Annotated in this window: 51 protein-coding genes (1 of these 51 cut by a window edge); 19 read left to right on the top strand and 32 right to left on the bottom strand. The window is 71.0% G+C overall.

The window, feature by feature from the left end; genetic code table 11:
- The 8 genes from ACIQFZ_RS18020 to ACIQFZ_RS17985 all read right to left on the bottom strand — a co-directional run.
- Positions 1 to 265, bottom strand: partial view of a DUF4229 domain-containing protein gene (locus ACIQFZ_RS18020; protein WP_402691641.1) — the 5' portion only. It extends 59 nt beyond the left edge of the window; only the first 265 of its 324 coding nucleotides appear in the window; the start codon lies at positions 263 to 265; its stop codon lies off the left edge, out of view.
- A gap of 102 nt (positions 266 to 367) precedes the next feature.
- Positions 368 to 892: a GNAT family N-acetyltransferase gene (locus ACIQFZ_RS18015; protein ID WP_402691640.1), complete on the bottom strand. Its 525-nt coding sequence runs from the start codon at positions 890 to 892 to the stop codon at positions 368 to 370.
- A 16-nt stretch (positions 893 to 908) separates the two neighbouring features.
- Positions 909 to 1,559, bottom strand: coding sequence for a UdgX family uracil-DNA binding protein (locus tag ACIQFZ_RS18010; protein ID WP_365416546.1), 651 nt, complete (start codon positions 1,557 to 1,559; stop codon positions 909 to 911).
- A gap of 56 nt (positions 1,560 to 1,615) precedes the next feature.
- On the bottom strand, positions 1,616 to 2,779 hold the full coding sequence (gene mqnE / locus ACIQFZ_RS18005) for an aminofutalosine synthase MqnE (RefSeq protein WP_402691639.1): 1,164 nt from the start codon (positions 2,777 to 2,779) through the stop codon (positions 1,616 to 1,618).
- Positions 2,780 to 2,869: 90 nt separating this feature from the next.
- Positions 2,870 to 3,325, bottom strand: a complete 456-nt coding sequence (locus ACIQFZ_RS18000; protein WP_141366372.1) for an Lrp/AsnC family transcriptional regulator — start codon at positions 3,323 to 3,325, stop codon at positions 2,870 to 2,872.
- A 97-nt stretch (positions 3,326 to 3,422) separates the two neighbouring features.
- Positions 3,423 to 4,094 (bottom strand): flavoprotein, encoded by a 672-nt coding sequence (locus ACIQFZ_RS17995; protein ID WP_361418280.1) that lies wholly within the window; start codon positions 4,092 to 4,094, stop codon positions 3,423 to 3,425.
- 44 nt (positions 4,095 to 4,138) lie between these two features.
- Positions 4,139 to 5,041: a menaquinone biosynthesis prenyltransferase MqnP gene (gene mqnP, locus ACIQFZ_RS17990; protein ID WP_376651861.1), complete on the bottom strand. Its 903-nt coding sequence runs from the start codon at positions 5,039 to 5,041 to the stop codon at positions 4,139 to 4,141.
- The gene (locus tag ACIQFZ_RS17985; protein WP_402691638.1) at positions 5,038 to 6,495 is read right to left on the bottom strand and encodes a menaquinone biosynthesis decarboxylase; all 1,458 of its coding nucleotides are present in this window, start codon (positions 6,493 to 6,495) and stop codon (positions 5,038 to 5,040) included. Before ACIQFZ_RS17985 ends, mqnP begins: the two co-directional genes overlap by 4 nt.
- Before the next feature lie 87 nt (positions 6,496 to 6,582).
- Between ACIQFZ_RS17985 and ACIQFZ_RS17980 the strand changes: the two genes are divergently transcribed.
- Positions 6,583 to 6,975: a PLD nuclease N-terminal domain-containing protein gene (locus ACIQFZ_RS17980; RefSeq protein ID WP_402691637.1), complete on the top strand. Its 393-nt coding sequence runs from the start codon at positions 6,583 to 6,585 to the stop codon at positions 6,973 to 6,975.
- A gap of 169 nt (positions 6,976 to 7,144) precedes the next feature.
- Here ACIQFZ_RS17980 and ACIQFZ_RS17975 read toward each other — a convergent pair whose 3' ends face one another.
- A complete protein-coding gene (locus tag ACIQFZ_RS17975; protein ID WP_365416535.1) occupies positions 7,145 to 7,912 on the bottom strand; it encodes a CDP-alcohol phosphatidyltransferase family protein in 768 nt (255 codons plus the stop codon).
- A gap of 140 nt (positions 7,913 to 8,052) precedes the next feature.
- Between ACIQFZ_RS17975 and ACIQFZ_RS17970 the strand changes: the two genes are divergently transcribed.
- The gene (locus tag ACIQFZ_RS17970; protein ID WP_365416533.1) at positions 8,053 to 8,502 is read left to right on the top strand and encodes a nucleoside deaminase; all 450 of its coding nucleotides are present in this window, start codon (positions 8,053 to 8,055) and stop codon (positions 8,500 to 8,502) included.
- On the opposite strand, the gene ACIQFZ_RS17965 is transcribed toward ACIQFZ_RS17970, so the two are convergent.
- The 8 genes from ACIQFZ_RS17965 to hemL form a co-directional block, all read right to left on the bottom strand.
- On the bottom strand, positions 8,456 to 8,890 hold the full coding sequence (locus ACIQFZ_RS17965) for an SRPBCC domain-containing protein (protein ID WP_402691636.1): 435 nt from the start codon (positions 8,888 to 8,890) through the stop codon (positions 8,456 to 8,458). The genes ACIQFZ_RS17970 and ACIQFZ_RS17965 overlap by 47 nt on opposite strands.
- 25 nt (positions 8,891 to 8,915) lie before the next feature.
- Complete coding sequence (gene ccsB, locus ACIQFZ_RS17960; protein ID WP_383057277.1) at positions 8,916 to 10,019, bottom strand: c-type cytochrome biogenesis protein CcsB; 1,104 nt, start codon at positions 10,017 to 10,019, stop codon at positions 8,916 to 8,918.
- Entirely contained in the window at positions 10,016 to 11,809 is a 1,794-nt protein-coding gene (locus ACIQFZ_RS17955) for a cytochrome c biogenesis protein ResB (protein WP_402691635.1), read from the bottom strand. Before ACIQFZ_RS17955 ends, ccsB begins: the two co-directional genes overlap by 4 nt.
- Before the next feature lie 3 nt (positions 11,810 to 11,812).
- Positions 11,813 to 12,574 (bottom strand): cytochrome c biogenesis protein CcdA, encoded by a 762-nt coding sequence (locus ACIQFZ_RS17950; protein WP_365416528.1) that lies wholly within the window; start codon positions 12,572 to 12,574, stop codon positions 11,813 to 11,815.
- Between the two features lie 6 nt (positions 12,575 to 12,580).
- Positions 12,581 to 13,246 carry a TlpA disulfide reductase family protein gene (locus ACIQFZ_RS17945; RefSeq protein ID WP_365416526.1) on the bottom strand — a complete coding sequence of 222 codons (666 nt, stop codon included), beginning with the start codon at positions 13,244 to 13,246 and terminating at the stop codon, positions 12,581 to 12,583.
- Positions 13,247 to 13,312: 66 nt separating this feature from the next.
- Positions 13,313 to 14,611, bottom strand: a complete 1,299-nt coding sequence (locus ACIQFZ_RS17940) for a hypothetical protein (protein ID WP_402691634.1) — start codon at positions 14,609 to 14,611, stop codon at positions 13,313 to 13,315.
- Positions 14,612 to 14,780: 169 nt separating this feature from the next.
- Positions 14,781 to 15,482 carry a histidine phosphatase family protein gene (locus tag ACIQFZ_RS17935; protein ID WP_376402128.1) on the bottom strand — a complete coding sequence of 234 codons (702 nt, stop codon included), beginning with the start codon at positions 15,480 to 15,482 and terminating at the stop codon, positions 14,781 to 14,783.
- Entirely contained in the window at positions 15,479 to 16,795 is a 1,317-nt protein-coding gene (gene hemL / locus ACIQFZ_RS17930) for a glutamate-1-semialdehyde 2,1-aminomutase (RefSeq protein ID WP_365416521.1), read from the bottom strand. The genes ACIQFZ_RS17935 and hemL overlap by 4 nt, the downstream gene beginning before the upstream one ends.
- 341 nt (positions 16,796 to 17,136) lie before the next feature.
- On the opposite strand from hemL, the gene ACIQFZ_RS17925 reads away from it, so the two are divergent.
- Together ACIQFZ_RS17925 and ACIQFZ_RS17920 are read left to right on the top strand one after the other, a co-directional pair.
- On the top strand, positions 17,137 to 17,775 hold the full coding sequence (locus ACIQFZ_RS17925) for a hypothetical protein (protein WP_376651856.1): 639 nt from the start codon (positions 17,137 to 17,139) through the stop codon (positions 17,773 to 17,775).
- A 287-nt stretch (positions 17,776 to 18,062) separates the two neighbouring features.
- Positions 18,063 to 19,880: a glycoside hydrolase family 15 protein gene (locus tag ACIQFZ_RS17920; RefSeq protein ID WP_402691633.1), complete on the top strand. Its 1,818-nt coding sequence runs from the start codon at positions 18,063 to 18,065 to the stop codon at positions 19,878 to 19,880.
- Between the two features lie 86 nt (positions 19,881 to 19,966).
- On the opposite strand, the gene ACIQFZ_RS17915 is transcribed toward ACIQFZ_RS17920, so the two are convergent.
- The 7 genes from ACIQFZ_RS17915 to ACIQFZ_RS17885 form a co-directional block, all read right to left on the bottom strand.
- Positions 19,967 to 20,806 (bottom strand): SDR family oxidoreductase, encoded by an 840-nt coding sequence (locus tag ACIQFZ_RS17915; protein WP_365416517.1) that lies wholly within the window; start codon positions 20,804 to 20,806, stop codon positions 19,967 to 19,969.
- A gap of 118 nt (positions 20,807 to 20,924) precedes the next feature.
- Entirely contained in the window at positions 20,925 to 22,109 is a 1,185-nt protein-coding gene (locus ACIQFZ_RS17910) for a cytochrome P450 (RefSeq protein WP_365416516.1), read from the bottom strand.
- Positions 22,110 to 22,150: 41 nt separating this feature from the next.
- Entirely contained in the window at positions 22,151 to 23,509 is a 1,359-nt protein-coding gene (locus ACIQFZ_RS17905; RefSeq protein ID WP_402691632.1) for an NAD(P)/FAD-dependent oxidoreductase, read from the bottom strand.
- On the bottom strand, positions 23,496 to 23,708 hold the full coding sequence (locus tag ACIQFZ_RS17900; protein ID WP_365416513.1) for a ferredoxin: 213 nt from the start codon (positions 23,706 to 23,708) through the stop codon (positions 23,496 to 23,498). Before ACIQFZ_RS17900 ends, ACIQFZ_RS17905 begins: the two co-directional genes overlap by 14 nt.
- Positions 23,709 to 23,907: 199 nt before the next feature.
- Positions 23,908 to 24,585: a GAP family protein gene (locus ACIQFZ_RS17895; RefSeq protein ID WP_365416512.1), complete on the bottom strand. Its 678-nt coding sequence runs from the start codon at positions 24,583 to 24,585 to the stop codon at positions 23,908 to 23,910.
- Between the two features lie 376 nt (positions 24,586 to 24,961).
- Positions 24,962 to 26,701 (bottom strand): DEAD/DEAH box helicase, encoded by a 1,740-nt coding sequence (locus tag ACIQFZ_RS17890; RefSeq protein ID WP_402691631.1) that lies wholly within the window; start codon positions 26,699 to 26,701, stop codon positions 24,962 to 24,964.
- A gap of 91 nt (positions 26,702 to 26,792) precedes the next feature.
- A complete protein-coding gene (locus ACIQFZ_RS17885) occupies positions 26,793 to 26,996 on the bottom strand; it encodes a cold-shock protein (protein WP_023544341.1) in 204 nt (67 codons plus the stop codon).
- A 413-nt stretch (positions 26,997 to 27,409) separates the two neighbouring features.
- Here ACIQFZ_RS17885 and ACIQFZ_RS17880 point away from each other — a divergent pair, with 413 nt between their 5' ends.
- The 4 genes from ACIQFZ_RS17880 (at position 27,410) to fxsT (ending at position 36,218) form a co-directional block, all read left to right on the top strand.
- Positions 27,410 to 28,399, top strand: coding sequence for a trypsin-like peptidase domain-containing protein (locus ACIQFZ_RS17880; protein ID WP_402691709.1), 990 nt, complete (start codon positions 27,410 to 27,412; stop codon positions 28,397 to 28,399).
- Positions 28,396 to 30,036 carry a hypothetical protein gene (locus ACIQFZ_RS17875; protein WP_402691630.1) on the top strand — a complete coding sequence of 547 codons (1,641 nt, stop codon included), beginning with the start codon at positions 28,396 to 28,398 and terminating at the stop codon, positions 30,034 to 30,036. The genes ACIQFZ_RS17880 and ACIQFZ_RS17875 overlap by 4 nt, the downstream gene beginning before the upstream one ends.
- Before the next feature lie 120 nt (positions 30,037 to 30,156).
- Entirely contained in the window at positions 30,157 to 31,305 is a 1,149-nt protein-coding gene (locus ACIQFZ_RS17870; RefSeq protein WP_402691629.1) for an AAA family ATPase, read from the top strand.
- Positions 31,302 to 36,218, top strand: coding sequence for an FxSxx-COOH system tetratricopeptide repeat protein (gene fxsT, locus ACIQFZ_RS17865; protein ID WP_402691628.1), 4,917 nt, complete (start codon positions 31,302 to 31,304; stop codon positions 36,216 to 36,218). Before ACIQFZ_RS17870 ends, fxsT begins: the two co-directional genes overlap by 4 nt.
- Here fxsT and ACIQFZ_RS17860 read toward each other — a convergent pair.
- Positions 36,215 to 38,125 (bottom strand): aKG-HExxH-type peptide beta-hydroxylase, encoded by a 1,911-nt coding sequence (locus ACIQFZ_RS17860; RefSeq protein WP_402691627.1) that lies wholly within the window; start codon positions 38,123 to 38,125, stop codon positions 36,215 to 36,217. The two genes, fxsT and ACIQFZ_RS17860, sit on opposite strands and share 4 nt — an antisense overlap.
- Positions 38,122 to 38,337 (bottom strand): hypothetical protein, encoded by a 216-nt coding sequence (locus ACIQFZ_RS17855; RefSeq protein WP_365416500.1) that lies wholly within the window; start codon positions 38,335 to 38,337, stop codon positions 38,122 to 38,124. Before ACIQFZ_RS17855 ends, ACIQFZ_RS17860 begins: the two co-directional genes overlap by 4 nt.
- 144 nt (positions 38,338 to 38,481) lie before the next feature.
- On the opposite strand from ACIQFZ_RS17855, the gene ACIQFZ_RS17850 reads away from it, so the two are divergent.
- From ACIQFZ_RS17850 to ACIQFZ_RS17840, 3 genes are all read left to right on the top strand, one after another.
- A complete protein-coding gene (locus ACIQFZ_RS17850; RefSeq protein WP_365416499.1) occupies positions 38,482 to 38,814 on the top strand; it encodes a CU044_2847 family protein in 333 nt (110 codons plus the stop codon).
- A gap of 74 nt (positions 38,815 to 38,888) precedes the next feature.
- Positions 38,889 to 39,215: a hypothetical protein gene (locus ACIQFZ_RS17845; protein ID WP_383057261.1), complete on the top strand. Its 327-nt coding sequence runs from the start codon at positions 38,889 to 38,891 to the stop codon at positions 39,213 to 39,215.
- A gap of 218 nt (positions 39,216 to 39,433) precedes the next feature.
- Positions 39,434 to 41,245 carry a phosphatidylglycerol lysyltransferase domain-containing protein gene (locus tag ACIQFZ_RS17840; protein WP_365416495.1) on the top strand — a complete coding sequence of 604 codons (1,812 nt, stop codon included), beginning with the start codon at positions 39,434 to 39,436 and terminating at the stop codon, positions 41,243 to 41,245.
- Positions 41,246 to 41,305: 60 nt separating this feature from the next.
- On the opposite strand, the gene ACIQFZ_RS17835 is transcribed toward ACIQFZ_RS17840, so the two are convergent.
- The 4 genes from ACIQFZ_RS17835 to ACIQFZ_RS17820 all read right to left on the bottom strand — a co-directional run bounded on the left by ACIQFZ_RS17835 (position 41,306) and on the right by ACIQFZ_RS17820 (position 45,414).
- A complete protein-coding gene (locus tag ACIQFZ_RS17835; protein WP_402691626.1) occupies positions 41,306 to 42,790 on the bottom strand; it encodes an ATP-binding protein in 1,485 nt (494 codons plus the stop codon).
- Positions 42,791 to 43,519, bottom strand: coding sequence for a response regulator transcription factor (locus ACIQFZ_RS17830; RefSeq protein WP_365416493.1), 729 nt, complete (start codon positions 43,517 to 43,519; stop codon positions 42,791 to 42,793).
- 171 nt (positions 43,520 to 43,690) lie between these two features.
- The gene (locus ACIQFZ_RS17825) at positions 43,691 to 44,314 is read right to left on the bottom strand and encodes a CE1759 family FMN reductase (RefSeq protein ID WP_365416491.1); all 624 of its coding nucleotides are present in this window, start codon (positions 44,312 to 44,314) and stop codon (positions 43,691 to 43,693) included.
- Positions 44,311 to 45,414 carry an LLM class flavin-dependent oxidoreductase gene (locus tag ACIQFZ_RS17820; protein ID WP_365416489.1) on the bottom strand — a complete coding sequence of 368 codons (1,104 nt, stop codon included), beginning with the start codon at positions 45,412 to 45,414 and terminating at the stop codon, positions 44,311 to 44,313. The genes ACIQFZ_RS17825 and ACIQFZ_RS17820 overlap by 4 nt, the downstream gene beginning before the upstream one ends.
- A 182-nt stretch (positions 45,415 to 45,596) precedes the next feature.
- Here ACIQFZ_RS17820 and ACIQFZ_RS17815 point away from each other — a divergent pair, with 182 nt between their 5' ends.
- The 3 genes from ACIQFZ_RS17815 to ACIQFZ_RS17805 are packed head-to-tail and all read left to right on the top strand — an operon-like array spanning position 45,597 to position 46,927.
- Complete coding sequence (locus ACIQFZ_RS17815; protein ID WP_361420948.1) at positions 45,597 to 45,935, top strand: YnfA family protein; 339 nt, start codon at positions 45,597 to 45,599, stop codon at positions 45,933 to 45,935.
- A 57-nt stretch (positions 45,936 to 45,992) separates the two neighbouring features.
- Positions 45,993 to 46,772, top strand: coding sequence for an SDR family NAD(P)-dependent oxidoreductase (locus ACIQFZ_RS17810; RefSeq protein ID WP_402691625.1), 780 nt, complete (start codon positions 45,993 to 45,995; stop codon positions 46,770 to 46,772).
- Complete coding sequence (locus ACIQFZ_RS17805) at positions 46,769 to 46,927, top strand: hypothetical protein (RefSeq protein ID WP_365416485.1); 159 nt, start codon at positions 46,769 to 46,771, stop codon at positions 46,925 to 46,927. Before ACIQFZ_RS17810 ends, ACIQFZ_RS17805 begins: the two co-directional genes overlap by 4 nt.
- Positions 46,928 to 46,963: 36 nt before the next feature.
- Here ACIQFZ_RS17805 and ACIQFZ_RS17800 read toward each other — a convergent pair whose 3' ends face one another.
- Positions 46,964 to 48,157, bottom strand: coding sequence for an RtcB family protein (locus ACIQFZ_RS17800; protein WP_365416483.1), 1,194 nt, complete (start codon positions 48,155 to 48,157; stop codon positions 46,964 to 46,966).
- A gap of 185 nt (positions 48,158 to 48,342) precedes the next feature.
- Between ACIQFZ_RS17800 and ACIQFZ_RS17795 the strand changes: the two genes are divergently transcribed.
- From ACIQFZ_RS17795 to ACIQFZ_RS17785, 3 genes are all read left to right on the top strand, one after another.
- Complete coding sequence (locus tag ACIQFZ_RS17795) at positions 48,343 to 49,239, top strand: DUF3558 domain-containing protein (protein WP_365416481.1); 897 nt, start codon at positions 48,343 to 48,345, stop codon at positions 49,237 to 49,239.
- A 118-nt stretch (positions 49,240 to 49,357) separates the two neighbouring features.
- On the top strand, positions 49,358 to 50,233 hold the full coding sequence (locus ACIQFZ_RS17790; RefSeq protein WP_376651843.1) for a DUF3558 family protein: 876 nt from the start codon (positions 49,358 to 49,360) through the stop codon (positions 50,231 to 50,233).
- A gap of 131 nt (positions 50,234 to 50,364) precedes the next feature.
- Positions 50,365 to 51,699, top strand: a complete 1,335-nt coding sequence (locus ACIQFZ_RS17785) for a DUF2637 domain-containing protein (protein WP_402691708.1) — start codon at positions 50,365 to 50,367, stop codon at positions 51,697 to 51,699.
- 87 nt (positions 51,700 to 51,786) lie between these two features.
- On the opposite strand, the gene lysS is transcribed toward ACIQFZ_RS17785, so the two are convergent.
- A complete protein-coding gene (gene lysS, locus ACIQFZ_RS17780; RefSeq protein ID WP_376651842.1) occupies positions 51,787 to 53,526 on the bottom strand; it encodes a lysine--tRNA ligase in 1,740 nt (579 codons plus the stop codon).
- Positions 53,527 to 53,757: 231 nt separating this feature from the next.
- Between lysS and argS the strand changes: the two genes are divergently transcribed.
- Together argS and ACIQFZ_RS17770 are read left to right on the top strand one after the other, a co-directional pair.
- On the top strand, positions 53,758 to 55,521 hold the full coding sequence (argS, locus tag ACIQFZ_RS17775; RefSeq protein ID WP_365416475.1) for an arginine--tRNA ligase: 1,764 nt from the start codon (positions 53,758 to 53,760) through the stop codon (positions 55,519 to 55,521).
- Positions 55,522 to 55,786: 265 nt separating this feature from the next.
- A partial coding sequence (locus tag ACIQFZ_RS17770) for a hypothetical protein (RefSeq protein ID WP_402691624.1) occupies positions 55,787 to 56,005 on the top strand: 219 nt, incomplete at its 3' end.

Below are 56,005 nucleotides of genomic sequence, written 5' to 3'. Positions count from 1 at the left end.
CGGCGAGGTCCTCCTGGCCCGCGTTGGCCTCGAAGCCCGCCTTCATGCGGTCCACCCGCGCGGCCACCTGCACCGACGCCCGGTCCCGCTCCTTGCGCAGGACGACGAAGCTGATCGGGGCCGAGATCAACAGGGCGAGCGTGGCGATCCACAGCCCGTTGGAGCTGCCGAGGCCGCGCGGGGCGATACCGGAGTAGACGAGGCCCCAGACGACCACGAGGCAGCCCACGAAGATCCCGAGGCGCATCAGTGTGTAGCGGAGCATCTCAATCCACTCTTCCGTTCCGAAGGTTCCCAAAGGGGCACCGTCCAGTGAAGCACGCCGGGCGCCGGACCACGCAGGGGGGTGCCAAGGACCGGTAAAGCCTCAGGCCAGTGGCAGGAGCATGATCACGTCGTCCCGGTCGTCGCCCGGCTCCACCCGGATGGCGCCGGGCACCCGCCCGACCTCCTTGTAGCCGCAGGAGGCGTAGAACCGCTCCAGGCCGAGCCCGCCCCGGCAGGTGAGCCGGATCGCGTCGATGCCCGGGAAGCCGCGGGCCGCGTCCGCGGCGGCCTCCAGCAGGTCCCGTCCGTAGCCCCGGCCCTGGTGGCGCGGGTGCACCATCATCGTGTAGAGCCAGAGCCAGTGCGTCATCAGCGGGTGGGTGTTGAAGGTCAGGAAGACGGTGGCGGCGACCCGCCCCTCCTCGTCGTGGCCGACCAGGAGCCGGGAGCGGCCCTCCGCCAGCGCCACGAAATGCCGCACCACCTCCGGGCGTATCTCCTCCCGCCTCGCGGGCGGCACGAAGCCGACCGCTCCGCCGGCGTTCGTGACATCGGCCCACAGGTCGAGGATGCCGTCGCGCAGAGCGGCGTCGATGGCGGGATCAAGAGTGAAAGTAAGGGGCATTGAGCGATAGTATCTATTACATCAGGATGCGCGCAGCCACTTTCAGGTCGGAGACCAGCCCCCGGTACGCGGCCTCCCGGTCGTCCGCGCGCAGCACCGACGAGGGGTGCACGGTCGGCACCAGCCGCTCCCGGCGCCCGTGGATCTCCTCCTCCAGCACCGTCCCGCGCACCTCGGTCACCCGGAACGACGAGCCCAGCAGCGCCTTGCCGGCCGTCGCGCCCAGGACCACGATCAGCTCGGGCTCCACGAGCCCGAGCTCGGCCGCCAGCCAGGGCGCGCACGCCGCCGTCTCGCGCAGGCTCGGCGCCTTGTGGATACGGCGCTTGCCGGGCCCGGACCGGGTGAACTTGAAGTGCTTGACCGCATTGGTGACATACGTCTCGCCCGGGTCGATGCCCGCCTCGGCCAGCGCCCGGTCCAGCAGCTTCCCGGCGGGCCCGACGAACGGCCGGCCCCGCCGGTCCTCCTGGTCCCCGGGCTGCTCGCCGACGAGCATGACCCGGGCGCCGGTGCCCCCGGCGCCGAACACGGTCTGCGTGGCGTCCCGGTGCAGCGGGCAGCCCCGGCAGCCCGCGGCCGCCTCGCGCAGGGCGGCCAGGTCGGCGTGCTCAGGGACGAAGGGCGCGGCGGTGTAGGCGTCCTCGGGCGCCTTCGCGGTGGCCATGCCGGGCGGGTACCCGCCCGGCCGGCGACGTCACGGAGTGCGCGGAACGCGCGGGCTCACACCCGCATCGGCTGCGGCGACTCGCGGCGCGCCGGGTTCGGGCCCTCGTACTCCCGGATGATCTCGTAGCGCGTGTTGCGCTCCACCGGGCGGAAGCCGGCGTCGCGGATCAGTTCCAGCAGGTCCTCGCGGGTCAGCTTGTTCGGGGTACCGAAGTTGTCCGCGTCGTGCGTGATCTTGTACTCGACCACCGAGCCGTCCATGTCGTCCGCGCCGTGCTGGAGGGCGAGCTGCGCGGTCTGCACGCCGTGCATCACCCAGAACACCTTGACGTGCGGGACGTTGTCGAAGAGCAGCCGCGAGACGGCGAAGGTCTTCAGCGCCTCCGCGCCCGTCGCCATGGAGGTGCGGGCCTGGAGGCGGTTGCGGACCTTGCCGTCCTGCATGTCGACGAAGTCGTGCTGGTAGCGCAGCGGGATGAAGACCTGGAACCCGCCGGTCTCGTCCTGGAGTTCACGCAGCCGCAGCACGTGGTCCACGCGGTGGCGGGGCTCCTCGATGTGCCCGTAGAGCATGGTGCTCGGGGTCTTCAGGCCCTTCTCGTGCGCCAGCCGGTGGATGCGCGACCAGTCCTCCCAGTGGGTGCGGTGGTCGACGATGTGCTGCCGCACCTCCCAGTCGAAGATCTCCGCGCCGCCACCGGTCAGGGACTCCAGACCGGCGTCGATCAGCTCGTCGAGGATCTCGGAGGCGGACAGTCCGGAGATCGTCTCGAAGTGGTGGATCTCGGTGGCCGTGAACGCCTTCAGCGACACGTCCGGCAGGGCGGCCTTCAACTCGCGCAGGGAACGCGGGTAGTAGCGCCACGGCAGGTTCGGGTGCAGGCCGTTGACGATGTGCAGCTCGGTGAGGTTCTCCGACTCCATCGCCTTGGCCAGCTTCACGGCCTCCTCGATGCGCATCGTGTACGCGTCCTTCTCCCCCGGCTTGCGCTGGAAGGAGCAGTACGCGCAGGACGCGGTGCACACGTTCGTCATGTTGAGGTGCCGGTTGACGTTGAAGTGCACCACGTCGCCGTTCTTGCGAGTGCGCACCTCGTGGGCGAGGCCGCCGAGCCACGCCAGGTCGTCCGACTCGTACAGCGCGATGCCGTCCTCACGGGTCAGGCGGACGCCCGCCCTGACCTTCTCCTCCAGCTCGCGCTTGAGCCCGACGTCCATGCCTCTACCTCTTTCCTGAAGACTGCGACCACCGTACTCCCCCACCCTCCGGGCGGGGGTGCCCCCAAACGGCGCTCCGCGCCTGAAGGATCAGACCTCCTCGGGCAGCTCACCCACCCGGTTCTCCCACTTCGTGGACAGCACGATGGTGGTACGGGTCCGGGAGACGCCCTTCGTCCCGGACAGCCGCCGGATGATGCTCTCCAGTCCGTCGACGTCCGAGGCGCGCACCTTGAGCATGAAGGAGTCGTCGCCGGCGATGAACCAGCAGTCCTCGATCTCGGAGAGGTCCTTCAGCCGCTGCGCCACGTCCTCGTGGTCGGCGGCGTCGGAGAGCGAAATGCCGATCAGGGCGGTGACGCCGAGACCGAGCGAGGCGGCGTCCACGGTGGCGCGGTAGCCGGTGATGACACCGGCCGCCTCCAGCCGGTTGATGCGGTCGGTGACGCTCGGTCCCGACAGGCCGACGAGGCGCCCCAGCTCCGCGTAAGAGGCCCGGCCGTTCTCCCTCAGGGCCTGGATGAGCTGTCTGTCCACCGCGTCCATGCGATCGAAGCCTTCCACTGAAGAGATCCGACGAGAGATCTGAAGAAAGTTCCTGAAGTGTCGAGTGGTACTGGTACTGCTTGAGCGCCGACTGACGCTACGCGGGCCGGGAGCCGCCCAGTTCGCCCTCCCAGCGACGGTAGAGGCGGTGGGGCACGCCCACCGCGTCCAGGGCCCGGCCGGCGACGAAGTCCACGAGGTGCTGGATGTGCGTCGCCCCGGCGTAGAAGGCGGGCGAGGCGGGCAGGACGGTGGCGCCCGCGTCGTCCAGTGCCACCAGGTGCCGCAGCGTCTGGCCGTTCAGCGGGGTCTCCCGTACGGCCACGACCAGCGGCCTGCCCTCCTTGAGCGTCACGCTCGCCGCCCGTTGCAGCAGATCCTTCGACAGCCCGAGGGCGACGCCCGCCACACAGGCCGTCGAGGCGGGCACGATCAGCATGCCCTGCGCCGGGTACGACCCCGAGGACGGACCGGCCGCCAGGTCACCGGCGCTCCAGTGCCGCACCCCGGTGATGTCCACGTCGAACGTGCCGGGCTTGCCGTCGGCGCCGAGAGACAGCCATTCCCGCAGGTCGTCCCGCCAGTGGGCGTCCCGGAAGGAGATGCCGGTCTCATCGAGCAGGGTGAGCCGCGAGGCCCGGCTGACCACCAGGTCGACGCTCTGTCCGGCGTCGAGCAGCGCACGCAGCACGGCGGCCGCATACGGCGTGCCGGACGCTCCGGACACCCCCACGATCCAAGGCGCGCGCCGCGTTTCTCCTGGCTTCATGTGTCGAGCCTATCCGTCGGTGCTCATGATCCAAACAGCGAGGATCAGACCGTGAGACCGCGCACCAGCAGATCGAGCAGCGCGCACACGAAAAGGGCGATACCGATGAACCCGTTGACGCTGAAGAACGCCCGGTTGAGGCGGGACAGGTCGTGCGGGCGGACGATCGTGTGCTCGTAGACGAAGGCGCCGGCGACGACGGCCAGGCCCAGCCAGAAGAAGGCGCCGGCGCCGGTGGCGACCGCGTACCAGACGAACAGCGCGGTGGTGACGAAGTGGCAGGCCCGCGCTCCCCAGATGGCGGCGGGGATGCCGAAACGGGCCGGCACCGACTTCACACCGATCTCGCGGTCGGTCTCCACGTCCTGGCAGGCGTAGATGAGGTCGAAGCCGCCGATCCAGATGCCGACGGCCAGGCCCAGGATCACCGCCTCCCAGGACCAGCTGCCGGAGATCGCCAGCCAGCCGCCGATCGGGCCCATCGCCTGGGCCAGGCCCAGGATGGCCTGCGGGAAGTTCGTGAACCGCTTGCCGTAGGGGTAGACCACCATCGGGACCACCGCGATGGGCGCGAGGGCCAGGCAGAGCGGGTTGAGCAGGGCCGCGGCCGCCAGGAACACGACGAGCGCGATGAGCGCGCCCGTCCAGGCGTGCCGCACCGACATCGCGCCGGTCACCAGCTCGCGCCGCGCGGTGCGCGGGTTACGGGCGTCGATCTCCCGGTCGATGATCCGGTTGACCGCCATCGCGAACGTGCGCAGCCCCACCATCGCCACGGTGACGAGCAGCAGCCTGCCCCAGTGGATCGTCCTGTCCCACTCGTACATCGCGGTCAGGGAGGCGATGTAGGCGAAGGGCAGCGCGAAGATCGAGTGCTCGATCATCACCAGGCGCAGAAAGGCCTTGGTGCGTCCCGGCTGCGGGATCGCGGCAGACGCCGAGCTCACAGGCCGTACTCCTTCCAACGGCGGTCCACCAGGGCGGCCGTATCCGGGTCCGAGAGGACCATCTCCGGCCACCCGCCGTCCCGCGTGTAGCCCTCCTCGGGCAGCTTCTTCGTCGCGTCGATGCCTGCCTTGCCGCCCCAGAACTGCTGGTAGGAGGCGTGGTCGAGGTGGTCGACGGGGCCTTCCACGACCGTGAGGTCGCGGGCGTAGTCCGTGTTGCCCAGGGCCCGCCAGGCGACCTCGTGCAGATCGTGCACGTCGCAGTCGGCGTCGACGACCACGATCAGCTTGGTCAGCGACATCATGTGTGCCCCCCAGATGGCGTGCATCACCTTCTGGGCGTGCTTGGGGTACTTCTTGTCGATCGAGACGATCGCGCAGTTGTGGAAGCCGCCCGCCTCGGGCAGGTGGTAGTCCACGATGTCCGGGACGATGATCTTCAGCAGGGGCAGGAAGAAGCGCTCGGTGGCACGGCCGAGCGGCCCGTCCTCCGTCGGGGGGCGGCCCACGACGATCGACTGGAGCAGGGGCCGCTTGCGCATCGTCATGCAGTCGATGGTCAGCGCCGGGAAGGGCTCCTGCGGGGTGTAGAAGCCGGTGTGGTCGCCGAACGGCCCCTCGGGCAGCATCTCGCCGGGTTCCAGCCAGCCCTCCAGGACGACCTCGGCGTTCGCCGGGACCTGGAGCGGGACGGTCTTGCAGTCGACCATCTCGATCCGCCTGCCCGCGATGAACCCGGCGAACAGGTACTCGTCGATGTCGCCGGGCAGGGGGGCGGTCGAGGCGTACGTCACGGCCGGGGGGCAGCCGAAGGCGATCGCCACCGGCAGCCGCTCCCCGCGCCGGGCGGCGACCTGGTAGTGGTTGCGGCTGTCCTTGTGGATCTGCCAGTGCATGCCGATGGTGCGCTTGTCGTGGCGCTGGAGGCGGTACAGGCCGAGGTTGCGGACGCCGCTCTCCGGGTCCTTGGTGTGGGTGAGTCCCAGGTTGAAGAAGGAGCCGCCGTCCTGGGGCCAGGTGAAGAGGGCCGGCAGGGCGTCGAGGTCGACGTCGTCGCCGTGCAGGACGACCTCCTGCACGGGCGCGCTGTCGGACTTCACCTTCTTCGGCGGTACGTGCGTCATCGCGCCGAGCTTGCCGAACGCCTCGCGCACGCCCACGAAGCCGTGCGGCAGCTCGGGCCGCAGCAGCCCGCTGATCTTGTCGGAGATCTCGGCGTACGACTTCAGGCCGAGGGCCTTCAGCAGCCGCCGGTCGGTCCCGAAGACGTTCATGGCCAGGGGCATGGCGGAGCCGCGCACGTTCTCGAAGAGCAGCGCGGGGCCGCCCGACTTCTGCACCCGGTCGACGATCTCACCGACTTCCAGATACGGGTCGACCTCGGCCTTGATGCGCTTGAGGTCGCCCTCGCGCTCCAGCGCCCTGAGCAGGGAACGAAGATCGTCGTACGCCATGGGGTCCAGTATCCCCGAGCGGCTACCCTGGCCCCGTCACGGGGCCGGTGCAGGGCCCCTCCACCGCTTTCCAGGGGGCTTCTCGACATGCTCAGGGTGCTGCTGTACTACATCGTGCCGCTGGCACTGATGATCTACGCGTTCATCGACTGCCTGAACACGCCCGAGGACGAGGCCAAGCACCTTCCCAAGGTCGCCTGGGTCTTCATCATCCTGCTCTTCCCGATCGTCGGCTCGATCGTCTGGCTCGCCGCGGGCAGGGACCGGCGCCCCCCGGCGAACGGCCGCACGCCCTCGGAGTGGCACCGCAACCAGCGGCTCGAGTACGTCGCCCCGGACGACAACCCCGCGTTCCTGAAGTCCCTCGCCGAGGAGAACAAGAAGGACGAGGACCTGCTGAAGAACTGGGAGGCCGATCTGCGCCGCCGCGAGGAGGAACTGCGCCGCAAGGAGAACGGCGAGAAGCCGAAGAGTAACTGAGGCGCCGCCGAGGCGACGGGCCGCCCCTGTTCGCCAACTCTCCACATCCGTCACACAGTTGACGGTCATTACCGGCTTGCACCCAGGACACGGTACGGAGTTGATGGTCTCCACTCAGTGACCGGGACGGCCGCGCGCAGGGTTACGACGGCGGTGCGGGCGCGGCTCTCTAGCGCAGCCGGGACGACGACAGGATCGACAGCAGGTGGGCCGGGACCATCACCCAGGTGATGGCGGCGAGGGCGATCAGCGCCCAGCGGGTGACGTCGGTACCGCCGGTGACGGTGTCGCCGATGGCCGCGGCCAGCAGGAGCAGGGACGCCTCGATGCCGTTGGTCACCCGGTGGATCTTGAACGCGGCGGCCAGCCGGCGCACGGTGGCCACGCCCTGCGAGCGCGGCCGGGTCGACTCGTCGTCGGCGACGGCCAGCCCGCGCCGGGCCCGGGCCACGTCGACCAGGTCGGTGGAGGCCTTCAGCAGGACCACGCCGAGGGCGGTCGCCAGGCCCAGCGACACCCAGCCGCCGAAGCCGGACCGGGCCGCGTGGAAGCCGGCGCCCACCATCAGGGCGGCGTCCGCGAGGTAGGCGCCGAGCCGGTCGACGTAGATGCCGGCCGCGCTGTTCTGGCCCTTCCAGCGGGCGACCTCGCCGTCCACGCAGTCGAAGAGGAGGAACAGCTGCATCAGCACGACGGCCAGGACGGCTCCGGTCAGGCCCGGGATCAGCAGCGCGGCGCCGGAGGCGATCCCGCACGCCACCATGGTCCAGGTCAGCTGGTCCGGGGTGACCGGGGTGCGCACCAGGTGCCGGGTGAACCGCAGCGAGATCCTCCGCATGTAGAGGCGGCCCGCCCAGTGCTCGCCGTTGCGGCTCGCCAGTTTCGCCTGCGGCTGGCAGACCTCCCGCAGCTCCTCCAGAACCGGAGCAGCGACCATGACCGTTTCCTCCCACCCATCGGGGCCAACTGCCGCGCGTGCGGCGATGATCGAGTCAGGGTACAGAGTGCGGCGCACGCGGTTCGCGGGGGCGGGCGCCGGCCGTTGCCGTGCGGCGCGCGCGTCAGCACAGTGTGGGCATGGATCAGGAACAGGCACGCTCATGGCTCGCCACCGCCCTCACCGAGGCCCGCGCCGGGCTGGCGGAAGGGGGCATCCCCATCGGAGCCGCGCTCTACGGAGCCGACGGCACCCTGCTCGGCCGCGGCCGCAACCGCCGCGTCCAGGACGACGATCCCTCGACGCACGCGGAGACGGCCGCGTTCCGCGCCGCGGGACGGCAGCGCTCGTACCGCGGTACGACGATGGTGACGACCCTCTCGCCCTGCTGGTACTGCAGTGGCCTGGTCCGTCAGTTCGGCATCTCGCGGGTGGTGATCGGTGAGGCGGCCACGTTCCGGGGCGGGCACGACTGGCTCGCGGAGCACGGTGTGGAGATCGTGGTCCTGGACGACGCGGAGTGCGTCGCGCTGATGCGGGACTTCACCGGGAAGCATCCGGATCTGTGGAACGAGGACATTGGCGAGTAACCACTTCGATCAGGCGTTCGAAGCGGGCTCTCCAGCGCGGCTCCGACTCCGTCTCGCCCTGGAACTCGTGGGTGAAGCGGAGCACGGAGCCGTCCGCGCCGTCGCGCTCCAGGTGGAAGCGGATGCGGCCGCCGCCCTCCACGGTGTACTCGGCGACCCGGTCCACGTCCCACGCGGTGATCCGCCCGCTGCCGAGGCCGCGCAGGCTCACCGCGCCGCCGAGCCGGGGTTCCAGCTCGTCGACGCCGGTGAACCAGCGCGCGAGGCCCTCCGGTGTGGTCAGCTCCGGCCAGACCTGCTCCATGGGCCTGGGGAGCCGCACCAGGAAGGTGAGGAGGTGTGTGTTCCCGTGGATCCGGCTGGTGCCCTGTTCGATGGAACCGGTCATGACACCAGTGTCACCGAGGGGCCGGTCAGACGCCCGAGTACGAGTGCTTGCCGCTGACGAAGATGTTCACGCCGTAGTAGTTGAAGAGCCAGCAGCCGAACGCGATCAGCGCGATGTAGGCGGCCTTGCGGCCCTTCCAGCCGGCCGTGGAGCGGGCGTGCAGGTAGCAGGCGTAGGCGACCCAGGTGATGAAGGACCAGGTCTCCTTGGGGTCCCAGCCCCAGTAGCGGCCCCAGGCGGACTCGGCCCAGATGGCACCCGCGATGATCGTGAACGTCCACAGCGGGAAGACGGCGGCGTTGATGCGGTAGGAGAACTTGTCCAGGGACGCCGAGGCCGGCAGCCGCTCCAGGACGGAGGTCGCGAAGCGGCCGGGCTTCCCGCCGGAGGCGAGCTTGTTCTCGTAGGAGTCCTTGAACAGGTACAGCAGGGTGCCGACCGCGCCGACGTAGAAGACCGCGCCGCAGAAGATCGCGGTGGAGACGTGGATGTACAGCCAGTACGAGTGCAGGGCCGGGACCAGCTGGTCGCTCGCCGTGTAGAGCACGGTGACCGCGAGGCCGAGGTCGAGCAGGACGGTGGTGGTCAGGAACAGGCCGAGCCAGCGCACGTTCTTCTTCAGCGCGAGCAGCAGCAGGTAGACGCCGACCGCGACCGTGGAGAAGGTGATGTTGAACTCGTACATGTTGCCCCATGGCGCCCGCTGCACGGAGGCCGCGCGGGCGATCACGCCGCCCAGGGCGAGGAGGAAGCCGAGGACGCTGAGGGACACCGCGATCCGGCCGTACAGGTCGCCCTTCTCGTCACCGCCGTGCGCGCCGGGCCCGTCGGGCACGTCGCGGGCGCCGGCGGCGGACCGTACGACGACCTTGGGGCGCTCCAGTACGGCGGTGCCCCCGGCGGACTTCACCGTCACGGCCGGGCCTTGCGCCTTGGCCGCGCCGTCCTTGGCGGTCAGCGCGGCGGCCGTACGGGCCACCTTGCTGCGGCTGCCGAAGAGCCATTCGGTGATGTACGCGAAGAAGGCCAGGGTGTAGACGGCCATCGCGGAGTAGATCAGCGTGTTGCTGATATTGGCCAGGTTCTCGTTGGACGCCGTGGCTAGCTCGGTCGCGGCGGCGAGAGTCATTTCTCCTCAGCCCCTTCGGCGGGTACGGGGGTGCCGGTGTCCGGCTCCCGGTCAGGGTCGGCGTCGGCCTGAGCGGGCGCCTTGTCGTGGACGAGGGCGGCCAGGTCGCCGAGCTCCTCGGGGAGTTTCGCGGACTCGCTGCGGCCCAGGCCCGCCATCTCGACGACGGTCACGCCGTCGGCACCCCGCACGGCGCGCACCCAGACGCGGCGGCGCTGGATGAACAGGGAGCCGGCCAGTCCGGCGATGGCGGCGAGCGCGCCGGTGAGCGCCCAGCCGGTGCCGGGCTGCTGCACGATCTGGAAGCCGGCCCACTCCTTGATGCCCTTGTCGAAGGTGATGGAGCCGGCGCCGTTCGGCAGCGTCATGGTCTCGCCGGGCAGCAGCCGGGCGGCGACGATCCTGCCCTTGGCGTCCTTGAACTGCTTGAGGTTCGGGTTCTTGGTGTCGAGCTGGTAGACGTTCTGCGGGACGCCCGCGTCGACGCCCAGGTCGCCGTGGTAGCCGGTCAGCGCGAGGACGGGGAAGTCCAGCGCCGGGAACTGGGAGAACATCGTGCCCTTGCCGGCACCGGCAAAGGTCGGCACGAAGAACGCGGAGAAGCCGAGCTGCTCGGACTTGCCCTGAGCGTTCTTGTAGCCGTCGAGCACCTTGATCGCGCCCTGCGAGGTGACGTTGGCGTCGACCGGCAGCAGCGGCACGGCCTGGTGGTAGACCACCTCGCCCTTGCCGTTCCGGACGGTGACGGTGGGGGCGTAGCCGTGGCTGACGAGGTAGACCCGGGCGTCGTCGACGCTCAGCGGGTGGTTGGGCGAGACGCTGGCCTTCTGCTCCTTGCCGTGGGCGCCCACGCTGTAGGTGATGTCCGCCCGGTACACGCGCGGCGTGCCCTTCTGCGGGCCGGTGCGCTCGTAGGTGCCGGTGAACTTCTTCAGGTTGAAGCTGAAGGGCACCAGGTCGTCGTCGTTGAAGAGGTTGCCGGACTTGAAGTCGTCGTACTGGGTGAGGGTGTTGGCGAAGCCGTCGCCCTCGACGATCAGCTTGTTGCCCTCGGTCTTGAACAACTGGCCGCAGGCGAAGGCGATCAGCATCACGATCAGCGCGATGTGGAAGACGAGGTTGCCGGCCTCGCGCAGGTAGCCCTTCTCGGCGGCGACGGCGTCACCCTCGGCCAGGGCGCGGAAGCGGCGCCGCTTGAGGATCCCCAGCGCGGTCTCGCGGACCTCCTCGGGGGCGGCGGCGGTGCGCCAGGTGGTGTACGCGGGCAGCCGGTCCAGCCGCTTGGGGGCGCCCGGCGGCCGACCGCGCAACTGGCCCACGAACTGCCAGGTGCGCGGCACGATGCAGCCGATGAGGGAGACGAACAGCAGGATGTAGATCGCGGAGAACCACACCGAGCTGTAGACGTGGAACAGGCCGAGCCTGTCGTAGACGGGCGCGAGCGTCGTGTGCGCCTGCCTGAAGGCTTCGACCTTCAGCGCGTCGGTGCCGCTCTGCGGGATCAGCGAGCCGGGGACGGCGCCGAGGGAGAGCAGGAACAGCAGCATCAGCGCGACGCGCATGGAGGTGAGCTGCCGCCAGAACCAGCGGGCCCAGCCGACGGTCTCCCGCCAGGTCCAGGCGAGCCGGCCGGCCAGTCCGGGCGCCCGGTTGCCGCCGAAGGAACCGGGGACGGACGTCTCCGTGGGGGCGGTGGACAGCTGGGACCCGGCGGCGCCGAGGTCCTCGTCACCGGGCGGCACCACCACCGGGGTCTCGTCGTCCGTCGTGCTGGTTGGCGTCTTGCTCATGGATCAGATCCCCACAGTGAAGCCGGTGGACCACGTCTGCATCTCCTGCACCAGCCGGTCCCAGGCGCCGGTCAGCAGCAGCACGCCGGTCACGATCATCATCGTGCCGCCGACGCGCATCACCCAGACATAGTGGCGCTTGACCCAGCCGAAGGCTCCCAGCGCCTTGCGGAAGGCGATCGCGGTGAGCACGAACGGGATGCCGAGGCCGGCGCAGTAGGCGACGGTCAGCAGGGCGCCGCGCCCGGCGCTGGCCTGGGTGGAGGAGAGCGCCACCACGGAGGCGAGGGTCGGGCCGATGCACGGGGTCCAGCCGACTCCGAACAAGGCCCCGAGGACGGGTGCGCCCACCAGGCCGGTGCTGGGGCGCGTGTGGAAGCGGAACTCACGCTGGGTCAGCCAGGGCATCAGGCCCATGAAGAAGACGCCCATGAGGATCATGAGCACGCCCAGCACCTTGGACAGGGTGCCCTTGTAGTCCTGGAGGGTCTGCCCGAAGAACCCGAACAGTGCCCCGCCGGAGACGAAGACCACGGTGAAGCCGAGGACGAAGAGGGCGGCGCCGGCGGTCATCCGTCCGCGCCGGGCCTCGGCCAGGTCCGTTCCGGTGACCCCGGTCACATAGGAGAGGTAGCCGGGGACGAGCGGCAGGACGCAGGGGGAGAAGAACGAGACGAGCCCGCCGAGTACGGCGACGGGCAGCGCGAGCAACAGGGCTCCGCTGAACACCGTCTGATTGGGATCAGTGGCTGCGGCCAGTAGCACGACGGCTCACTTCTCCGCGACGACCGGGTCGAGCATCTTGCGCAGCTTGTCCTCGCTGAGCGCCTGGAGGGCGCGCGCGGCGATCTTCCCGTCCCGGTCGACGATGATCGTGGTGGGGATCATCTGCGGGTTCAGGGTGCCCTTCTGGAAGCGGAGCATGAGCTTGCCGGTCGGGTCGTACAGGCTCGGGTACGACACGTCGAACTGCTTCTCGAACGCGAGGGCCGGCTGGGTGCTGGTGTCGCGCGTGTTGATGCCGACGAACTGCACGCCCTTGCCGGCGGTGTCCTTGGCCACCTTCGCCAGGTTGGGCGCCTCGGCGCGGCACGGCGAGCACCAGGAGCCCCAGACGTTCAGGACGACGACCTTGCCCTTGTAGGAGCTCATGTCGAGCTGCTTGCCCTCGAGGGTCTTGCCGGACAGGTCGGGGGCGGGCTTGCGGTCGCCCTTCGGCACGGTCGCGATGCCGTCGGCGCCGGTGATGAAGTTGGTGTTGCCCGAGCCGCCGGAGGTGCCGCCGGAGCCGCAGGCGGACAGGGCGAGTGCCAGAGCGGCGCCCCCGGCGGCGAGCAGGGCGGCGCGGCCACGGACACGGCTCGAACGCGTGCGGTGCGGACGGGGCGTGCGGTTCGCCCGGTTCGAGCACTGGGGGGCACGACTGACGGCACTCATGTGAAAAGTTTCGCATGCCCCTTCCGGGGATCTTGCGCACCCCCCTCACGGCCGGAAAAGCGCATTTCAGGCCGCCTTCGAGGGGTCCTCCGTGCTCGGCGTACCGGTGCTGCCGGGATCCCCGAGGAACCCCTTCCAGCCACCGGCCGGCCGCTGCCCGACGTCGAGGGTGCGCAGCCTGGCCAGCACCTCCGGCTTCTGCACGTCCATCCAGTCGACGAACTGCCGGAAGGAGACCATGCGCACGTCGGCACCCTTCTCCTTCTCCCGCGCGATGTGCTTGAAGGCCTCCTCGACGGAGTCCATGTAGATGCCGCCGTTCCACTGTTCGAAGTGGTTGCCTATGAAGTATGGCGCCCGGTTTGTCTCGTATGCCCGCCTGAAGCCCTGGATGTAGGCCTGCGCGGACTGCTGGCGCCAGCCCGGGTGGTTGTGGGCGGGAGCGTTGGTGGAGTTGACGGACTGGTTCGCGAGCATGTTGTAGTCCATCGAGAGGACCTCGAACCCGCGGCCGGGGAAGGGTATCTGCTGCAACGGCAGGTCCCAGATGCCCAGCCGCTTGTCCGGCCACACCTGGCGGCCACCGGGCGAGGAGGCGTCGTAGCGCCAGCCGAGCTCGCGGGCGGTGGGCAGCAACTGGTTCTGGCCGAGCAGGCAGGGGGTGCGGCCGCCGACGAGTTCCTTGTCGTAGTCGAAGGGCAGGGCGGGCAGATCGGTCCAGCCGGTGTTGGTCCGCCACTCCTTCACGAACGCCTTGGCCTGGTCGATCTCGCTGCGCCACTGCTTGGGCGTCCAGCCCCCGACCGAGCCGTGGCCGGAGCAGAAGTGGCCGTTGAAGTGGGTGCCGATCTCGTGGCCCTCGAGCCAGGCGCGGCGGACGTTGGTGAGTGTGGCCTTGACGTGGTCGTCGGTCAGATAGCCGATGTCGGAGGCGCCGCGCGGGTTGTTCGGCGGGTCGTACAGGCGCTTCTTCGACTCCGGCAGCAGATAGAGCCCGGAGAGGAAGAAGGTCATGTGCGCCTCGTGCTGCCTGGCCAGGTCCAGGAAGCGCGGGAACAGTCCGTTGCCGACCTCGCCGGCCCCGTCCCAGGAGAAGACGACGAACTGCGGCGGGGTCTCGCCCGGCTCCAGCGGGACCGGCGCGGCCGGCTGGTGCGGCTGCTTGCCGGTGAACGAGGTCGAGCCGTCGCCGATGAGGCGCGCGGGAGGTGTCGTACGCGCACGCGCGCTGGGCGTGCGCGCGCCGGGGGAAGCACCGGTGCGGCCCGGGTCCGAGGACTTGACGCTGCCGCAGCCCGTGAGCCCGACGGCGGCCGCGGCCCCCGCGCCGAGGCCGAGTAGTCCCCTTCGGGAGAAGGTGCGCATGAGATCCCCGATTCGTCACTGCCGCTGGTGGTCACTCACTCAGAGGCGGCGACGAACGCGGGGGTTCCGCGAGCCGATATGAATCTCACAACAAACGCATAGGAAGAGTGCGGCACGGGCGAGACCTCGCGGTTCCGCCCGTGCCCTTCCCGTCCTGACGCGTCGTTCTCTACGCGCCGAACGCCTTGCCCTGCCCCTTCACCGGCTTGGCGCCCGCGAGGAGATGGGCCGGCACCAGGTCGCGGGCCGGCTCGGTGTAGCCGACGGAGACGATGCGGTCGCCCCGGTAGGTGAACGTCGTCAGCGAGGCGAGCGTGCACTGCCGCTTGCGCGGGTCGTGCCACAGCCGCCGCCGCTCGACGTAGGAGCGCACGATCCAGATCGGCAGCTGGTGGCTGACGAGCACCGCCTCGTGTCCGCGCGCCTTGTCCTTCGCCGCGTTCAGCGCGCCCATCATGCGCACCACTTGGTCGATGTACGGCTCGCCCCAGGACGGCTTGAACGGGTTGACCACGTGCTTCCAGTTGGCGGGCCGGCGCAGCGCGCCGTCGCCCACGCCGAAGGTCTTGCCCTGGAAGATGTTGGCCGCCTCGATCAGCCGCTCGTCGGTGGCGAGGTCGAGTCCGTGCGCCTTCGCTATCGGCGTCGCCGTCTCCTGCGCCCGCTCCAGCGGGGAGGCGACGACGTAGGTGATGTCGCGGGGGGCGAGGTGCTCGGCGACCCGCTCGGCCATCTTCCGCCCGAGCTCGGACAGGTGGTAGCCGGGCAGCCGTCCGTACAGGATCCCGTCCGGGTTCTCGACCTCGCCGTGCCGCATGAGGTGGACGACGGTGATGTCGTCCCGGCCGTTCTTCTCGGGGGCGTCGCTCATGCCGTCGCCTCCGCCGCCGCACGGGCCGCCGCCGGAAGGGCGTCGGCGATCCGCTGGAGTGCCGTCTCGTCGTGCGCGGTGGAGACGAACCAGGACTCGAAGGACGAGGGCGGCAGGTAGACGCCGTTCGCCAGCATCGCGTGGAAGAACGCGGTGAAGCGGTACGACTCCTGCGCCTTGGCGTCCTCGTAGTCGCGCACCGGGCGGTCCGTGAAGAACACGGAGAACATGTTGGAGGCGTTCTGCAGGGTGTGCGCCACGCCCTCCTTGGTCAGCGCCTCGGAGACCATGGCCTGGATCTGCTGCGAGACGGAGTCGACCTTGGTGTACGCCGCGTCGTCGAGCAGGCGCAGCTGGGCGAGCCCGGCGGCGGTGGCGACGGGGTTCCCGGAGAGGGTGCCGGCCTGGTAGACGGGCCCGGCAGGGGCGAGGTGCGCCATGACGTCGGCGCGCCCGCCGAACGCGGCGGCCGGGAATCCGCCGCCCATCACCTTCCCGAAGGTCATCAGGTCGGGCTCGACCCCGTCGACGCCGTACCACCCGGCCCGGCTGGTGCGGAAGCCCGTCATGACCTCGTCGGAGATGTACAGGGCGCCGTTCTCGCCGCAGAGGTCCTTGAGTCCCTGGTTGAACCCGGGCAGCGGCGGCACCACGCCCATGTTGCCCGGCGAGGCCTCGGTGATCACACAGGCGATCTCGCCCGGGTGCGCGGCGAAGGCGGCGCGCACGGCGTCGAGGTCGTTGTACGGCAGCACGATCGTGTCGCCGGCCTGGGCGCCGGTGACGCCGGGGGTGTCGGGCAGGGCGAAGGTGGCGACCCCCGACCCGGCCGCGGCGAGGAGGGAGTCGACGTGCCCGTGGTAGCACCCGGCGAACTTGATCACCTTGGACCGCCGGGTGAACCCGCGGGCGAGCCGGATCGCGGACATGGTGGCCTCGGTCCCGCTGGAGACCAGCCGCACCCGCTCCAGCGGGCCGACCCGGTTCACCATCTCCTCGGCGAGCGCGACCTCACCCTCACCGGGCGTCCCGAAGGACGTGCCGTACGCGACCGCCTCCTGCACGGCGGCGATCACCTCGGGGTGCGCGTGCCCGAGGATCATCGGACCCCAGGAGCACACGAGGTCGACGTACTCCCGCCCGTCGGCGTCCTTCAGGTACGGACCGCTGCCGGAGACCATGAACCGGGGCGTGCCGCCCACGGCGCGGAAGGCGCGCACCGGCGAGTTCACGCCGCCGGGCGTGACGGCCGCCGCACGGTCGAACAGCGCCTGCGAGACAGGGGCTTCGTAGGGATATGGCAGTTCGCTCATGACCTGCGACTTCTCCGACTTCTCGGGGGTTCTCCGAATACGGTGGGCAGTGACCTGTTCAGGGTAGGCCAGCGACGGCGGCGGACCGGGGGCGGAGCGGCCCGCTCCGGCCGGATTCGGGTGCGACGAGCGGCGGATTCGAGGATTCGGAGCGGTCCATCTGCGAAACTGGGCTCCGCGTACGTATGGACAAGCGAAGGGTCGTGTCGGGGACCGCCCGGATCCCGCGGGCAGAAGTTTTGGCGCACGTTTCGGCGGGCGGCCGCGGGGGAGGTCACTGAGACGATGATCGGGTTGCGCGGCGGGGGCCACGCGTCCTAGAAAAGCAGTCGGGTGGAGATATGCATCGCGGTGGCGGACTGGGCGAGGGGACTGACGGTCTGGGTCCTCGACGTGCCCGGCGGGGAAGGCACCGGCGCGACGCTGAGGAAGAGAGCGAAGCACGCCAGGCACGGAATGTACCGAGTGAGTCCGAGCGGACGGACCGGCGAGGCGACGGCCGGGCCGAGCTGCTGGGAGCAGGGAGCGGGAAGGGTGGTCGGGTGGGGGTGACGTACAAGTATTTCGGCGCGCCCGACGGCGCGACGGCGGCCCGCGTCCCGATCTCGATGCGCCCCGAGGAACTCGGCGGCGACGAGCTCGGCATGGGCGGCATGTTCACCAAGATCAAGCCGGAGACGATGGCCGCCATGGTGCTGACCGGCATCGAGGGCGTGCCCCTGCACAAGGTGCCGCCGCTCGAGCTGGTCGTCCTGCACCCCGACTACGCGGTCGTGAAACTCCCGACGACCGCGGTCGACCCCCTGCGCGACATCGGCGAGGAAGCGGTCGGCGCGGCCGCCTTCATCTGGTCCACGGTCCCGGACCGCGGCGGCCCGCGGGACGCGTTCAACGTGTACCAGCTGCTGCACGAGTGGCAGGACTTCTCGCACCGGCTGCACGAGGCGGGGCATCAGCCGTATTGCCTGGTGTGGCCCTGAGCCGGGATTTCGCAGGGTGGGGCGGTCCTTTCGGGTCCCGTCCCCTGCAACACCGGCCGGGAGAGGCCGCCAGGGCACATCGAGGGCACACTGGTTGAGGAGCTGCGCGGCCGGCTGAACGCCGGGCACCAGCGCAACCGGCCCGCCCTGCGGATCTCCGGCCCTGAGCACAAGCCGAAGGCTGGGCGGCCTTCGCACCCCCCTCGTCTCCCCGAGCCGCATCCCGTGGCAACGTCGTCGCACAGGGCGGACAGTGGGATCGGGGGCATCAGGGAAACGAGTTGATCATGGATCGTTACCCGCCCATTGCCGACCACGGCCTCGTCGGCGACCTGCAAACCGCTGCTCTGGTCTCGTCCCAGGGGGTCGTCGACTGGTTCGCGGCTCCCCGGTTCGACTCGCCCACTGTCTTCGCTGCCCTACTCGACCACGACCGCGGCGGCTACTTCCTGTTCGCACCGGAGAGCCGGAACACCATGTGCAAGCAGCTCTACTACCCCGACACCGCAGTCCTGGTCACGCGGTTCATGTCGCCGGACGGGGTCGGCGAAGTTTTCGACTGCATGCCACCGGATCGCACCGGCACCCCCACTGACCGGCATGTGCTGATACGCGGCGTACGGGCGGTGCGCGGAACGGTGCACTTCACTTTGGAGTGCCGTCCGCGCTTCGACTACGGCCGGGCCACCCACGAGCTCGACGTGCAGGGCCATACCGCCACGTTCCGGCCACCGAACGCCACTGCCTATCTGCAAAGCACCTTCCCCCTGAAGCAGGACGGCACGGACGTGCGGGGTGCGGTGACCTTGAGGTCGGGTGAGGTGGCCGCGGCGGTGTTCACCGTCGGCGGCCCGGATGGCGACCCCCCGCCGCCGGTCACCCCGGGCCGGGCGATGGAGCGGTTCTGGGACGTGGTGGATTTCTGGCAGGACTGGGTGCGCTCCTCCCGGTACCGCGGCCGGTGGCAGGGCGTGGTGCACCGTTCGGCGATCACGCTCAAGTTGCTCACCTACGCACCCACAGGTGCTCCCGTCGCCGCCGCCACCATGGGTCTGCCCGAGCAGATCGGGGGTGAACGCAACTGGGACTACCGCTACACCTGGGTCCGCGACGGCTCCCTGTCCGTGCGTGCCCTGCTCGACCTGGGGTTCGCCGAGGAGGCGGCCCAGTTCACGCGCTGGATGGGCGACCGCCTCCAGGCCCGGGAGGGCGTCGATGGCGAGCCGCTGCACATCATGTACCGAGTCGACGGAGACCCCGAACTGCCGGAAGAGGTTCTCTCGCACTTCGAGGGCTATCGGGGTTCGTATCCCGTGCGAGTGGGGAACGCGGCGGCCGATCAGCTGCAGCTGGACATCTACGGGGAGGCGCTCTATGCCTTGTCGGAGGGGCATGAGGTCACCATGGGAGGCAGCTACCACGGCTGGAAGAACCTCGCGCGGACGCTGGACTGGCTGGCCGATTCCTGGGATCGCCCCGACGAGGGCGTCTGGGAGACCCGTGGCGGGCGCCAGGACTTCACCTTCAGCCGGGTGATGGCGTGGGTGGCCTTCGACCGGGGGCTGCGCCTGGCGAGAGAGTCCAGCCGTCCCGCCGACGCTCCTCGTTGGACCGCGGCGCGCGACGCGATCCTCGAACAGGTGATGGAGCGGGGCTGGAACGAGAAGGAACAGGCCCTCGTCCAGCACTACGGAAGCGATGTCCTCGACGCTTCGCTGCTGCTGGTTCCGCGCGTCGGGTTCCTGGCTCCCAGGACGGTGAGCTGGCTGTCGACCCTGGACGCGATGGAGCGCAGGCTGGTGTCGGACAGCCTCGTCTACCGCTACGACCCTGCGGCCTCCCCGGACGGTCTGCGGGGCTCCGAAGGCACGTTCAGTCTCTGCACCTTCCTCTATGTGGACGCTCTGGCTCGCGCCGGGCGGATTCGTCCGGCGCGCTATGCCTTCGAGAAGATGCAGACCTATGCCAACCACGTCGGCCTGTTCGCTGAGGAGATCGGCCCCAGTGGCGAGCAACTGGGCAACTTCCCGCAGGCTTTCACGCATCTGTCGCTGATTATGGCCGCCACCACGCTGGACGACGCCCTCGACCAGCAGCGCGACTGAGAACCACGGATCCGGGACGCACGGCGAAAGGCGCGCTTGCCGCGTACCCGGGCGGCAGAGTGTGCCACCCGAGGCCGCGCAGGGGTTCAGCCGCCGGTGGCGAAGCCTGGGAAGAGGGTCATGCCGCCGTCCACGTAGAGAGTGGTGCCCACCACGTAGTCCATGAGGTCCGAGGCGAGCCCGACGACCGCGTGCGCGATGTCCTCCGGATCACCGACGCGCCCGTAAGGAATCAGCTCCAACAGGTCCTTCTCGGCATCGGGGGTGTTCCAGGCGCTGCGATTGATGGGAGTCCTGATGGCTCCTGGAGCAACTGCGTTGACCCGAATCCCGCGGGGCGCGAGCTCCTGGGCGAGCGTCGCCATCATCATCTGCACGCCGCCCTTGGAGGCCGCGTAGTTGACGTGGCCGGCCCAAGGGATGAGCTGGTGCACCGAGCTCATGCAGATGATCTTTCCGGCGGCTCGCGACACCTCAGGGACGACCCCCCTTCTCAAAAACTCCTTCGTCGCCTCCCGGGCGCACAGGAACTGCCCGGTGAGGTTGACGTCCAGCACCTTCTGCCACTGGGCCGTCGTCATGTCGGTGAACGAAGCGTCGCGCTGCAGCCCGGCGTTGGCCACAAGGATGTCGATGGTTCCGAACTCCTGAACCATCCGTTCGATCATCGCGACGACCTGGTCCTCCTGGGACACATCGGCCTCGTACGCCATCGCGCGCACTCCGAACCCGGAGATCTCCTCGACCACCCGCTCGGCCTCCTCGCGCCCGGCGACGTAGTTCACCACCACGTCGGCTCCGGCGCGCCCCAGGCCGATGGCCGTCGCCTTTCCGATGCCCGAGTTCGCGCCGGTGACGAGTGCCTTCTGTCCTTTCAGCAGATGCGCGGGAATGACACCCTGAGGGGCTCCCTGGGACACACTCACGCCGGATCTCCTCCTCGACTGGCTGGGACACACTCACGCCGGATCTCCTCCTCGACTGGCTGAACTCACGACCTCGTGTGGCTCGACTCCTGTCGACACCGCACCACCGAAAGCCGAGTCAGAGCTGGACGGGCAGGTGGCGCGGACCGCGAAGCATGGCGCTCTGCCGGTAGGGAGGCGGGTCCTGGACCAGGCGCGCCGTGCCCAGGCGGGGGATCAGCGCGCCGAGCGCGGTCTGGGCCTCCAGACGGGCCAGGGGGCCGCCGTAGCAAAGGTGAATACCTCCGCCGAAGCCGAGGTGCTCGTTGTCCGGGCGTGTGGGGTCGAACCGGTCGGGGTCGGGGAACCGCTTGGGGTCGCGGTTGCCCGAGGCCAGCGCAAGGACGACGGACGTGCCCTCGGGGAGCACGGTGCCCGCGACGTCGATCTCGGCGCGGGGGATGCGCTCGCGCATGTGGACCGGTGGTTCGTACCGCAGTAGTTCCTCCACCGCTCGCGGCAGCAGGTCGGGGTCGCCGCGAAGGTGGTCCAGATGCTCGGTGTGGCGCAGAAGGGTGAGCACCCCGTTGGTGATCAGGTTGACCGTGGTCTCGTGTCCCGCGATGAGCAGCAGCACGGCGGTTTCCGCGAGTTCCTCCTGGGTGAGCCGCAGGGCCGGATCCGGCTCGTTGGCGAAGGCGGAGAGCATGTCGTCACCGGGGCGGCCACGGCGCTGCTCGGCGAGGTTCACCAGGTACCCGCCCATCTCGACCCGCGCCTGGTCGCCCGCCTTGTCCGTCTCGGTGGTGTCCTCCTCGGGCCTGACGTCGGCGGCTGTGACCAGAGCGTCGGACCAGGCCCGGAACAGCGGCTCGTCCTCGCGCGGCACGCCCAGCAGGTGGCAGATCACCGCGACAGGCAGTGGGTAGGCGAAATCGTCGACGATGTCGATCTGCCGGCCGGCCTCGAAGGGCTCCGTCAGTTCCTTGGTGATCCGATCGATCTCACCGCGCATGGCGTCGACCCGGCCCGGGCTGTGCGGCGGTCCGAACGGCCGCATGGCCAGGGTGCGCAGCCTGTGGTGCTCCGGGTCGTCGAGCCGCAGGAAGGGCGGCTTGTGTGTCGCCTCGCCACGGATGCGGGGGTCGACACTGATCCGCGGGTCGTGGAGCAGAGCGGCGATCTCGTGGTAGGTGCCGACCAGGTAGCTGCCGTCCGCCTGCCGCACCACGGGTCCGGCCTCGCGGAGTTCCGCGTACAGCGGGTAGGGGTTGGGGCGGCTGGCGTAGTCGGTGATCCGTGCCAGCAAGGTCTCGGAGTCCATGATGGCTCCTCGTCGTTGGACGGGACGTGCGTCAGCCGTGGCTACACCACGGTCAGTCGGCGGTCGGGAAGGTGACCGGTGAGCGCCACGGTGGGGCCGTGGGAGAGCCCCTTGGGATCCGGCACGTCGGACGGAATCGGGACATCGGCCGCGATCGCACGGTCCGCCGCACCGGGCGGGGGCGGGAAGGGAGCAGCCGTCTCGATCAGGTGCCGGTAGTAGTCGAGCGACTTGGCCATGTCGACGGTGACCGCGGCGGTGACCCGGCCCTGGTAGCCGTAGACCATCGCCAGACGGCGCGCCTCCAGAGAGCCCTGGGCGATGACGACGTAGTCGGAGTAGGTCGGTACGCCCACCGACTTGATGTTGAGCCCGAACTGGGTCGACCAGAACGTCGGGACGGCCAGGTGCGGGCGCCGCAGAGGCCCGGGACTGACCATGTTGTGGGCCGCCACCTCGGCCTGCTCGACCGCATTTCCCCAGTGCTCCAGGGAGAGCATCTGGTAGCCGAACAGAGGGTGGGGAAAGCGGGAGACGTCGCCGGCCACGAAGATGTCGTCGGTGACGATTCCGTACATGTTGAAGGCGCGGCATCCGGCGTCGCAGGCGATCCCGCGCGGGCCCGCCGCCAGCCCGGACGCCGCCAGCCACTCGACGTTGCGGACCGCCCCCAGCGCCACGACGCACACGTCCGCGTCGACACGCGTGCCGTCGGACAGGTCCGCACCGGTGAAGCTGCCGTTCCCGCGCAGGGCGGTGACCGTCACTCCGGTGCGTAGGTCCACACCGTGGTTGCGATGCATGACGGCCGCGAGTTTCGACAGCGTGCCGCCGAGGGCGCCCACCAGGGGTGCGGGGCCGCGTTCGGCGACCGTGACGTCCAGTCCGCGCTCCCGGCAGGCCGAGGCGATCTCCGAGCCGGTGAAGCCGGCGCCGATCACCAGCACCCGCCCCGGCCCGGCGGCCAGCCGCTCGGACAGTCCTGCGGCGTCCTCACGCGTGCGCAGGGTGAACACCCCGTCCAGGGCGCCCTCTGCCGGATTGGGCCAGGGCCGCGCCCGGGTCCCGGTGGCGATCAGCAGCCGGTCGTACGGCAACGACTTCCCGTCGGCCAGCAGTACCCGCTTCTCCAAAGGGTCCACACCGGTGGCGGCTACTCCCAGCCGCCACTCGGCGTCCGGGTCCCGGCGCATCGGCAGCTCGGTGGTGTCCGGCGTCGCCTGGCCGAGCAGTACCTGCTTCGACAGCGGTGGCCGGTCGTAGGGCGGATGGGGCTCGTCCCCGACCACGGTGAGTGAGCCGGTGAAGCCCTCCTCGCGCAGCGTCTCCGCGGCCCTCAGCCCGGCCAGCGACGCACCGACGATGACGATGCGGCCGTCCCGGAGATCACCGGCGGCCATCAGGGTTCACCTTCTCGCCGACGAGGATGGCCTGGACCGGGCAAGCCGCCGCAGCCTGGCGCACGCGCTCGGCCTGGTCATCGGGGACGGCCGTGGCGTACAGCAATCCTTCTTCGCCGTGCAACTCGAACACCTTGGGTGCGAGGAACACGCACTGTGCATAGCCCTGACAGCGTGTGAGGTCCACAACGGTTCGCATCCCACCACTCCCTCTGTCGCCACGCCCCTTTCTTCAGCATGAGCCGGGCATCGCAGGCTCGCACGGTGACCGCTCGCGCAGTGGCATCCACCTGCGCTGCGGCGGCCCGCCGGCCCGAAGGGAAACCCGGATCGCACCGAGTGAGCCGGTACGCCGCCTCGACCGGTCCGGGCGGGTCTCCGACCCGGCAGAGTCGAGCTCAGGCGGCGAGGATGCTGATGCCGTCGCCCAGGAGCTTGAGGCCGAGCACGAAGAACAGGACGGCCAGGACGGCGACGTTGTGCTGCGCGGCCAGGTCTCGCCAGTTGCCGAGGATGCTTTTGGCACGTCCGCCCATGACCAGGAAGACGGCGAGTGGTGCGAGCACTCCGAGGGAGGCGATGACCACGAAGATCGCGAGCGTTCCGATCTGCTGTGGCACGGGGAGCCCGGCAGAGCTGATCGAAGCGCCGGCAGCAATGGTCAGGGGCGCGTTCTTGAGATTGGCCGCCGAAAGCAGCAGCCCCAGGCCGAGGACCTTGATGGGAGTGAAGCGGTCGATCGCTGCCATCCACTTCGGGAGCCGCGCCTGTGAGGCGTCTTTGGGGCGGCGCTGCCATTGGCGGGCGCCGACCAGGGCAAGGAGTGCGCCCAGAGCGAGTTTGAGAGCTCCGACCCAGGTGGCTGGGTGCTTGTGGGTCGAGGCTCCGCCTGTGCCGCCGACGGCCAGCATGATCGCGCCGAGCGCTGCGAGCCCCAGAACCCAGCCGAGGGCGAACAGCAGGCCGTTGAGGCGCCCCTGCGGAGTGGCCAGGATGAGGATGATCGCCACGATCGGGAGTGGGCTGACCGCGACACCCGCGGCCAGGCCCAGCACATCACCGACAGCGTGTCCCACTGCGGCCTCCGGGGAGAGACGGATGATCCCGAGCGGACTGCCCGTGTCCGGATGGCCTGAAGCCGGCATGCGTGTCCCGGTACGGGCGCAGCCCTCTACGCCATCGTGGCGGTCTCCGGGCCCGACAGCCATCGGCCGGCGGCGAACGGGTGACCTGACCACCGGCCTCGGAGACCCTGTGGAGTGATCCACGGATCCCCTCAGCCCGCACAGCGGTGATCCGGAGACAACCCTGAGCTGACCTGGGGCTCACAGGGCATGGGTGGGCGCGTCCGGAGGGTGTGTATGCGGTCGGCGCGCGCAGCCGCGACCGGTCACTCGGTCCGGACGCGGCTGCGAAGGTCGTCGTCCCTGATGCCGTACTAGGTACGGGCTACTAGGTGGCGGAACCTCGGCGGTCGGAGCCGCGTCCGCCCGCGCCGGAAGAGCCACGGCCGCCACCGCCGGAAGAGCCGCGCGTGGCTCCGCCGGTCGCCGGGCGCCGGCCCGAGCCGTGGGCTGCCTTGCCGGAGGCGGAGCCGGTCCCGGCCCGGCGGTCGGAACCGCGGCCGCTCGTGCCGGCGGCACCGGCCCCGCCTGCTCCCGCTCGGCGGGCGGAACCGCGGCCGCCGGATGCAGAGGTGCCGGCAGCCGTACCGGCCGCTGCCGTACCGGCCGGGGCACGGCGGTTGCGGGTGCCCTGGTCGGTGGTGACGCCGGTCGCCGGGCCGGTTCCGCCGCCGTTGCGGCGTCGGCGGCCGGAGCGCCGGCCGGGCTCGGTGCCGGTCTTGCGGGCCGGGCGGGACGCCGTCGGCGGCGTGGGCTGGGGCACCTCGATGACGACGGCCACGCCGGAGGGCTCACGGGCGCCGGTGAGCGTGGCCAGCTCCTCGTCACTCGACTTGATGCTCGCCGTCCGGGGGCGGATGCCCGCGTCCGACATGAGCCGGGTGATGTCCCGCTTCTGCTCGGGCAGGACCAGCGTGACCACGCTGCCGGAGCCGCCGGCGCGCGCCGTGCGGCCGCCCCGGTGGAGGTAGTCCTTGTGGTCGGTGGGGGGATCGACGTTCACCACGAGGTCGAGGTCGTCGATGTGTATGCCCCGGGCCGCGACGTTCGTCGCCACCAACGCGGTGACCTGGCCGTTCTTGAACTGTTCCAGGGTGCGGTTGCGCTGCGGCTGGGAGCGGCCCCCGTGCAGTGCCGCCGCGCGGACACCGACGGCGAGGAGGCGCTTGGCGAGCCGGTCGGCGGACCTCTTGGTGTCGAGGAAGAGGATGACGCGGCCGTCACGGGCCGCGATGCGCGTGGTGACCGCCTTCTTGTCGGTCTCGTCCTGGACGTGGAGCACATGGTGCTCCATGGTGGTCACCGCTCCCGCGGACGGGTCCACGGAGTGCACCACGGGGTCGGTCAGGAACCGCTGCACCAGGCGGTCGATGTTGCGGTCCAGGGTGGCCGAGAAGAGCATGCGCTGTCCGTCGGGCCGCACTTGCTGGATCACCTTGGTGATCTGCGGCAGGAAGCCCATGTCGGTCATCTGGTCGGCTTCGTCCAGCACCGTGATGCGTACGCCGTCGAGCACGCAGTCCCCGCGTTCCACGAGGTCGTTGAGCCTGCCGGGGGTCGCCACGAGTACCTCGGCGCCGCGCCGGAGCGCACCGGCCTGCTTGGTGATGGACAGCCCGCCGACCACGGTGGCCAGCCGGAGGTTCACCGCCGTCGCATACGGGGTCAGCGCGTCCGCCACCTGCTGGGCGAGTTCGCGGGTGGGCACCAGCACGAGGGCGAGGGGCGCCTTGGGCTCCGCGCGCAGTCCGGCCGTGCGGGCCAGGAGCGCAAGCCCGAACGCGAGGGTCTTGCCGGAGCCGGTACGCCCCCGTCCCAGCAGGTCACGGCCGGCGAGGGAGTTGGGGAGCGTGGCGGCCTGGATGGGGAAGGGCGCGGTCACGCCCTGCGCGGTGAGGGTTTTCAGCAGTGCCGCGGGCATGTCCAGACCGGCGAAGTCCTCGACGGGGGGAAGAGCGGGTGTCGTACTTTCCGGCAGCCGGAATTCCCTCGGCGCCGACGGCGACGAGGACGACGACGGACGGGACGAGGCACGCCGGTTGTTCGGCTTCTGGGATCTGCGGGACATGCGGTGGGTGGTCTGCCTTCCTGGAAACAGCACAAACCGGGGTCCGCACCATGTCGGTGCCGACCCCGGTGAGCAGATACGCGCCCGGCGATCAGGCGGGGACGATGTTCTCCGCCTGCGGGCCCTTCTGGCCCTGCGTGACGTCGAAGCTGACCCGCTGGCCCTCCTGGAGCTCACGGAAGCCCTGGGTCGCGATGTTCGAGTAGTGGGCGAAGACGTCGGGGCCGCCGCCGTCCTGCTGGATGAAGCCGAAACCCTTTTCGGCGTTGAACCACTTCACGGTTCCCTGTGCCATGACTCTCTCCTTCTGTAGGCAGAGGCCCCATCCGGAGATGCCGGAAAACAAATGAATGCGCCTGTAGGAGAAACATTCCCGTCAGGCGCACATAGGTTCATGGGTACCACAACTGCAACGCCGAAACCGTAGCACAGTCCGGCGGGCCGGTGTCGGGTCGGCGAGCGCGCCGTGGGGGTGCCGAGGTGTGGTGCGGGCAGGAGAGGAGTGACGGATCCGGGTGTGCGCCCCCTTGTGTCGCCGCGCGCCCGCCCGTGAACCGATGATTCGCCCAAGGCACAACCGGTAAAGCTCCGGGATACGCATGACCCGTGTACCGGGCGCATGCGCTTCGTACGCTGGTTCGCAGGTGGGTGCCGTCCGGTACGACGGCCGCACGCGGGGGAAGGGACGTGGCAGTGGTCAACGGGGAGATGACGGGCGCGTCGTCCTTAGGGCGGGTACGCGTTCTGTCGGCGCGCGGGTCCGTGCACGGGGCCGGGGTTCTGGTACGGCCGGGCACCGTGCTGACCTGCGCGCACGTGGTGACGTCGGCCCTCGGGACGGCCTGCGGGCAAGCCGGGGGCGTGCCTCGGGGGGCCGTCGTCGTGGACGTTCCGGGGCGGCCGGACGTCGAGGCCGGTGAGGCCGCCGTCGTGCCGGACGGCTGGTTTCCCGGTCCCCTGGCCGGCGGGTCGGACGGCGATCTCGCCGTCCTGAGCACGGACTGGTCGCCGCCCGCCGACGTGCGTCCGGCACGGCTCGGCCCGTGCGGGGAACCCGACCGGCGCGAGGTCGGCGTGTACGGCCATCCGGCCGGTGCACCCGACGGCCTGTGGTCCTCCGCCCGCCTGACCGGGCGCGGCGGGCCGCACCGGGACTGGGTCCAGTTGGAGGGACTCGGCACGACGGGCGTCCCGGTGGAACGCGGGTTCAGCGGAGCCGGCGTATGGGATCCGGCGGCGCGACGGGTCGTCGGCCTGGTCACCGCCGCCTACACCGACCGGCAGGCCAAGGTGGCCTGGATGCTCCCGCTGGAGTCGGCGGCCCGCCTGTGGCCGGCACTCGCCCCGGCCCTCGTGCCGCCCTGGCCGCCCGCGCCGCGGAGGTCCCCCGAACCGCCGTCCGACAAGAGCCAGTTCGCCCTGGCCGACGCCCTGCTGAACGTGCCTCAGGTCGAGGACGACGACGCGGCGGCGCTGCGCCGCCTGCTGCCGGCCCCCATCCGCCGCGCCGTCCGCACCAGCCCCCGCCCCCGGCTCCAGCTCTTCTACGTCGTCCAGGCCTGCGCCGACCACCGCGACGGCAGGCAGGCCCTGATCGACGCCCTGCGGCTGCTGGACGACGACTCGCAGCCCGCGGGTGCCGTGCTGGAACTCATCGACGAACTGTGGCCCACCAACGCGGGGGGCGAGGCTCCGTGACACTCGCCCAGGGGGCCTGGGGGCCGCCCAAAGTGCTCCTCGACGCGCTGGACGCCGTCCCGTGCTTCGAGGAGTCCGGACTGCTTCAGGAGTGCGCCCGCCAGGTGGGCCGCGCGCTGGGGGGCGTGATCGCCCTGCCCGACAGCAGCCGGCGGCGCTTCTCGCTGCTGATCCTGCTCAGGGAGGTGATGCCCTATCCGGACGGCATCCAGGTGCTGGGCAGCGTGGTCTCGACGCTGGAGGGCGAGACCCGGCACATGGCCCGGGTGCGCACCGCCATCGCGCTCGCGGAGGTGCCGCTCTTCCCGCCGCAGAGCTGGGAACGGCTGATGGCGCTGCTCGGCGGCCTGGAGGTGCTGGACGTCCCGGGCATCTTCCGGGAGGCGCTGGGGCGCCCGGATCCGCTGCCGGTCCACTGCGCGGAGCCGTGGTCGGCGGTGCTGCACGCGGCGACGTTCAACGCCCGTCCCGGCGAACCGCTGCCCTGCGTCCTGCTGGTCGAGCACCTCGCGCACTACGCCAAGGGCCAACAGCAGCAGGACCTGTTCGACTGGGTGGAGGAGCACCTGATCCGGCCCGACATGTATCCCGGCGCGCCCGCCGCGCACCCGGTCGGGGCCACCGCGCAGACCACGGCCGCCGCCACGGCCACGGCCAGGGCGAGCGCCGCGGTGCCCGTCGCCGCCCGGGCCGGCGGCGATCTGCCGGCCTCCGGAGCGGGCAGCGCCCCCGTGGCCACGGACGTGACCACCCGCCATGCCGGCGTGCCGGCCGCCTCCGCCCCGTTGCGGGAGGACGACGCCGCGGACGCCGTCTGGGCGCCCGGCGCCTGCCTGCTGGTCCGGCTGCGCCCCCTGCCCGACCCCGATCACAGCGGGGAGCGGCTCCTGTCGTACTGGTGGCAGATCGACGGCCCGGAGCCGTACCCGGTGCGCGGCGGGGACGTGCGCGTCGATCTGGCCGATCTGCCCGAGCGGGTGAAGACGCTGGTCGAGGAGGCGGAGACGGGTTGGGCCTACTTCTGGAAGGAGGACCTGACCCTGGAGTTCCTGCTGCCCAGGGACCTGCTGGACCTGCCGGTCGAGAGATGGGCGAAACAGGGCTTCCACGGCGCGGACGGCGCCCTCGGGGAGGACCACCCGGTGATACTGCGCAGCCTCGAAAGGATGGAACGCGCGGACACACATGGACGCTGGGCCAAACGCTGGGACGCCCTGGTGACCGCCTGCGGAGGGCCCGTCCACTGGTTCCCCGACGAGGGCCGCGTCCGTCTGCTCACCGAGCCGCAGCCGGTGATGGTGGTCCTCAGCGATCCGCCTGGGGGCGGCGACGGGATCCCCGGGGTCGATGAGCTGGGTGAGTCCCTGCGGGCGGGTGTGCCGATCGTCGTCTGGGACCGGCGCGGGGGAGTCGATCCAGCCTTTCGTGACGAATTGCAGGAACTCACCTCGCGCAAGGGAATTCATAGACTGCCGGACGCCCTCAGGTCGTTGCGCATAGAGGCCGGGGGCGAGGATCCTGCTGGGGGCGGCTCCTCTACGCTCGGTCGCCACGCAGCTTTGCTCTGGGACGACCCGTACCGCCTACCGGGCGGTCGGTCAGACGCGGCGGATTCATCCGCGCAGGGGGGAGGGTAGGACGAGATGCTTCCCGAGGACGGCGCATCCGGGGGGACGCGTCCGAACGGCGACCGGGTGGCGGGGGGTCCACCGCGGCCGCACGCGAACGGCACCGCGGGCCCCGTACCCGAAGGCTCGATGCGGGGCGCCTCCGACCAGCGGTGGTGGATCTACCGCGGTACGGGGCAGCCCCTGTACGACACCAGCCTCGACGAACTCCTGCCGCCCCCGCCGCCCTGGCGCCGGTTCACCGGCGGTCCCGTGGTGGACCCGCCCCCGGCGGACGACGAGGAGATCGAGCGCCGGCTGGGCCGCGTCTCGGCGTTATCCACGGGTTCCGACCAGCTCAGGCGTGAGACCGACATGGTCAACGCGGCCCTGCTGCTGCGCCGGCCGCTGCTCGTCACCGGCCGCCCCGGGACGGGGAAGTCGTCCCTCGCCTACCGCATCAGCCGGGAGCTGAAGCTGGGCCGCGTGCTGCGCTGGCACATCACCAGCCGCACCACGCTGCGCTCCGGGCTCTACGAGTACGACGCGATCGGCCGGGTCCAGGACTCGGCGGCGTTACGCGCCGCGCACCGGCCGTACGACACGGACGGCGTGACCGCCACGGACGGCGCGGGCGATGGCGCTCCGCAGGGCCGCACACCGGGCGAGGAGGGCCTTCCCGGGATCGGCGACTACCTCCAACTCGGCCCGCTCGGCACTGCGTTGCTGCCCTATGAGCTGCCGCGGGTGCTCTTGATCGACGAGTTGGACAAGAGCGACCAGGACCTGGCCAACGACCTGCTCGGCGTCTTCGAGGAAGGCCAGTACCCCGTCACCGAACTGGTCCGGGCCCGGCGCCTGCACCCCAGGGTGACGGTGATGACCGACGATCCGCACCGCAGCGCCGAGATCGCCGACGGTGTCGTCAAGTGCCGGGCGTTCCCGATCGTGGTGATCACCTCCAACGGCGAGCGCGAGTTCCCGCCGGCCTTCCTCCGCCGCTGTCTGCGGCTCCGGATGCCGGACCCGGACCGTTCGCAACTGGTCGACATGATCGCGGCCCATCTGAGGGAGGCGGCGCAGGGGTCGGCGAACTCCGCCCGGGCGGAGGAACTGGTCGAGCGGTTCCTGCGCAACAGCCGGGAGCGCGGCGGCCTCGCCGTGGACCAGCTGCTCAACGCCGTGTTCCTGGCCACCTCCGGCCGTTTCCCCGGCGAGGACGAGGAGTCGCTGGAGCACCTCGTGGACGCGCTGTGGCACCGGCTCGACGGAGCGGGGGCGGAAACGAGGGCCGGATGACGGCGTCTCCCGGAACCCCCGCCTCACCCGACCGGCCGGAGGGGGGAACCCGGGCTGCCCCGGACCGGGAGCTGCCGACCTGGACGGAACTGGCCGACGCGCTGTACCTGGCGGCCTGCCAGGACGCCGCCGTGCCGCTGTTCGACGTGCCCGGCCGCGAGGCCCGGGAGCGCGGCGAGCGGTCCCGCCGGGAGAACCGTCCCGGGGAGCGACCGGCGCGGCGGGACCGCCACGACTCCCCCGGGCCCGTCGCCTCCTGGCCGCCCGGGGCCCCCGGCGGCGACCCGGCCGCCGGATCCGCCGCACCCGACGACCGGGAGGGCGCGCCCGAGGGCCGGGGCGGTACGCCCCCGGACCCCGAGGACGGCACGGGCGACCGTCACCCGGCCGGCGAGACCCCGGCTCCGGGCGACTCCCGCACACCCGACGACGGCTCCCGGACCCCCGAGGCGCAGGACGACGGCCACGGCCTCGGATCCGGCGACGAACTTGACGAACTGCTCCTGCTGGAAGAGGGGCTGACCACCCTGGCGGACGCGGCCCGCCCGCTCTTCGCCGCGCTCCCCGCGGCGAGGCCGGCCGGTCTGCGGACCCGCCCCGCCCCGCACGCGGACGCGTGGCCCACCGAGCAGGCCGGCTGGCCCGCGTCCCCCCGGCTGGCCGACTCCCTGGCTCTGGGCAGATCGCTGCGCCCGCTGCGCCTGTTCCTCGCCTCGCCCCACGAGCTGGAGCTGGACGAGGAGGCGACCGCCGAGCAGGCGGCGCTGGCCGGGGTGTGGACACCGGTGTGCCGGGCGGTCCCGGAGCGGCGGCTGGACCTGCTGCTGCTGGTGGACGACAGTCCTTCGATGGCCCTGTGGTCGTACACGGCACGGCAGATCGCCGAGCTGATGGAGCAGACGGCGGCCTTCCGCACCGTACGGCGGGTCCGCTGGGACCCGGATGGCGGCGACGCGGCGACGGCGGGCCTCGCGGCGGCCGAACTCCACTCCGGAGACCGACAGTTGGTGCTGGCGGTCACCGACGGCGGCCACAGCGCATGGCGCACCGGCCGGGCGGCGGCGCTGCTGCACCGGCTGGGCCGGCACTCCCCCGTCGCCGTACTGAGCCTGCTGCCCCAGCACCTGTGGGACCTGACGCTGCCCACGGTCGCCCGGACCCGGCTGCGGGCACCCGCCCCCGCCGCGCCCAACCGCTCCTACGACGCGGAGTGGAAGCACCCGCAGGCGGACCCGCTGGGCCCCGAGCCGGAGTTCGCGCCGCACCCCGGGCTGGGGACCGCGATCCCGGTGCCGGTCGTCGAGCTGCGGCCGACGTCACTGGCCCGCTGGGCCCGGCTGGTGGCCGCGGCGGGCAGCGGCGAATGGCACGGGCTGGCCGCGCTGTGGACCGCGCCGGACCGGGACCTGCGCTCGGCGGTGATCGGCCCCGTCCCCGAGCGGCTCGCCAGCATCGTGGCGGAGCCGCCGCACCCCGAACCGCAGCGGACAGTGCCACGGCCCGCGGACCCGCCCCGGTCCACGGAACCGCGGCGGGCCGGCGCCGGCGCGGACGAGTCGCCCGCGGTCCGGCGGGCCAGGCGGGCCGCCACCGCGGTGCGCAGGTTCCGCGCCACCGCCTCCCCGGCCGCGTACGCCCTCGCCCAGCGCCTGGCCGCGGCCCCCCTCAACCTCCCTGTGATGCGGCTGCTCCAACAGGCCCAGCCCGGCGCGAGATTCTGGAACCTGGCCGAAATCGTGCTGCTGGGCCTGGTGCGCCGCACCGACGACACCGCGGACGTCGAGGACCCCCACCGGGTGTCCTTCGACTTCGCCGATGGCGTACGGGAGGAACTGCTCGCCCTCGGCAGCCGGGCCGAGACGATCCGGGCGCTGGACGAGGTCCGGCGCCATCTCGGACCGGTGCTGGAGGAGGTGTGGGGGGAGGGCGCGAGCGCGCTGGTCGCCCCGGAAGGGGATCCGGCGGACCCCCCGATGACGGAGCAGACCCGCCCGTTCGTCAGCCACCTGTACACGGCGCTGTGCGCGGTGTCCGGGCCCTACCTCGCTCGCGCCAACCACCTGGGCCGGCTGCTGCAGCGCACGGCCGTCCCCCACCAGGCCGGAAAGGTCGCCGCCGGCACGGCACCCACACCAGGGCACCAGCGGCCATCAGGGTATTCATCCGTAGAAATGCGATCAGAATTGAACATTGCGCCCACGGACGCGCTAGATTACGGGCCGCGAACGCCTGAAACCCCACAACCGGCGAACACCCCGCAACCGGCGGGGAATTCACCCACGGAACCGTCGTCCGCCCCCGTTCCGCCCACCCAGCCCAGCCCCTCCCCCGCGCCCGCGTCCGCGCCCGCGCGTCCACGACAAGGAGGCATCGCCGTGACTGCCGGTCTGCCCGTTGCCACGGGCCCGCGAAGCCCGCACGACCCGCCCCGCATCTGGGGGAACGTCCCGCAGCGGAACCGGAACTTCACGGGGCGCGAGACGCTGCTCGAACGGCTCCAGGAACGGCTCCAGGAACGGCAGAGCAACGGTGTCACCGCGGTCCTGCCCGAGGCCCTGCACGGCATGGGCGGCGTCGGCAAGTCGCAGATCGCCATCGAGTACGTCTACCAGCGCAGCCGGGACTACCGGCTCATCTGGTGGATCCCCTCCGAGCAGGAGAACCAGATCGTCCAGTCGCTGATCGAACTGGGCGAGCAGATGGGCCTCCAGGTGGGTTCCGAGATGAGCGCGGTGCCCGCGGTGCTCGACGCCCTGCGCCGGGGCGAGCCGTACCGCGACTGGCTGCTGGTGTTCGACAACGCGGAGAACCCGAAGGAGGTGCGCAAGTACTTCCCCAGCGACGGGCCCGGACGCATCGTCGTGACCTCCCGGAACTTCCAGTGGTCCACCGACGCCAGCTCTCTGGAGGTCGACGTGTTCGCACGCGGCGAGAGCGTCGCCCTGCTGCGCCGCCGCAGCCCCCAGCTGCCCGACGACGCCGTCGACCATCTCGCCGCCGCCCTCGGCGACCTGCCGCTCGCGGTGGAACAGGCCGCGGTGTGGCTCGCCGAGACCGGGATGCCCGTGCAGCAGTACCTCGAGGTCTACGAGCGCAACTTCACCGAGTTGATGCAGTCGGAACCGCCCGGCGACTACCCGCTGTCGGTGGCGGCCGCCTGGAACGTCTCCCTCGGCCGGCTGCGCGAGACCCGGCCGGACGCCCTCCAACTCCTCCAGGTCTGCGCCTTCTTCGCTCCCGAGCCCATCGAGTGGGACCTGTTCTCCGCGGTCCGCGGCATCTCCGTCCCGCAGGAGCTGCAGTCCGCGCTGGACGACCCGGTCAAACTGGGCCGCGCGATCCGAGAGATCGGCCGGTACGCGCTGGCGCGGATCGACCACCGGCAGAACACGGTTCAGATGCACCGCTTGGTGCAGCGCGTGCTGATCGAGCAGATGAACACGCAGGAACAGGCGACCATGCGGCACGCCGCCCATCAGCTGCTCTCCCACGCCGACCCGAGCAATCCGGAGCGCGTCACGTACTGGCCGCGCTATTCGAGCCTTCTCACCCATGTGAACGCCTCCAACGCGGTGGGGTGCGAGGAGCCCTGGACCCGCCGCCTGGTCCTGAACGAGGTGTGGTTCCTGCGCGCCCGGGGCGACCACGCGGCCGCCCTGGCCCTGGGCAGGCGCGCCGCGAAGATCTGGCGCGAACGCCTCGGCGAGGACCACGAGGAGGTCCTCGCCGTGGACCAGCAGATCGCCCAGGCCCTGCTCGAACAGGGCAATGACCGCGAACGCGCGTACACCATGCAGTCCTCGCTCGTGGAGCGCTTCCGCACGATCCTCGGCGAGGCGCACGAGAACACGCTGCAGGCGCAGAGCTTCCTGGCCGTCCACCACCGCAACCGGGGGAACTTCCGGGAGGCGCGTGAGATGGACCAGCAGGTGTACGAGACCAGCCTGCGGGAGTTCGGAGCGGACGACCCCGCCACCCTCCTCGCCGCGCACAACTACGCGGTCAGTCTGCGTCTGGCCGGCGACTCGGACAGGGCGCGGGAACTGGACTACGACACCTGGCAGCGCAGGATCGAGGCCCTGGGCGAGGACCACATCTACACGCTGTCCACCCAGAACGCCTACCTGCTCGACCTCCAGGAGATCGGCCGGTACGAGGAGTCGCTCGACGGCTACGAGCGGCTGACCGAAGAGGTCCGGGAGCAACTGGGCGAGAAGCACCCGCTCACCGCCCAGATCAGCCGGAACCTGTGCGTGACCCGCCGCAAGAAGGGCGACCACAAGGGTGCCCATGAGCTGTCGTCCCAGCTCATCACACTGGTCAGCGACCTCTTCGGGACCAACAGCAGGCAGTACCTGCAGATGGCGGTGAGCCACGCCACCGACCTGCGGCAGGTCGGCAAGCTCCAGGAATCGCGCGTCCTGAACCAGCAGGCGCTGGACAAGCACCGCAACAGCTACGGCCCGGAGCATCCGCACAGTTACGCGGTGGCCATGAACCTCGCGGTGGTACTCAGGCTGCTCGATCAGCCCGAGGCGGCGCTGAAGCTGGACCAGGAGGCGGTCGAGGGCCTGACCCGCACGCTCGGTCAGGACCACCCCCGTACGCTGCTCGCCCGTATGAACCTGGCCAGTGACCACTTCGCGCTCGGCCGTACCCAGGAGGCGTATGCCATCAACGAGGCCGTGGCCGAGGAGTCGGCGCGGCTGCGCGAGAGCCACCCGGCGAACCTGGCCATCCAGCTCAACCTGAGTTACGACCTGAAGGCGGTGGGAAGGACCGAGGAGGGCGAGGCGAAGTACGCGGAGGCGCTGAAGCGCTACCGCAGCGTTCTCGGTCCTTCCCACCCCGCCACGCTCGATGCCGAGAAGGGCCTGCGGGCCAACGCGGACATCGACCTGATCTCCCTCTAGACACCGCTCGGAGTGGTGTGGGCGGGCCGGATGCCGACCGCGCCCGCACCGCCGAGCCACGCGGCCAGATGGAGGGGGTCGGGAGTGTCGCCCCGGTCGGAGGCGACAGCCCGGCGGACCGCGGCCACGACTTCCGGCCGGTCCAGCAGCACGGCTGCCCCGGCTCCCCGAGCGTGCTCCGGCAAAGCCAGCGCGGCCCCGATCCATGCCTCCGTGTTCCGCGGTTCCCGTGCGGTCCACTCTGCGTAGCGGAGCACGGCCCGCGCGGTGTCGCCCGCGACGGCGGCGTACTCGGCGCGGCGTGCGGGGTCCCCGCTCCGCTCAGCCTGCCGGCGGTCGCGCTCGAACCGGTCCGGCGCGGAGAGGCGGTACCTGGCCAGTGGTCCGAATCTGTCGAGGCGGACCCGGTCCGGACGGGGACACACGGTGGAGGGCGGCAAGCCCGGAGCCGGTTCCCCGGCCGCCCAGGCCGCGGCGAGTCGCCGCGCCGCGCTGTTCTCGACCTCCAGGTGCCGCGCCCGCCACACGGCATGCCGCAGCAGACAGTAGTCGCGGGCCAGGCGGCCCGGGAGGACCGGTATCTCTTCCTCCTGCCACTCCTGGATCTGCGCCGTGGCCTCCTCGACGAACAGCCGGCCCGCCTCGGTCAGGTCGTCCTCGGCCACGAGGGACACCGCGGCTTCGCGCAGTTGCTCCCTGAGGACGGCGAACTCGAAGTCCGCGCGCTGCGCCTCAGCCCCCGTCACATACTGGCGGTGCGTCCGCCAGAAACGAGCCACCCCGGAGAACGCGAAGGTTCCGTGGAGCAGTCCCAGCGCCGGTCGGGGGTCACTGCGCCACGGCGCGTAATGGAGCCGCCGCCGTGGCTCCGGCCCGTCCGAGCGGTCGTCGGCGACCTGGATCAGCCGCACCAGGCTGAGTACCGCGTTCAACTGCTGGTGCCGGGTCTCGTGGACGAGGACGGCGGCCGTCTGCGTGGCGTCGTACGGCAGGGACAGTGTGATCGCGCCGAAGGCGTCGACCGAGGACGCGCTGGCCACGAGACCGCCCCTCGCCGACTGGAACGGACGCGGCACGAGCACCCGTACCAACGACCTCACCGCGGCGGTGTCCGCGGTCGGCTCCCGGTCCAGCAGGGCGTAGGCGCCGGCGAGGCGCTCCTCCCATTCGTGTAATCGGCGTTCCCCCAGCCTGCTGGGGGATTTCGGGTACCGGGTGAAGTCGCGGTAGGGAGTGACCGTGTCCAGCGACGGCCCGGCCTCGGTCGCGCCGGACGCGGCACCGCGGACCGGTCGCAGTGGCCGCCAGCCCGGAGCCGGCGTCGACGGCTGCCGGGGCAGTCGTACGTCCCCCGTCTCACCCCGCACGACGGCGCCGTCCCGTTCCACCCGGAACTCCGTCTGGCTCCATCGGCGTCGCGCCACCGGGCCGGCCACGCCCGCGCCGGGCAGCCAGACCGTGCCCCGGTACGCGGGCACGCGCAGCACGGCGGGGATCCGGGCACGCAGTGCCGCCGCAGCGGCCAGCGCCTGGAACTGGCCGAGGTCGGCCCACAGCGGCAGGGAGGGCGTCACCGGGGCGGCGGTTCCGCCGAGGCGCCTGAGCAGTCGCAGGGCCCAGGCCATGACGGTGGGGTCGTCGAGTACGGACTCGACCGCCTCGGGGGCCGCTCGCTGAGCCGTGCACAGCAGTTGCCAGGCCGCCTGCGCCGACGGCAGGCCGGCGGGATGCCGGGCAGGCGAGGCCTCTTCCCCGAGTTGGTCCAGCAACGCACGCAACACCAGAAGGAGTTGGCTGCGCTGTGCGGTGCGCAGCAGGCGCAGGTCCGCCTCGGCCGCGTTACCCGCCGCGATAGCCCTGAGCGACTCCCGGGACAGCCGGTGGACGTCCAACGCCGACGTGGTCACGACCGCTGCTGATCCGGCCGGCGGCGACTGCGCAGGAAGCTCATTTCCTCACTGTTGGATTCGTCGAGCGTCCCGAATGCCAGACTCGCCCTGATCTCCGCCCGACTCAACGCGCGTCGCAGTGCCGGATCGTCGCAGGAATGCAGCTCCGCCAAAGAGATCCCGGATAGATCGACGAGGTCGGAACAGAAGTCCTTCGCAGACTCTGCCATACCGTGGTTCCCCCTGACGTGGTGGTTTGGCGGCTCGGGGTGCGCTTCCATGGTGGCTGCAATGGCCCGCCAGTGGAAGACGGCCGCAGGTCATACAGCGTGGGGCCGGCGCGGGACCGGACGAGGCATCAGGAGGGGACGGACATGACGCGGTTGCTGCGTTTCCCGGCACGGGACGGTGACGGTTTCCTGGTCGTGGAGGTGGCGGAGGACGAACCGGGCGTGGTCGAGGTCTCCCGCGCGGGCGACGCGGTGGCCGACGCCGCGGCGTCGTTCGAGGAGGGCGTCGACCGGATCCGGAACGCCGCCGCGGCCGCGCTGCGACGGCTGCGGGACATGCCGAGCCCGCCCAGCGAGGTCGGCCTGGAGTTCGGGGTGCGCTTCAACGCCGAACTGGGCGCGGTCATCGCCAAGTCGGAGGCGGAGGCGCATCTGAAAGTGACGATGACGTGGCGGTCGGACACGGCGGGTGACTGAACCGGTTTCCCTCCGGCAGCAGCCCTACGTACTGTAGGGGGTCGGCTCGCCATTCAACCACCGACGGGGGACCCATGCAGGAAGCACGTGGTACGGGGCGGCCCGGTGCTTCGCCCGGGGAGGACGCGCAGGGCGGGCTCGGGCCGACCGTCGTCCTGCTCGTCGTCAGCCTCACCATCGCCGCCGTCGGGGTCTATCTGCTGTGCGGCTTCGGGCTGCACAGCCTCAACCCGCGGCCGCGGCTGTTCCGGGCCGGCTTCGCCACGGCCGGGGTGATCGTCGCCACAGTGGCGGCCGGCGCGGCGGTGGGCAACCTGGCCTGGCTGCTGACGGCGTCCCGCAGACGCACGGCCGCTCCCGCCGACGGCCGGCGCGCACCCGCCTCGCTTCCCACCGAATAGGAGCCGGGCCCGCCCCGTCCCGCGCCTTCGTTCCTTTTCCTTACCTTTTCCAGGCGCTCAGCGAACCAGGGTCCGACGCATCCCCGTTACCCTACAGAGCGTAGGGTCGGCGCCATCGCCATTGGACGTACGACCGCTCGCCCTCCGGCTCCCCCTTTGTCCACGCCGGTTCCGTCCCCGCCGGCTTGCCCGGCCCGCTCCGAGGTGACGTGTCACCCATGCCCGCACAGCAGTCGCTCCTCGTCCCCGCCCAGCGTGACGCCGGCGCCTCCCCGTCTCCCCCGCCGGGCCTCCGGCTACGGACACGGGCCGCGGCGGCCACCGTCTGGTACCTGCGGCTGCTCGCGGTGCTCAACATCGTCGCGGTGGTCTCCCTGCCGTTCCGCGAGGAGGTCCACGAGCACAACGGCGGTGAGTTCTTCACGCCGTACCTGGCCACCGCCGGCCTGGTCTCGGCGGCGCTCGCGCTGTTCCTGGCCGTGGTGATGCGGCGCCGCAAACGGGCCGCCTGGGCGTTCAACCTGCTGCTCGCCGGACCCCTGTTCGTCCTCTACGTCCTCGCGCTGACCCAGGACCGGTACCACGACCACGTCTTCAACTGGGTCTCCGCCGCGCTCACCGGCCTCTTCGTGACCGCGCTGCTGATCGGCCGACGCGAGTTCCACGCCGTCGGCGACCGCTCCAACCCGAGGCTCGCCCTCGCCGTCGGCGCCGGCGGCGTCCTGGTCAGCGCGGGCCTCGGCACCTGGCTGGTGGACGCCACCAACCGGGCGCACGGCGACGCCTCCCTGACCGAGCGGATCGGCTACGTCCTGCTGCGCGGCGTCAGCGTCGGCCCTCTCGCCGACCGTGTTCCTGCCGTGCACGTGCCCCACTGGGTCGACATCACCATCAACATCTCGATGGCGGCGACCTTCCTCCTCGTCCTGTACGCCTGCTTCCGCTCCCCCCGCGGCCGCGCCCTGCTCGGCGAGGAGGACGAGAAGCGGCTGCGCGAACTGCTCGACGGACACGGCGAGCGGGACTCCCTCGGCTACTTCGCGCTCCGCCGCGACAAGGCCGCGATCTTCTCCCCCACCGGCAAGGCCGCCGTCACCTACCGCGTCGTCGGCGGGGTCAGCCTCGCCTCCGGCGACCCCATCGGCGACCCGGAGGCGTGGCCCGGTGCCATCGACGCCTGGCTGGCCGAGGCCCGCCGGCACGCCTGGACGCCCGCCGTGATGGGCGCGAGCGAGGAGGCCGGCACGATCTACGCCCGGCATGGTCTCGACGCCCTCGAACTGGGCGACGAGGCCATCGTCGACGTCGCCGACTTCAGCCTTGAGGGGCGCGCCATGCGCGTCGTACGGCAGGCCCACAACCGGGTCCGCCGGGCCGGCTACACCGTGTGCGTGCGCCGGCACGAGGACATCCCCGACGAGGAGATGGCCCTGCTCGTCGAGCGCGCCGACCGCTGGCGCGACGGCGCCACCGAGCGCGGTTTCTCCATGGCGCTGGGACGGCTGGGCGATCCGGCCGACGGCCGCTGCGTGATGCTGGAGTGCCGGGACGCCGACGGGGTGCCGCGGGCGCTGCTGAGCTTCGTCCCGTGGGGCGAGCACGGACTGTCGCTTGACCTGATGCGCCGCGACCGCGACGGCGAGAACGGCCTGATGGAGTTCATGGTGGTCGAACTGCTGCTGCGCGCGGAGGAGTTCGGGGTGCAGCGCGTCTCGCTGAACTTCGCCATGTTCCGCTCGGTCTTCGAACGCGGGGCGCGGCTGGGCGCCGGGCCGGTGCTGCGGCTGTGGCGCTCGGTGCTCACCTTCTTCTCCCGCTGGTGGCAGATCGAGTCGCTGTACCGCGCCAACGCCAAGTACCGGCCGGTCTGGGAGCCCCGCTTCCTGCTGTTCGCCAAGAGCAGCGACATCCCGCGCATCGGGATCGCCAGCGCCCGCGCCGAGGGCTTCCTCACCCCGCCCGCCCTGCCGTCCCTCGCCCGCCGCAAGGAGTCCCGGCCGGACGGGGAGTACGCCGACACCTCTTCCTAGAGGGCGGATCCCGTCGGCGTCCCGGGTCCCCGGACGGTGTCCCGTCTCAGGTGTCCCGTCTCAGGTGCCGCGGCCCGGGTCCCGGCCCGGACCGCGGGATCCGGTCGCGGTTCCGCCCGTGTTGTGGTGGCCCCGTTCCGCGCCCGCCGTGAACCCGATCACCGATCCGCCGCCCTCGCGGTGGAAGGCGAACGGCGCGCCGCCGTGGGCCAGGGCCACCTCGCGGACGATGGACAGGCCGAGGCCGGAACCGGGCAGGGAGCGGGCGTCGGCGGCGCGGTAGAAGCGGTCGAAGACGCGTATCAGGTCGCCCGCGGCGATACCGGGCCCGCGGTCGAGGACCTCGACGCGGACCGTGCCCGGCCGGGCGGGCCCGGCGACGGCGATCTCGATGGGCGCCTTGCCGCCGCGGTCGAACTTGGTGGCGTTCTCCACGAGGTTGGAGATGGCCCGCTGGAGCATGCCCGGCCGGCCCTGGATCGTGGTGTCGCCGCTGGAGCGGACCACGATGTCGCGTCCGCTGCGCCGGCGCGCCAGTCCCGCGACGTCCTCGGCGATGTCGGCGACGTCGACCCGCTGCACGGGCTCGGAGTCGGACTGCCCGGCCGCGAGGTCGACCAGTTCGTTGACCAGGTCGGTCAGCTCGCGGGCCTCCTGGGTCAGGTCGGCGACCAGTTCCTCGCGGGTGGCGGGCGGCAGTTCGTCGATGCGGCGCAGCAGGGAGATGTTCGTACGCAGGGAGGTCAGCGGCGTACGCAGTTCGTGGCCCGCGTCCTGGACCAGGCGGCGCTGGTCCTCCTCGGACTGGGCGAGCCGGCCCAGCATACGGTCGAAGGAGCGGCCGAGGCGGCCCACCTCGTCGTAGCCGGTGACGGGCACCTCGACGCCGAGCTGCCGGGTGCGGGCGACGCCCTCGGCGGCGGAGGTGAGGATCACCAGCCGGCGCGTGATGCGGCGGGCCAGCCACCAGCCGCACAGGCCGGCGGCGATCACCACGGCCCCCATCAGGATCAGCGTGCGCTGCTGGAGCGCGCGCAGCAGGTCCTCGGTGTCGCTGAACTCCTGGGCGACCTGCACGGCGCCGTGGCCCTTGCCGAGGGCGACGGTCGCGATCCGGTACACCTCGCCCTGGACGTGCACGTCCTTGTACTCGACGGCCTTGCCGGCCTTCGCGGCGGCGGCGACGGCCTTGTCCTCGGCGGTCACGGGCAGCGGCGGTGTGCCGTGGTCGACGATCTCGCCGTGGGCGCCGAGCACCTGCACGTTGGTGCGGTTGGGCCGGACCAGTTCGTGCCCGGGGCGGGAGGAGGTGAAGTCCGCGGGCGTCAGCTGGTAGCGCCGGACCTCGTCCCGTACGTCCTGCACGACCTGGGTGAACACCGACTGCTGGTCCACCCGCACCAGCCGGGCGGCGGTGTTGTACGACAGGATGCCGACGAGGACGGTGACGGCGGCGGTCACCACGGCGAACGACACCGCGAACGTGGTCCGCAGCGACGACAGCCGGGGCCGCGGTCTGTCCAGCAGCCGCGCGAGGCGGCCCACTCAGTCCTCCCGGAGCACGTAGCCCACGCCTCGGACGGTGTGGATCAGCTGCGGCGCGTTCGGCTCGTCGAGCTTGCGGCGCAGGTAGCCGACGTAGACGGCGAGGTTCTTGGAGCCGGGGCCGAAGTCGTAGCCCCAGATCCGGTCGTAGATGGTGGAGTGGTCCAGCACGATCCCCGTGTTGCGGACGAGCAGCTCGAGGAGTTCGAACTCGGTGCGGGTCAGCTCCAGCTCGCGTGTGCCCCTCCACACCCGGCGGGCCTGGGGGTCCATACGGATCCCGGCCGCCTCGATCTGCCGCTCGGGCACCTGCGGCTCCTTCACCGGTACGTCCCCCGCACCGCCCGCGCCGACGCCGACCGGGCTGGTGCGGCGCAGCAGGGCGCGCAGCCGGGCGAAGACCTCCTCCACGTCGAACGGCTTGACGACGTAGTCGTCGGCGCCGGCGTCCAGGCCGGCGATCCGGTCGGCGGTCTCCACCAGGGCGGTGAGCATGAGGATCGGGGTGCGGTCGCCCTCGGCGCGCAGCACCCGGCAGACCTGGAGCCCGTCGATGCCCGGCATCATCACATCGAGGACGAGGACGTCCGGCGGGCTCTTGTGGGCCTGGGCGAGTGCCTCCACGCCGTCGGCGACCGCCGTCACGTCGTAGCCCTCCAACGTCAGGGCACGCTCCAGGGCGTGACGGATGGCACGGTCGTCTTCGGCGAGGAGCAGAGTCTGAGGCACCCGTCCAGTCTGCCAAGGCCACAGGCCCGCGGCCGAGACGAATGGGCCTACGATCACCCTTTTTACCCGCCTCTCACCGACTCGGAGGCAACGCGGCGGGCCGCCTACCGTCCTCTCACCATCGGCGGCGGCCCCCACCCGCCCGCGGCCCTCCCGAGCGGCGGATACGCGTCACCTCCGCAGCGCCGCCAGCTGCTCCTCGAACGGCACCACGGTGAACCCGCCGGCCTGCGCGGACGCGGCCTGCTCCGGCACGGCGACCCGCCCCGCCGACAGCCCCGTCATCAGCGCCGCCAGTTCCCGCGCGGCCCGCGCGATCCGCTCGGGCAGGCCCTCGGCGCCCCAGTCCTCCGAGGCGGCGTAGACGCCGGTGGGGACGACGACGGCCTTCAGGTACGCGAAGAGCGGACGCAGTGCGTGGTCGAGGACCAGGGAGTGGCGGGCGGTGCCGCCGGTCGCGGCGATCAGCACCGGCTTGCCGGCCAGCGCGCCCTCGTCCCGTACTCCGAGCACGTCGAAGAAGGACTTGAACAGTCCGCTGTAGGAGGCGGAGAACACCGGCGTGACGACGATCAGCCCGTCCGCCTCCGCGACCGCGTCCAGCGCGTCCGCCAGGGCCGGGCCGGGGAAGCCGCCCGTGAAGTTGTGCGCGATCTCCACGGCCAGGTCCCGCAGTTCGATCACGCGCGTGTCCACCGCCCCGGCGTGCTCGGCCGTCGCGGCCGCCAGCCGGTCGGCCAGCAGCCGCGTGGAGGACGGGACGCTCAGCCCGGCCGAGACGACGACGAGCTTCATACGGTGCTCACCTCTTCCTCGTTCCCGGACCGGCTCGCGGCCAGCAGGGAGTCATGGTTCGGCGCGTCCGGCACGTTCGCCGGGCGGCCCTTGGCGAACTCCTCGCGCAGTACCGGCACGACCTCCTCGCCGAGCATGTCGATCTGCTCCAGCACGGTCTTCAGGGGCAGGCCCGCGTGGTCCATCAGGAACAGCTGGCGCTGGTAGTCGCCGGCGTACTCGCGGAAGGACAGCGTCTTCTCGATGACCTGCTGCGGGGAGCCGACGGTCAGCGGGGTCTGGGCGGTGAAGTCCTCCAGGGAGGGCCCGTGGCCGTAGACCGGCGCGTTGTCGAAGTAGGGACGGAACTCGCGCACCGCGTCCTGGGAGTTCTTCCGCATGAACACCTGGCCGCCGAGCCCGACGATCGCCTGCTCGGGCGTGCCGTGCCCGTAGTGGGCGTACCGGGCCCGGTACAGCTCGACCATCCGCTTGGTGTGGTCGGCCGGCCAGAAGATGTTGTTGTGGAAGAAGCCGTCGCCGTAGTACGCGGCCTGCTCGGCGATCTCCGGGGAGCGGATGGATCCGTGCCAGACGAAGGGCGGTACGCCGTCCAGCGGGCGGGGCGTGGAGGTGAAGCCCTGCAACGGCGTGCGGAACTTGCCCTCCCAGTCGACGACGTCCTCGCGCCACAGGCGGTGCAGCAGGGCGTAGTTCTCGACGGCGAGGTTGATGCCCTGCCGGATGTCCTGCCCGAACCAGGGGTAGACCGGACCGGTATTGCCACGCCCCATCATCACGTCCACCCGCCCGTCGGCCAGGTGCTGGAGCATCGCGAAGTCCTCGGCGATCTTCACCGGGTCGTTGGTGGTGATCAGGGTGGTGGAGGTGGACAGGATCAGCCGCTCCGTCCGCGCGGCGATGTAGCCGAGCATCGTGGTCGGGGACGACGGCACGAACGGCGGGTTGTGGTGCTCACCGGTCGCGAAGACGTCCAGGCCGACCTCCTCGGCCTTCAGCGCGATGGCGACCATGGCCTTGATCCGCTCGCGCTCGGTCGGCGTACGCCCCGTGGTGGGGTCCGGCGTGACGTCGCCGACGCTGAAGATCCCGAACTGCATGGCCACTCACCCTCCAAGTTGTTGACGGTTCAACTATAGCTGCCCAACCGTCCCCGTCCCGGAAGTATTCCGCCCCGCCCGACACGACGACTCGGCCGGCCCCCACGAGGGAGGGCGGCGACCGGAAAGCGGCCGGCCGGACCGCCTTCTGCCCGGCTCAGGCCCCGTGCGAGGCTGCCCTCATGCTGATCCTGCGTTCCGCCGCCCTCTTCGTCGTCGCCGCGCTGTTCGAGATCGGCGGCGCCTGGCTGGTCTGGCAGGGCGTGCGCGAGCACCGCGGCTGGATGTGGGCCGCCGGCGGCGTCCTCGCGCTCGGCGCGTACGGCTTCGTCGCCACCTTCCAGCCCGATGCCCACTTCGGCCGCGTCCTCGCCGCCTACGGCGGGATCTTCGTCGCCGGTTCGATCCTGTGGGGCATGGTCGCCGACGGCTACCGGCCCGACCGCTGGGACGTGACCGGCGTGCTGGTCTGCCTGGCGGGCATGGCCGTGATCATGTGGGCGCCACGGAACGGCGGCTGACGTTCACCTAGTCTGGACGGAGCGAACGCACCACATCTCCGCCCCGAGGAGCAGCCCATGGCCACCGCCGCCCCGTCCGCCGCCTCCCGCATCGCCGTCGTGACCGGTGCGAGCAGCGGCATCGGCGCCGCCACGGCCCGGCAGCTCGCCGCCGCCGGCTACCGGGTCGTCCTGACCGCCCGCCGCAAGGACCGCATCGAGGCGCTGGCCGAGGAGATCGGCGCGGCCGGCCACTCCGCCACCGCCTACCAGCTGGACGTCACCGACCGCGCGGCGGTGGACGAGTTCGCCACGGCCTTCAAGGCCGTCGGCGTCCTGGTCAACAACGCGGGCGGGGCACTGGGCGCCGACTCCGTCGCCACCGGCGACCCGGCCGACTGGCGCACGATGTACGAGACGAACGTCCTCGGCACCCTCAACCTCACCCAGGCCCTCCTGCCCAAGCTGGAGGCCAGTGGCGACGGCACGGTGGTCGTGGTCTCCTCCACCGCCGGTCACGGCACCTACGAGGGCGGCGGTGGCTATGTCGCCGCCAAGCACGGCGCCCACGTCCTCGCCGAGACCCTCCGCCTGGAGATCGTCGGCAGGCCGGTCCGGGTCATCGAGATCGCCCCCGGCATGGTCAGGACCGAGGAGTTCGCCCTCACCCGTTTCGGCGGCGACCGGGAGAAGGCCGCCAAGGTCTACGACGGCGTGGCCGAGCCCCTGACGGCCGACGACGTGGCCGACACCATCACCTGGGCAATCACCCGCCCCAGCCACGTCAACATCGACCTCCTGGTGGTCCGCCCCCGCGCCCAGGCGTCGAACACCAAGGTCCACCGGGAGCCGCGATGACCGACAACCGCGACCGGGATCCGGAGCGGGACCGGGAGCGCCTCGCCCTGGAGAAGAAGCGCGAGCGGTACGTCTGGTACTACCTCGGCTACTTCCTCTTCGGCATCCACGTCGTCGCCTTCGTGATGATCTACGCGGTCCGCCACGCCAAGTAGCCGTACGGCCCGGGCGTACGAGCGCGCCCGCGGGCCTCAGCCCTTCACGCAGACGACCTGCCGCAGCTTGGCCACGACCTCCACGAGGTCCCGCTGCTGGTCGATGACCTGCTCGATCGGCTTGTAGGCGCCCGGGATCTCGTCGACGACGCCCGAGTCCTTGCGGCACTCCACGCCCCGTGTCTGCTCCTCCAGGTCCTTGGTGGAGAAGCGGCGCTTGGCGGCGTTGCGGCTCATGCGCCGGCCGGCGCCGTGCGACGCGGAGTTGAAGGACTCCTCGTTCCCGAGGCCCTTGACGATGTACGAGCCGGTGCCCATGGAGCCCGGGATGATGCCGTACTCCCCGACCCGGGCGCTGATCGCTCCCTTGCGGGTGACGAGGAGGTCCATGCCCTCGTAGCGCTCGCGGTTCACGTAGTTGTGATGGCAGCTCACCTCGGGCTCGAAGGTCACCCTGGCCTTCTTGAACTCCCGGCGGATCACGTCCTTCAGGAGCGCCATCATGATCGCGCGGTTGTACCTCGCGTACTCCTGGGCCCAGTACAGGTCGTGCTCGTACGCCGCCATCTGCGGTGTGTCCGCCACGAAGACGGCGAGGTCGCGGTCGACCAGCCCCTGGTTGTACGCGAGCTTCTGCGCGACGCCGATGTGGTGCTCGGCGAGTTCCTTGCCGATGTTGCGGGAACCGGAGTGCAGCATGAGCCACACCGACTGGGACTCGTCGACGCAGACCTCCACGAAGTGGTTTCCGCTGCCCAGCGTTCCCATCTGCTTCGTGGCGCGCTCCTGACGGAATCTGACCGCCTCCGCCACCCCGTCGAAACGCCCCCAGAACCCGTCCCACCCCGCGGTGGCCAGGCCGTGGAACCGTCCCGGATCGACGGGATGGTCGTGCATTCCCCGCCCCACCGGAATCGCCTGCTCGATCTTCGAGCGGAGGCGGGACAGGTCGCCGGGCAGATCGCCGGCCCTCAGCGAGGTCTTCACGGCCGACATTCCGCAGCCGATGTCCACGCCCACCGCCGCCGGGCAGACCGCGCCCCGCATCGCGATGACCGAGCCGACCGTCGCGCCCTTGCCGTAGTGCACGTCCGGCATGACGGCCAGGCCCTTGATCCAGGGGAGGGTCGCGACGTTACGGAGCTGCTGCATCGCCACGTCCTCGACCGTCGCCGGGTCGGCCCACATGCGGATCGGGACCTTCGCGCCCGGCATCTCCACATACGACATATCGCCCTCATTCCCCCGGAAACAAAACAGAAGCATGGAAACGCAATACCGGCGCCAAGGTCGGTGAAACAGGACAACGGACCGGCGTCCACGGCAGTGCGTGCGATACACATTGTCTCCTGGGAGCGCCCCCGCCCGGCAAGCGAATAACCAGCGGGGCCAGTGAAAGCGAGAGGAGCCTGACCGTGCTGCGGAAGGCGTACGTACCCGGCGCGGCCGCGCTCCTCGCGGCGCTGCTGCTGGGCGGCTGCACCGGTGGTTCGTCGAGTGACGGCCAGGCGGACAACGCCAACCCCGGCGGCTCCGACCCGACGACGGCGGCGGCCCAGCCGGGCAAGTACCGGACGCTTCCGGAGGCCTGCCGCGCGGTCGGCCACAACACCCTCGACTCGCTGCTGCCCGGCATCAAGCAGATCATGGACGTGGACCAGCGCGACAAGGCCTACGAGGGCCAGGCGACGCTCACGTACGACACCGACCGCAAGGTCGGATGCCGCTGGAAAGTGGAGTCCTCGGACGCCACCGACCACCTCTCCGTCGACTTCGAGCGGGTCGTCTCCTACGACAACACGGTCAGCGACGACACTCAGGCGCAGTCGGTCTTCGCCGCCAAACGGGCCGCCGCGCACCTTCCCGAGCCGACCGCCACCGAGACCTCGGCCTCCACGACCGAGTCCAAGGCCGCCTCCGGCGCGGGCTCCGCATCACCTTCCGGTTCCGCTTCCGGCGGTGTCCCGTCGTCCCCGTCGTCGTCGCCGTCCTCTTCGTCCCAGTCGTCCTCGTCGTCCCCCGGCTCCCCTTCCTCCTCCTCGTCCGCCTCCGGCGACGCCTCTTCGGCCGACCTCCAGCCCCGGCTCCTGAGCGATCTCGGCGACGAGGCGTTCCTCGACGACGCGCTCAACAGCTCCGGTTCGACTGCCAGGCAGCGCACCGTGACTGTGGCATTTCGCACGTCCAACGTGGTCGTGACCATCGTGTACGAGGAGCAGCCGGCGACCGTCGGCGTCGTCCCGGACAGCAAGGAAATGCAGGACAAGGCAAGGAAACTGGCCTCTCGGCTGGCCGATTCACTGGGTGGTTGACGACTCTCGCGCGGCACCCGGTGCCTCCGCGCTCAGTACGACAAGTGGGACCGCGCGACTGTCTCACCGCGTACGGTGGCCCCTCGGACCCGATCCGACCGCAGGAACCACGAGCGTCATGAGCGAAGGAACCATGCAGCGAGCAGCCCAGCGAGAAGAGCGAGCCCCGCGAGCCCAGCAAGCCCCGCGGGCGAAGCGTCCGAACCGCGCCCTTGTCTGCGCGATCGCCGTCCCCGTGATGCTGCTCGCCGCGGCCTGCTCCTCCTCGGACTCCGGCTCCGGCGGCGGTGCCAAGCAGACCACGGCGGGCGACGTGAAGGGCTCCGCGAGCCCGTCGCCGACGGTGCAGGCGGCGGCGTACGCGAAGCTGCCCCAGGCGTGCAAGGTGCTGTCGGACAAGACGCTCGGCGAACTGCTCCCGCAGGGTGCGAAGTCGGGCAAGGAGAGCGCCTCCAGCGACCTCTCCACGCGTACCGGCTGCTCCTGGAACAGCCTGGACAACAACGGCGTGAAGGGCTCTCAGTTCCGCTGGCTCAACGTGTCGCTGCTGCGTTTCGAGTCCGATGTCACCCGCGGCACCGGCGAGAAGCAGGCGCACGAGTTCTACCAGCGGCAGGTGCAGGACGCCCGGAACGTGGCGAACGCGCAGAACGCGAAGTCGGAGCCGGTGTCCGGAACCGGCGACGAGGCCACGGTGGTGCGCTACGACCTGAAGAAGAAGGAAGGCGCCTTCAAGCAGCAGACGGTCGTGGCGCGGGTGGAGAACGTGGTCGTCACCCTCGACTACAACGGTGCCGGTCTGGCCGGTGACTCGACCCCGGACGCCAACGACCTGACGAAGGCCGCGGAGAAGGCCGCCAAGGAAGCGGTGTCCGCGGTGGCGACGGCGAACCGCGCGTCCGGCGGCGGTGCGCCGAGCACCTCCTCTTCCTCCTCGGCGTCCAAGTCCCCCGCGAAGTCGGCCTCACCGTCGAAGTCCGCGTCCACCGGCTGACCCACGGACGGCCCGTAGAAGCGGAGCATCCGGACCGGTCCCACGCCCCTCGCACAGATGTGCCACCCTGTTGCGCGCAACCAACACGCAAGGGGAGGGAGTTACGGGTGGCCACGCCACAGCTGACCCGGATGCACCGCGTTCTCATCGGCGTGGTCGTCACGGGTGCCGTGATCATCGCCGGTATCGGCTTCGCGGGTTCTTACGCGGCCGTCCGTGAACTCGCCCTCAAGAAGGGCTTCGGGAACTTCAGTTATGTGTTCCCGATCGGCATCGACGCGGGCATCTGTGTGCTGCTCGCCCTGGATCTGCTCCTGACCTGGATCCGGATCCCCTTCCCGCTGCTGCGCCAGACCGCGTGGGTGCTGACGCTGGCCACCATCGCCTTCAACGGCGCCGCCGCCTGGCCAGACCCGCTGGGCGTGGGCATGCACGCGGTGATCCCGGTGCTGTTCGTGGTCGCCGTGGAGGCGGCCCGGCACGCGATCGGCCGGATCGCGGACATCACGGCGGACAAGCACATGGAGGGCGTCCGCCTGACCCGCTGGCTGCTCTCCCCCGTCCCCACCTTCCTGCTGTGGCGCCGGATGAAGCTGTGGGAGCTGCGCTCCTACGACCAGGTCATCAAGCTGGAACAGGAACGTCTCGTCTACCAGGCCCGGTTGCGCTCCCGCTTCGGCCGGGCCTGGCGCCGCAAGGCCCCGGTGGAGTCCCTGATGCCACTGCGTCTCGCCCGGTACGGCGTCCCCCTGGGGGAGACGGCCCCGGCGGGCCTGGCGGCCGCGGGCATAGAACCGGCCGTGATCCCGCCACGCCCGCAGGTCGAGACGGCCGTGGACGCTCGCGCCGCCGAGGCGGCACGGATGGGCGGCGAGGGAGCCTCCCAGCCCGTTCCGGCCCTGGCGGAGGCACCTCCCGGCGGGCAGCGCCCCCAGCTGGCCGGCGCCCACAACGGCGGGCAGCCGGTACAGGAACAGCAGGCCCCGGACGAAGCGAGTCCCTGGTTCTCCGCCGCCCAGCAGGTCGACTACCACGGCGGCTACGACCCGGCGTACGAGCCGGCGTACGAGCCGGAGCCTCCGTACGAGGAACCCCCGTACGAGGAGTGGTACGAGGAACACCAGGGGCACCAGGAGTACCAGAATCACCAGGGCGAGGCCCCGCAGCCGCAGCAGCCCGAGCAGCCCTCCCCGGAGGACACCGGCAGCTTCCCCATCCCGGCCGGCCCGAACCGCACCCGCCAGCTCGGCGAAGGCGGCGGCACCCCGCCCACGGAGCCGGACGAGGAGGCCTACTACCAGATCTTCCGTCAGTCGATCAACGGCAGCCTGCCCACCCCCCGCGAGTTCGCCGACGGGGTGGAGGCCACGTACGGGATCTCGCTGCCCGACAACGAGGCCAAGCACCTGGTGAGCCGCTTCTCCAACCGCTTCAACGCGGAGCTGGAGGAAGACCACATCGCCTGAACCACGAGCCGAAGCCTGAACCACGAACGAGGGGCCCTCGCCTGAGGGCCCCTCGTCGTATCACCGCGTAGCGCTTCGCCGCGTCCGCTACTCCCCGAGCAGGGCCCGCACCCGCTCCTGCCCCACCGCGAGCAGCAGCGTGGGCAGTCGCGGCCCGGTGTCGCGGCCGACGAGCAGGTGGTAGAGCAGCGCGAAGAAGGACCGCTGGGCGGTCTTGATCTCCGGCGGCAGCTCCTTGGGCGTGGCGTCGGCGGAGAACCCGGCCTGGACCTTGGGCACGCCGTAGACGAGGTGCGTGAGCCCGTCGAGCGACCAGTGGTCCTGAAGGCCGTCGAGCAGCAGCCGGATCGACTGCTGGGACGGCTCGTCGAGGGACTTCAGCAGGTCGGTGTCGGGCTCCTCGCGGACGATGGTGCGCTGGTCGGCGGGGACGTGGGTGTTGATCCACGCCTCGGCCCTGTCGTACCGCGGGCGGGCCTCGTCGAGCGAGCCCAGCGGGTCGGCCGGGTCGAGTTCGGACAGGATGCGCAGCGCCTGGTCCTGGTGGCCGGCGGTGATGTCGGCGACGGACGCGAGCGTGCGGTACGGCAGCGGGCGCCGCGTCTTCGGCAGCTCGTCGGCGGCGGTGCCCACCGCGCGCGTGTACGCGGCGACGTCACCGGGCAGCGCCGAGCCGTCGGCGACCTTGGCGGCGAGCTTGTCCCACTCGTCGTACAGGCGCTGGATCTCCTGGTCGAAGGCGATCTTGAAGGACTGGTTCGGCCTGCGCCGGGCGTACAGCCACCGCAGGAGCTGCGGCTCCATGATCTTCAGCGCGTCGGCCGGGGTGGGGACGCCACCGCGCGAGGACGACATCTTCGCCATGCCGGAGATGCCCACGAAGGCGTACATCGGACCGATCGGCTGCTTGCCGCCGAAGATCCCGACGATCTGCCCGCCGACCTGGAACGAGGACCCCGGCGAGGAGTGGTCGACACCGCTCGGCTCGAAGATCACGCCCTCGTACGCCCACCGCATCGGCCAGTCGACCTTCCAGACCAGCTTGCCGCGGTTGAACTCGCTGAGCCGGACCGTCTCCGAGAAGCCGCACGCGGTGCAGGCGTAGGTCAGCTCGGTGGAGTCGTCGTCGTAGGCGGTGACGGTGGTGAGGTCCTTCTCGCAGTTGCCGCAGAACGGCTTGTACGGGAAGTAGCCGGCGGAGCCGGAGCTGCCGTCGTCCTCGGACGCGGCGCCCGAGCCCTCCTCGGCCTCCAGCTCGGCCTCGTCCAGGGGCTTCTGCTGCTTCTTGGCCGCCTTGGGCTTGGTGCGGTACTGGCCGAGGATCGCGTCGATGTCCCCGCGGTGCTTCATCGCGTGCAGGATCTGCTCGCGGTACGCGCCGGAGGTGTACTGCGCGGTCTGGCTGATGCCGTCGAACTCCACCCCCAGTTCGGCGAGCGAGGCGACCATGGCGGCCTTGAAGTGCTCGGCCCAGTTGGGGTGCGCCGAGCCCTTCGGGGCCGGGACGGAGGTCAGCGGCTTGCCGATGTGCTCGGCCCACGACTCGTCGACACCGGCGATCCCGGCCGGGACCTTGCGGTACCGGTCGTAGTCGTCCCAGGAGATCAGGTGCCGTACCCGGTACCCGCGGCGGCGGATCTCGTCGGCGACGAGGTGCGGGGTCATGACCTCGCGCAGGTTGCCCAGGTGGATGGGGCCGGACGGCGACAGCCCGGACGCGACGACGACCGGTTTGCCCGGGGCCCGACGCTCCGACTCCTCGATGACGTCGTCCGCGAAACGGGAGACCCAGTCGGCGGTCTCGGTGCTCTGAGCCACGATCGGCACGTCCTCTTTCCCTGAAGTTTCTCTGAAGGTTCTCCGTGGGCAGCCGCTACGGTCGCACGGCTGACCGCTCCATTGTCCCAGGCGGGTCGGTATCCGCGAAAACACCTTTTCAACGCGTTGGACGGGTGCGGACGGCCCTGCGTTCACCCGTCGGCCGGAAAATTCGCTTTACCCCGCATGGGATACTGGGCCTGTCTATCCATCCGCACGAGGAGAACGGCACCCTTTCCTATGGCCTCGGTCACGTCCCTCACCGCTTCCGTCCACCAGCGCCTCGCGTCCGCCCTCTCGGCCACCCTGCCGGAGACCGCCGCCGCGGACCCGCTGCTGCGACGCAGCGACCGGGCGGACTTCCAGGCCAACGGCATCCTGGCACTGGCCAAGCAGGCGAAGTCGAACCCGCGGGAGCTGGCGGCGCAGGTCGTCGGGCACGTGGTCACCGGTGATCTGATCAAGGACATCGAGGTCTCCGGACCCGGATTCCTCAACATCACGGTCACCGACCGGGCGATCACGGAGAACCTCGCGGCGCGGGCGGCCGACTCCGAGGGCCGGCTGGGTGTGCCGTACGCGGAGCAGCCGGGCACGACGGTGATCGACTACGCCCAGCCGAACGTGGCGAAGGAGATGCACGTCGGCCACCTGCGGTCCGCGGTGATCGGCGACTCCGTCGTCCAGCTCCTGGAGTTCACCGGCGAGAACGTGGTCCGCCGGCACCACATCGGCGACTGGGGCACCCAGTTCGGCATGCTCATCCAGTATCTGGACGAGCACCCGCACGAGCTGGACCACAAGGCGTCCGAGGTGACCGGCGCGGAGGCGATGTCGAACCTCGACCGCCTCTACAAGGCCGCGCGCAAGCTCTTCGATTCCGACGAGGAGTTCAAGACGCGGGCCCGGCGCCGGGTGGTGGACCTCCAGGCCGGCGACGCGCACACGGTGGCCATGTGGCAGAAGTTCGTGGACGAGTCGAAGATCTACTTCTTCTCCGTCTTCGAGAAGCTGGACATGGATGTCCGGGACCCGGACATCGTCGGTGAGTCCGGCTACAACGACATGCTCGCCGAGACCTGCCGCCTGCTGGAGGAGTCCGGCGTGGCGGTCCGCTCGGAGGGCGCCCTGTGCGTCTTCTTCGACGACGTCAAGGGCCCGGACGGCAACCCGGTCCCGCTGATCGTCCAGAAGTCCGACGGCGGCTACGGCTACGCGGCCACCGACCTGTCGGCGATCAGGGACAGGGTCTTCAACCTCAAGGCGAACACCCTGCTGTACGTCGTGGACGCCCGGCAGTCCCTGCACTTCAAGATGGTCTTCGAGACCGCGCGGCGGGCCGGCTGGCTGAACGACGACGTGACGGCGTACCAGTTGGCGTTCGGCACGGTGCTCGGCAAGGACGGCAAGCCGTTCAAGACCCGTGAGGGCGAGACGGTCCGCCTGGTCGACCTGCTCGACGAGGCGATCGAGCGTGCCTCGGCGGTCGTCCGGGAAAAGGCGCAGGACCTCTCGGACGAGGAGATCGCCGAGCGGGGTGCCCAAGTGGGCATCGGCGCGGTGAAGTACGCGGACCTGTCGACCTCGGCGAGCCGGGACTACAAGTTCGACCTGGACCAGATGGTCTCGCTGAACGGCGACACGTCGGTCTACCTCCAGTACGCCTACGCCCGGATCCAGTCGATCCTGCGCAAGGCCGGAGAGGTACGGCCCTGCGCCCACCCGGAGCTGGAACTGACGCAGGCGGAGCGGGCGTTGGGCCTGCACGCCGACGCCTTCGCGGAGATGGTGCGGGAGGCGGCCGCGGAGTACGCCCCGCACAAGCTGACCGCGTACCTGTACCAGCTGGCGTCCCTGTACACGACCTTCTACGACAAGTGCCCGGTGCTGAAGGCGGAGACGCCGGAGCAGGTGGAGAACCGCCTGTTCCTGTGCGACGTCACCGCGCGCATCCTGCAGCAGGGCATGGCCCTGCTGGGCATCCGGACGCCCGAGCGCCTCTGACGGATCCGCCGGTCCGTCCGCCGCAGGCCCCGCCCCGTACTCGACGGGTCGGGGCCTGCGCGCGTTGCGGCGGACGTCCGGGCATGTCCCCCACCTCCTGCGGCCTGTACGCGCCGCCGGGGGCCCCTTCCCCGCGCACAAGATCGAAGTGCGGCGGGCACCGGGGGCCCCGACGATGACGAAGGAGCGGAGCGCGGAACTTCCCACAGTTCGGGCACTCCGCTGCGTCATGCGTCTGCGTCTTGCTTCACAGAAGGAGGAATCCATGACGGCAACGACGGAGAGCCCCACTCGGGAGAAGGCAGGCGTCGGCCAGGAGGAAGAGGAGTCCGCCATCGGACCGCTTCTGCTGGCCGCGCTGCTCTCCCGGCGTGAGGAACACGGGGAGGACCCGATCATCGGCCACCCTCTCCTCCTCGCCGCGCTCATGCGCCGCCGGGAGGAGGGTGGGGAGTCGATGATCCAGCACCCCCTGCTGCTCGCC

Source organism: Streptomyces sp. NPDC093064 (assembly GCF_044754605.1).
Taxonomy (GTDB): domain Bacteria; phylum Actinomycetota; class Actinomycetes; order Streptomycetales; family Streptomycetaceae; genus Streptomyces.
This window is presented reverse-complemented; position numbering and strand designations above follow the sequence as displayed.

Bases quoted from the DNA above. Each gene is read 5' to 3' on its own strand.
- ACIQFZ_RS18015 (WP_402691640.1), bottom strand. From the start codon at position 892: ATGCCCCTTACTTTCACTCTTGATCCCGCCATCGACGCCGCTCTGCGC.
- ACIQFZ_RS18010 (WP_365416546.1), bottom strand. From the start codon at position 1,559: ATGGCCACCGCGAAGGCGCCCGAGGACGCCTACACCGCCGCGCCCTTC.
- mqnE (WP_402691639.1), bottom strand. From the start codon at position 2,779: ATGGACGTCGGGCTCAAGCGCGAGCTGGAGGAGAAGGTCAGGGCGGGC.
- ACIQFZ_RS18000 (WP_141366372.1), bottom strand. From the start codon at position 3,325: ATGGACGCGGTGGACAGACAGCTCATCCAGGCCCTGAGGGAGAACGGC.
- ACIQFZ_RS17995 (WP_361418280.1), bottom strand. From the start codon at position 4,094: ATGAAGCCAGGAGAAACGCGGCGCGCGCCTTGGATCGTGGGGGTGTCC.
- ACIQFZ_RS17985 (WP_402691638.1), bottom strand. From the start codon at position 6,495: ATGGCGTACGACGATCTTCGTTCCCTGCTCAGGGCGCTGGAGCGCGAG.
- ACIQFZ_RS17980 (WP_402691637.1), top strand. From the start codon at position 6,583: ATGCTCAGGGTGCTGCTGTACTACATCGTGCCGCTGGCACTGATGATC.
- ACIQFZ_RS17975 (WP_365416535.1), bottom strand. From the start codon at position 7,912: ATGGTCGCTGCTCCGGTTCTGGAGGAGCTGCGGGAGGTCTGCCAGCCG.
- ACIQFZ_RS17970 (WP_365416533.1), top strand. From the start codon at position 8,053: ATGGATCAGGAACAGGCACGCTCATGGCTCGCCACCGCCCTCACCGAG.
- ACIQFZ_RS17965 (WP_402691636.1), bottom strand. From the start codon at position 8,890: ATGACCGGTTCCATCGAACAGGGCACCAGCCGGATCCACGGGAACACA.
- ccsB (WP_383057277.1), bottom strand. From the start codon at position 10,019: ATGACTCTCGCCGCCGCGACCGAGCTAGCCACGGCGTCCAACGAGAAC.
- ACIQFZ_RS17955 (WP_402691635.1), bottom strand. From the start codon at position 11,809: ATGAGCAAGACGCCAACCAGCACGACGGACGACGAGACCCCGGTGGTG.
- ACIQFZ_RS17945 (WP_365416526.1), bottom strand. From the start codon at position 13,246: ATGAGTGCCGTCAGTCGTGCCCCCCAGTGCTCGAACCGGGCGAACCGC.
- ACIQFZ_RS17940 (WP_402691634.1), bottom strand. From the start codon at position 14,611: ATGCGCACCTTCTCCCGAAGGGGACTACTCGGCCTCGGCGCGGGGGCC.
- ACIQFZ_RS17935 (WP_376402128.1), bottom strand. From the start codon at position 15,482: ATGAGCGACGCCCCCGAGAAGAACGGCCGGGACGACATCACCGTCGTC.
- hemL (WP_365416521.1), bottom strand. From the start codon at position 16,795: ATGAGCGAACTGCCATATCCCTACGAAGCCCCTGTCTCGCAGGCGCTG.
- ACIQFZ_RS17925 (WP_376651856.1), top strand. From the start codon at position 17,137: ATGCATCGCGGTGGCGGACTGGGCGAGGGGACTGACGGTCTGGGTCCT.
- ACIQFZ_RS17920 (WP_402691633.1), top strand. From the start codon at position 18,063: ATGGATCGTTACCCGCCCATTGCCGACCACGGCCTCGTCGGCGACCTG.
- ACIQFZ_RS17910 (WP_365416516.1), bottom strand. From the start codon at position 22,109: ATGGACTCCGAGACCTTGCTGGCACGGATCACCGACTACGCCAGCCGC.
- ACIQFZ_RS17905 (WP_402691632.1), bottom strand. From the start codon at position 23,509: ATGGCCGCCGGTGATCTCCGGGACGGCCGCATCGTCATCGTCGGTGCG.
- ACIQFZ_RS17900 (WP_365416513.1), bottom strand. From the start codon at position 23,708: ATGCGAACCGTTGTGGACCTCACACGCTGTCAGGGCTATGCACAGTGC.
- ACIQFZ_RS17890 (WP_402691631.1), bottom strand. From the start codon at position 26,701: ATGTCCCGCAGATCCCAGAAGCCGAACAACCGGCGTGCCTCGTCCCGT.
- ACIQFZ_RS17885 (WP_023544341.1), bottom strand. From the start codon at position 26,996: ATGGCACAGGGAACCGTGAAGTGGTTCAACGCCGAAAAGGGTTTCGGC.
- ACIQFZ_RS17880 (WP_402691709.1), top strand. From the start codon at position 27,410: ATGACGGGCGCGTCGTCCTTAGGGCGGGTACGCGTTCTGTCGGCGCGC.
- ACIQFZ_RS17870 (WP_402691629.1), top strand. From the start codon at position 30,157: ATGCGGGGCGCCTCCGACCAGCGGTGGTGGATCTACCGCGGTACGGGG.
- fxsT (WP_402691628.1), top strand. From the start codon at position 31,302: ATGACGGCGTCTCCCGGAACCCCCGCCTCACCCGACCGGCCGGAGGGG.
- ACIQFZ_RS17855 (WP_365416500.1), bottom strand. From the start codon at position 38,337: ATGGCAGAGTCTGCGAAGGACTTCTGTTCCGACCTCGTCGATCTATCC.
- ACIQFZ_RS17850 (WP_365416499.1), top strand. From the start codon at position 38,482: ATGACGCGGTTGCTGCGTTTCCCGGCACGGGACGGTGACGGTTTCCTG.
- ACIQFZ_RS17845 (WP_383057261.1), top strand. From the start codon at position 38,889: ATGCAGGAAGCACGTGGTACGGGGCGGCCCGGTGCTTCGCCCGGGGAG.
- ACIQFZ_RS17840 (WP_365416495.1), top strand. From the start codon at position 39,434: ATGCCCGCACAGCAGTCGCTCCTCGTCCCCGCCCAGCGTGACGCCGGC.
- ACIQFZ_RS17825 (WP_365416491.1), bottom strand. From the start codon at position 44,314: ATGAAGCTCGTCGTCGTCTCGGCCGGGCTGAGCGTCCCGTCCTCCACG.
- ACIQFZ_RS17820 (WP_365416489.1), bottom strand. From the start codon at position 45,414: ATGCAGTTCGGGATCTTCAGCGTCGGCGACGTCACGCCGGACCCCACC.
- ACIQFZ_RS17815 (WP_361420948.1), top strand. From the start codon at position 45,597: ATGCTGATCCTGCGTTCCGCCGCCCTCTTCGTCGTCGCCGCGCTGTTC.
- ACIQFZ_RS17810 (WP_402691625.1), top strand. From the start codon at position 45,993: ATGGCCACCGCCGCCCCGTCCGCCGCCTCCCGCATCGCCGTCGTGACC.
- ACIQFZ_RS17805 (WP_365416485.1), top strand. From the start codon at position 46,769: ATGACCGACAACCGCGACCGGGATCCGGAGCGGGACCGGGAGCGCCTC.
- ACIQFZ_RS17800 (WP_365416483.1), bottom strand. From the start codon at position 48,157: ATGTCGTATGTGGAGATGCCGGGCGCGAAGGTCCCGATCCGCATGTGG.
- ACIQFZ_RS17790 (WP_376651843.1), top strand. From the start codon at position 49,358: ATGAGCGAAGGAACCATGCAGCGAGCAGCCCAGCGAGAAGAGCGAGCC.
- ACIQFZ_RS17785 (WP_402691708.1), top strand. From the start codon at position 50,365: ATGCACCGCGTTCTCATCGGCGTGGTCGTCACGGGTGCCGTGATCATC.
- argS (WP_365416475.1), top strand. From the start codon at position 53,758: ATGGCCTCGGTCACGTCCCTCACCGCTTCCGTCCACCAGCGCCTCGCG.